The sequence below is a fragment of the Flavobacterium frigoritolerans genome, assembly GCF_025847275.1.
Lineage (GTDB): Bacteria > Bacteroidota > Bacteroidia > Flavobacteriales > Flavobacteriaceae > Flavobacterium > Flavobacterium frigoritolerans.
The window spans coordinates 57,672-115,342 of record NZ_JAOZEV010000008.1 but is presented as its reverse complement, the minus strand read 5'-3'; the positions used below and the strand labels follow the sequence as shown (position 1 = coordinate 115,342).

The window sequence follows — 57,671 nt, the reverse complement described above, 5'->3', positions numbered from 1 at the left end:
CTTAGTTACATTGGCAATTAAGAAACTGATTTCGATTGCTAAGTATATAGTGATTAATGGAACCATGAAATATAATTTTACTCGTTTCATGATTAAGTAAAAATTAAGTAGGATAGTGGTCATAATCATACACAAAACAATGGCTAGACCATAGGCATGTTCCATTTTTCCAGATTCTTCAAAATGCAATACGATTCCAACACAACCAAAAAACAATAGCCAGTTTATAGACGGAATGTATAATTGTCCTTTTAATTCAGTAGGATATTTTATTTTTACTTTAGGCCAGAAATTTAATCGCATTGCTTCATTTATCAATGTAAATGAACCACTGATAAGTGCTTGAGAAGCAATTACAGCAGCAAGAGTTGCAATGACAATACCAATAGGTTGGAACCAACTTGCCATTATTAAATAGAAAGGATTTCCGTTGCCACCTAATTCTTGAAGCGTTTTTCCTTCGTGATGAATTAAATAAGCTGCTTGTCCAAAATAATTTAAGACTAATGCCGATTTAACAAATATCCAGCTAATACGAATGTTTTTTCTTCCACAATGCCCCATATCAGAGTACAAAGCTTCGGCTCCAGTAGTACATAAAAATACAAAACCTAATACAAAGAAACCATCAGGATGTATAGATAACAATCGATAAGCATAATAAGGATTTATTGCTTTAAAGACTTCAGGATGATGTACAATTTGTATTACTCCTAAAGTACCAAGCATGGTAAACCAGATTAGCATCATTGGGGCAAAAAATTTACCAACTAATTTAGTACCAAATTGCTGAATCGTAAATAGAACAAATAAGATTGCAATAACAATAGGAACAGTATTGATACTAGGGTAATAAGTCTTAATTCCTTCTATTGCAGAAGAAACAGAAATTGGTGGTGTAATAATCCCATCGGCAAGTAAGGCACTTCCTCCTATAATGGCGGGAACAATTAACCATTTAATCTTTGTTTTTTTAACCAGAGCGTATAAGGCAAAAATTCCGCCCTCGCCATGATTATCGGCACTTAACGTGATAAGGACGTATTTTATGGTTGTTTGAAGGGTTAATGTCCAAAAAACACATGAAATACCACCTAAAACAATGTCGGCATCGATTATATGTTTGCCGAGTATGGCTTTCATTACATATAAAGGAGAGGTCCCTATATCACCATAAATAATTCCTAAAGTGATTAATAAACCTCCGAAAGTTAACTTACTATGTAAGTTCTTGTGTGATGCGCTCATTTAATTTTTAATTTTATAAAAGTCGCGTCAAATTTACTGTTTTAAAACAAATTAACATCAAATTATGAATAATAAAGATAAAAAAAACACGATGGTTAAATCGTGTTTTTATTTTAATCAGCTAATTATAATAAAATTAGCCTCTTCGGTTGCCGCTTCTTTCAGAAGAGCTGTTTTCTCTTGGACTTGAATTACTTCTAGAAGCCGAATTAGATCTTTGATCACTAGAGCCTTGCGGGCTTGATTGTCTAGCTGAGCTTGTTCTGTTTTCAGAACTTCCTCTAGAGCTCTCACTTCTTTGAGACGAATAGTCTCTAGAAGCATTTCCTCTATTTTGACTGTAATCTCTAGTAGTTTCAGTTCTTTGCGTAGGTGTTGCTACAGTAGAATTTGTTCTATTTTGATTATAATCTCTAGTAGTTTCAGTTCTTTGAGTAGGTGTTGCAGTAGTAGAACTTGGTCTGTTTTGAGTATAATCTCTAGTAGTTTCTGTTCTTTGAGTAGCATTTCCTCTATTATAATCTCTAGAAGTATTTGTTCTATCTACAGACGTTCCAGTTGAGCTTGTTCTATTTTGAGAATAATCACGAGTAGTTGGTCTTGCAGTAGAATTATTTTCTCTAGAAGAACTTGTTCTGTTTTGAGAGTAATCTCTATTAGTTGTTGCCGTTCTATCAGTTGTTCTGTTGGTATTAGAATATGAGTTTCCTCTTCTGTTTGTTTCTCTACTAGCAACGCGTCTTTGGTCTAATTCATATCTGTTGTTTACATTGCTGTTACGTTGAGAGAATCCATTGTTAGGATTGCGTCTTTCATAACCATAAGAACGATTTGAGTTGTATATTACAACTGCAGCACTACTTCTTCTATGATTTACATAGTTGTAATGGTTGTTTACGTTAATACAAATGTTAATGTTACTTCTGTATCTATAAATCGGGTAAGGTCTCCATGCAGTATAGTAAGTTGGATAGTAATTCCATCTCCAGCTTGAATAATAAGGACGGTAATTGGTTACCCAAAACGAAGTGTAAATTACAGGAGTAACGGTATAAACAGGCTCATAGATATAATTAGAACCATAAATAAAGTCGTTCCCAACAACTTGTATATGAACTTTGTTAAAAGAATCTCTCTCTAAATCAATTGTTGCTACGTCTTGGTAAACATCACGGTCAAGTACAGCTTGTATGATGATTACGTGAGTTCTGTTTTCTACACTTTCGATTACACGTAAATAATCGACTTGATTATCATCATTTAAATCGAGGTTTGATATTTGAAATTTGGGTTCGTTTAATCTTCTTTCGAAATCCTGAAGATTTGCAGATTCTCCAAAAATTGAAGCTACAGCTCTTAAATCTAAATTATCACTAATATCAGAATTTTTAGCATATACAGTAGCTCCAGCTTGAGCTTGCATTGTAGCAAACCCTAAAGTTAGTAGGCCTATTAAAAGTAGTTTCGTTTTCATGATGTATCGTATTATGATTGTTATTTTGAATTATCCAATTACTGTGCCATAAAAAATATTTAGCATTTTGATTTTATGTAAATAATTGTATTTTAGCATAAAAATAATTAAAAACATCATGAAGAAACTGGTTCTCTTTTTAAGTTTTTTTAGTTTGGTAGCACATTGTCAGACAGTAAATTACGGAGTAATCGATAAAGGATTTAAGTCGATAGAGATCGATACATTGTTTAACGATAAAATAAGTATTAGAGCACTAGTAATCGATAAAAACAAAGTGTGGTTTGGAGCTGATAATTCACGATTTGGATATTATAATTTGAAGGATAAAGAAAAATATGTGGAGCATATTTATAGAGATACTTTAAAATTAGAGTTTAGAAGTATAGCACAAACATCAAAGAATATTTTTTTGTTAAGTGTTGCAAATCCAGCTTTGCTTTATCAAGTTTCAAAAGATACTAAAAATACTAAATTAGTTTATAAAGAGGTCAATGACAAAGTGTTTTATGATAGTATGCAGTTTTGGAATGATACCGAAGGAATTGCCATAGGAGATCCTACTGAAGATAGTTTTTCGATATTAATAACACGTGATGGAGGTAATACATGGGTAAAATTATTAGCAGATCAGCTGCCTACAATGGCCAAAGGAGAAGCGGCATTTGCTGCAAGTAATACTAATATTGTTATAAAAGGGAAAAATACTTGGTTGGTTTCAGGAGGAAAAAGAGCAAGAGTTTTTTATTCTAATGATAAAGGGAAATCCTGGAAAGTTGCAGAAACGCCTATTGTACAAGGAAAAACAATGACTGGAATTTTTACAGCCGATTTTTATGACTCAAAAAATGGATTTATTGCTGGTGGTGATTATGAACTTCCAGAGCAAAATTCAGATAATAAAGCAATAACAACCGATGGAGGAAAAACTTGGAATTTAATTGCTCAGAACTCGGGCTTTGGTTATGCTTCTTGTGTACAGTATGTACCAAAAAGCAAAGGAAAAGAGCTTGTGGTAGTTGGAGCATTAGGAATACATTATTCAGCAGATGGAGGAATTTCTTGGAAGCAATTGTCTACAGATTCAAGTTTTTTTACAATACGATTTATAAATTCAAATACAGCAATTGCTGCAGGACATAATAAAATGGTTCAAATCCGCTTTAAAAAATGAGAGCCCTAAATAATAAAGTAATTATTATAAGGGCTCTCCGCTGTTGTTATTTTTAAGTAGGATTTAGTTTTTACCTGCTTTATCTCGATATTGATGTAATAGTTTACGATTAAAGTCATCTTCTGATTTTCGCAGAATTATGATTTTTTTCGCAGGAAGTATTTTCTTCAAGCTGGACGTGAATTTTTTTCGCAAAAGAAATAACTCTTCATCAGTAGTTTCGATTTGGTAAACTAGTGAAGCAGCTTCTTTCTCAGACATATTTTTTAAAGCCTCATCAGTTAACTTTTTTGTGTACGCTTTCATTTTTTGAAGCCTTAATTCAAATTGCTTGTCATCATAAGCATTGTATATTGGCCAGAATTTTTCCGATTCAGCTGAAGTTAAGTCTAATTCAGTTGTTAGGAAAGAAACTTTATACGCTTTTATTTTTTCTCTCTTTTCGTCCATATTCTCATTTTGACCATAAAAAGGAAAAGTAATTAAGAATAGGAATATCGGAAGTATGTTTTTAATTTTCATCTGCATCATTTTAATATAATTGTATTTTTATTCTAAAATTAGATGTTCAATATTAGCATTCGATGACAAGAGATCTTCTATGGTATCATCTCCTAAAGCAATATTTTTATCTAAATTTTTAATGTCGTTTGTATCTAGTTCATGAATTAAGTCATATTGAATTAAATTAGATTGATAAGATAAATATGTCTCTAAGGTTGCTTCGTCAAGTTCTTTAGATTTTGTTACATATTTATTAACTATTGGTACCGTTAATGCGATGACAAGTACAGCTGCCGCAGCAATGAATGTTTTTCTATTTCTTGCAAATAAAGAAATTGTTTTAGGTTCATTTTGTGGCAACTTCTCTAATAGACTTACAGAGAAATTTTCAAAGTAATTTTCTGGAGTTTTAAATCCAGTTTCTATTTTAGGCTCGTTTTCTAATTTAAATGCTTTCATAATATATATAAGACTATATTAGTTGTAAAAGGTTTAATTGGATGTAAGATAAGCTTCTATTTTTTTTACGGCATGATGATAAGAAGCTTTTAAAGCTCCAACAGAGGTGCCTAATATTTCGGCAATTTCTTCATATTTTAATTCCTCAAAATATTTCATTTTAAATACCAATTGTTGTTTTTCTGGAAGCGTAACGATAGCTTTTTGTAATTTTAACTGAATTTCATTTCCGTCAAAATAAGTATCAGCTTGAAGATTATCAATTGTTTTATTCTGTAGTGCCTCAGAGGTTATGCCGCTTAACTTAGCTTTTTGATTCAAAAAAGTTAAAGCTTCATTGGTTGCAATGCGATATATCCATGAAAATAGTTTGCTGTCTCCTTTAAATTTATTTAGATATCGAAATACCTTCACAAATGTGTTTTGCAAAACATCGTGTGCATCATCATGATCCAAAACAATATTTCGAATATGATTATATAATGGTTTTTGGTAATCAGACACGAGTTTTTGAAACGCTATATTTTGCGTCTTCGGATTCAATAACTCTTGTATAAATACCTTTTCGTCTGTCAACTTTATAATATATATAAGTTAGAATAGAATTATTTGAAAAGGTTTAATCTCCATTTCGAATTTTTTAAAATTCTGATTCCTCTTCTTTAGCAGGAGGAGGAGTGTGCGTTGGAGCAGTTTCTGTTCTTGGGGTGTGAACTACAGGTGTTTCTGCAGGAACTACCTTCGGTTTTACTGGATAATAAATCTCAGTAATCCATTTAGAAGGATTAGCAATTTCAGATTTACTTACCGAATAAATTTCAAGATGTGACCAATTAAAATCAGGGGATAATTTTTGATTATTAATATAGGCTGTAGCTTTTTCTATTGCTTGTTTGGTATGTGAATAGTCTCCTTTTAAAGTTGTTTTTACAGCTTCAAAAGCTTCTAGTTTACCAGTCGAAATGTCACTTCCGGCACTTGTAAATATTTCTTTTTTGATAGGAACACAAATGGATATCTTGGACAATCCGTTTGTTGTATCGTAGGTATGATAGATTACAAATGGTTTTCCGTTGATTTCAATGCCATTGGCTTCACAAAATGAAATTAATTTAGGAGCAACAACTCTAACATTTTTGGTGATTTTTGCAATTTCGCTAGTAAACGATTGACTGATATAAAATGCTTCGGGTTTTTTTACGACTCCATCTACTTTGATGTCAAATGTATTGGTCTCATAAACTAATATTTTATCTAAGTTGGCTAAACTTTTTTCGTACATAGTACCAATAACTTTATCGGCTCCACCATTAAGTGCTGAGTATATTTTGAAAAGAAAACTCATTGTTCCTTTAGATTTCCATGTAACTTTTGTACCTCCAAGAGTATCTTTAAAAACCCATGAAACATCGGCTAGACTTCCGTCAAAATTCATCTTTTGTGTAATACTTTGCGCATCAGTAACGGCAATAGTTTTCATATCTCCGCTACCGTCATTTCCTTTCCATGAAAATGATGCATTTAATCCAGAAGTATTTTGAGGATAAACGAATTGCGTTGTAGGATCTTCAACAACCCAAGAACCAAAATCTGCCCAGTTTCTGTAGTCGTTTACGAAATTAAATAAAGGAGCACGTTGTGTTTTTATGACTTTACTTCTCTCAACTGTGAAATCACCTTTTTGAGTAGCTACAAATACGGTTAATGAGACTAAACTTAATAGTAATAGTAGGAATATATATTTTAAAATTCTCATAGTATCTTGGTTGTTTTGAGATGCAAAGTTATAAATTTTATTAATATCAGATGGGGTGTATTAAAAGGTCAAAACTAGGCCTTTTTTGTTGATTTTTTGACTTTTCGAATAGTTTTATATAAAAAATTTGGAGGAAAAATGATTAAGCAATATAAAAAAAATTAATCTTTAAAAATAGCCCAAAGGTAATATTAACGTTGTTTTTTATATTTTTTTTAAAGAAAATGTATCTTTGATGGATAATAATAATTTTATAAACTAAATATCATTAATAATGAAATTACTTAAAGCTGCAGGAATTTTTATGATTGCTGGTGTTTCAGTTATTTGTAACGCCCAAGTTGCCAATACATCTACGCTGAAAACAAACAATGATAAGCCTTTTGATTTTACAGTAGAGCAATTTGCCGACATTAAAGTATTGCGTTATCAAATACCAGGTTGGGAAAATTTAACGCTCAAAGAACAGGAATTAGTATACTATCTTACACAGGCAGGAACTGCTGGTCGTGATATAATGTGGGATCAGAACTATAAAAATAATTTAAAAATCAGAAAAGCACTTGAGCAGATTTATGTAAGTTATAAAGGCGATAAAAAGAGTTCTGATTGGAAGAATTTTGAAATTTATCTTAAACGAGTTTGGTTTTCTAATGGTATTCATCATCATTATTCTAATGAGAAAATTAAACCTGATTTCTCAAAAGAATATTTTGAAGGTTTATTAAAAGCTACAAAAACTAAATTGGCTGCAGATGTTACAGCAATTTTGTTTAATAATGAAGATACTAAAAAAGTAAATCTTGACGAATCAAAAGGATTATTGGCAGGTTCTGCAATTAATTTTTATGAAAAAGGAATTACATTAGAAGAAGCTGAGGACTTTTATAAAAAACAAACGAGCCCAGATCCGAAGAAACCTATTTCTTATGGATTAAATTCTAAATTGGTTAAAAATGCAAAAGGACAATTAGAAGAGAGAGTTTGGAAAAGTGGCGGAATGTACGGAGCGGCAATTGATAAAATCATCTTTTGGTTAGAAAAAGCTAAGACAGTAGCCGAAAATAAAAAACAAGGAGATGCAATAGGATTGTTAATTGAGTATTATAGAACAGGAAGTTTAAAAACTTGGGATGATTATAATATTGCTTGGCTACATGCTACCGAAGGAAATATTGATTACATAAGTGGTTTTATCGAAGTATATAATGACCCATTAGGATATAGAGGTTCTTATGAGGGTGTTGTACAAATTAAAGATTTTGATATGTCGGCCAAAATGGAAGTGATATCAAAAAATGCGCAGTGGTTTGAAGATAATTCACCATTAATGGCAGAACACAAAAAGAAAAATGTTGTAGGGGTTTCATATAAAACGGTTATCGTAGCAGGAGAATCAGGTGATGCTTCGCCAAGTACGCCAATTGGTGTGAATCTTCCTAATGCTGATTGGATTCGTGCAGAGCATGGTTCTAAATCGGTATCATTAGGTAATATTATTGATGCTTATTCACAATCAGGAGGAAGCGGTAAATTACAAGAATTTGCTAATGATCAGGAAGAAATTGTATTAGCAAAAAAATATGGAGAACTTGGAGATAAACTACATACAGCTTTACATGAAGTTGTAGGTCATGCTTCGGGACAAATAAATGAAGGTGTTGGAACTCCAAAAGAAACTTTAAAAAGTTATGCTTCGACTTTAGAAGAGGGTAGAGCAGACTTAGTAGGTTTATTTTATTTATACAATCCAAAATTACAAGAACTTGGATTAGTTGATGATTGGAAAAAAGTTGGAATGGAGTCGTATGACAGTTATATTCGTAATGGATTAATGACTCAGTTGGTTCGTTTGGACTTAGGGGCAAACATCGAAGAAGCTCACATGAGAAATCGTCAGTGGGTGAGTGCTTGGGTTTATGAAAAAGGAAAAAAAGATAATGTAATTGAAAAAATTACCCGTAACGGTAAAACATATTTTAATGTTACTGATTATGATAAATTACATGACTTATTCGGACAGTTATTACGTGAAGTACAACGTATCAAATCTGAAGGAGATTATAATGCTGGAAAAGCTTTGGTAGAAAATTATGGTGTAAAAGTAGATCAGAAATTACATGCTGAGGTTTTAGAGCGTAACAAACAATTTCCATCAGCGCCATATAGCGGATTTGTAAACCCTGTTTTGGAGCCTAAGTTAGATGCAAAAGGAAAGATTATTTCTATAGAAGTAAAACAACCAAAAACATTTGCTGAACAAATGTTGAACTATTCTAAAAACTTTGGTTTCTTGCCTTTAGAAAACTAATAAGTAATAGCTACTAATAATGAAAATGCCCGCTAGTTTAGCGGGCATTTTTTATGAAATAGATTATCGTTTGAAGAATATTTTTATCAGAAATAAAATAATGATAAATGCTATGAAAACGAGCAAAACCTTATAATTTCCTTTGTAGAATATTTTGTGAAGGCCTACATCTTTTCTATAGGCAAATATCATTGCGATAACAAAAGCGATAAAAAAACACAATGCAAATATTAATTGTCCTTGACTAAACATAAGTTTAAATTTTTTGTGGCAAATTTAGGCAATAGTTTAAGAATAGTTGTTAATTTAGTATATCATTTAATCAAATATAATTATGCAAAAACAGATTGATGCAGTGAAGGAATTTCATACTGCTTTTAAAATTGGACACAGCGAATCACCAATTGCAGATTTGGGAGAGATAAAAAATATACTTCGTTACAATTTGATGAAAGAAGAAAATGAAGAATATCTTGAGGCTGTTAAAAATAATGATTTAGTAGAGATTGCTGATGCGCTTGGTGATATGATGTATATTTTATGCGGAACAATTATCGAACATGGTTTACAAGGAAAAATTGAAGCTGTTTTTGATGAAATCCAACAAAGTAATATGAGTAAGCTAGGTGAAGATGGGCAGCCGATATATCGTGAAGATGGAAAAGTGATGAAAGGGCCAAATTATTTTAAACCTGATTTTTCTAAAATATTAAAATAGTTTTCAGTTTCAGTCTCAGTTTATAGGGCTTAACTAAAAAATAAGATATAAAAAAAGTGGTTTTCATTGAAAACCACTTTTTTTATATTGAATATTGAGACTAAAAACTAAACTTTTACAGTCCAACCAAAAGTATCTTCCTCTAGTTTGTTTTGTATGCCTGTTAATTTTTCTTTTAAAAGAGAAGCGTAAGAATTAGCTGCTTTAGGTAATTCGTAATATTCATCTTTGTATGAGAATCCTTTAATAACACTTACTACTGCAGCAGTACCAGCACCAAAAATTTCTTTTAATGATCCATCTTTAGCAGCTTCAACTAATTCAGAAGCTAATACTGAACGAACTTCAGTTTTTAAACCTTCTTTTTCTGCAATCGCTAATAAACTTTTACGAGTAATTCCGTCTAGAATTCTTTCGCTTGTTGGTGCAGTTAATAATGTGTCGTTAATTCTGAAAAATACATTCATTGTACCAGCTTCTTCAAGTTTGGTATGTGTTGCATCATCAGTCCAGATTACTTGTTGGAATCCGTCTTTATTTGCCAAATTTGTTGGGTAAAATTGTGCGCCATAGTTACCAGCAGCTTTTGCAGCTCCGATACCACCATTTGCAGCTCTACTATAGTGCTCAGCAATAATAACTTTTACTTCTCCTGCATAGTATGATTTTGCAGGTGAAAGCAAAATCATAAATTTATATTCATCAGAAGGGTTTGCAACAACACCGGCGCCAGTTGCAATCATAAACGGACGGATATACATACTGCTTCCGTTTCCTCTTTTAACCCATTCTGCGTCTAATTTTAATAATTCGTTTAATCCATCTAGAAAAATAGCTTCAGGAATTTCTGGCATCGCCATTCTTACTGCAGAAGCGTTAAAACGTTTGTGGTTTTCTTCAGGTCTAAAAAGCCAAATGGCATCTTTATCATCTTTATAAGCTTTCATTCCTTCAAAAATTGCTTGTCCATAATGAAAGACTTTTGAAGACGGATCCATTAAAATTGGAGCGTAAGGCTTAATGACAGGTGTTTGCCATTCTCCATTTTTAAAATCACATTCGAATAAATGGTCTGTAAATACAGCACCAAAGCTTAAGTTATCAAAGTCTACATCATTTATTTTTGATGAAGTTGCTTTAACGATTTCAATTTTGTTTGATTGAGTTGTACTCATGATAAAGTATGGTTTTTGTGAACTATATTCATTGTTCAAGATTGTAATCTAAAACATTGAAAAGATGTGAAATAAATTTTATTAATTGCAAAATTAAGTAATATATATATAAATTGACTGCTAAAATGATATTAATTATGGCGTTTGACTGTGATTTATTTATTTTCTAAAAAAGTTAAAAAAACAGCTTGATTTTATATGAAATTTATGAAAAAACTACAGTTTTTTAAGGCTTTACGCATTTGTTTTGATTAAATTTGACTTCTAAATAAGACAAAAATATCATTAAACGGATTTATAAATTGTGAAAAGAGAAATAATTCAAACTCTAGATGGCTCAACTACAATTCATTTGGAAGAATGGGGCGAATGTTATCATTCTAAACATGGAGCAATTCAGGAGGCAAAGCATGTCTTCATAAAAAACGGATTTTCATTATTTACTGAAAGTCCTATTTCTGTATTAGAAATTGGCTTTGGAACTGGATTGAATGCTTTTATTACTTTTTTAGAAGCCAATAAGAAACAACAGCACATAAATTATGTTGGAGTAGAGGCGTATCCTGTCGCTGCCAACGAGGTTCTTATGATGAATTATGTTGCCGAATTGGGAGCAGACGAACATGAGAACGTATTTAATATAATGCATGAAAGTAATTGGGATGAAGCAATTAGTATTACTGATTTATTTACCTTGACTAAAAGAAAACAATTTTTTCAGGAAATTGATGATGTTGAAACTTTTGATTTGATTTATTTTGATGCTTTTGGATATCAGGTGCAACCTGAGCTTTGGAGTACCGATATATTCAGAAGAATGTATGCTGCTTTAAAGCCAAATGGTGTTCTTGTAACTTATGCTGCTCGGGGAGTTGTTAAAAGAAGCATGATTGAGGTTGGATTTAAGGTTGAGAAACTTGCAGGGCCTCCAGGAAAAAGAGAGATGTTTAGAGCTCGTAAAGTAGTGTAAATCACGCTATTTAGATTTATTTTAAATTGCTATATGTGCATTTAAGGAAACGTATTCGTAAATAATAAAACAAAAAAATAAGTTAAAACAGGAACACTTGATTGTAAATTGCTTATTTTTACGGCGAGTTAAAAATAAAGAGATAACCCCATAATCTTAATTTATTATGTCTAAAGTAATGTTTGATTACACGAAATCAATACTCGAAAGAGTAAGTTTCAACCCGGTACTTTTCTTAAAAGAATTAGAGAAAGCTATCAAAACACTATTACCATACGAAATGGAACAATTGGAAGAGTGGTTATTAAAGTTTACAATCGGAAAGCCCGAATTAAAAGAATGTCTACTAATTGTTAAAATATAGATATATAAAAAAGGAACCTAATTAGGTTCCTTTTTTTATTTCTTTTGTATTGGACTTATTATCTGAACATTTTGAAAAACAATAGCTCCTTTTACAACACCGGCAATCGTACTTCGTAAGGCATCGATGATTTGAATTTTTAATTCGCTTTTCGGGTATATTAAACTTACCTCTCTGGCAGGTTTAGGTTCCTTAAAGTGGCGAAGCTTTGATTTATCTGTTTCTTTTAAATCTAATGTATGCAAATAAGGCAATAATGTTGTGCCTAAGCCTTCGTCGGCTAATTTTATAAGTGTTTCAAAACTTCCGCTTTGTATCTGGAAAGCATTGGGCTCTACATCTGTACCATTTTTGCAAAGATTTAAAATACCATCTCTAAAACAATGTCCGTCTTGTAGCAGTAAAATTTCATTGATATTTAAATCCGACACTTCAATTTCTTCCTTTTGAAAAATAGAATGCTGTTCAGGTATATAAGCAACAAAAGGTTCAAAATAAAGAACGATTTCTTTTATTTTTTCATCTTCTAATGGGGTTACTGCAATCGCAGCATCAAGATGCCCGTTTTTTAATTTGGTTATAATTTCATCCGTGTTAAGCTCCTCAATTAATAGTTTAACTTTTGGATATTTCTTGATAAAATTATTTAAGAACATTGGTAAAAGGGTAGGCATAACAGTTGGAATGATTCCTAACTTAAATTCTCCTCCAATAAAACCTTTTTGTTGTTCTACTATGTCTTTTATTCTGTCGGCTTCATTAACAATGTTTTTTGCCTGATTTACGATCTTTTGTCCAATTTCGGTAAGTTGGATTGGCTTTTTACTTCTGTCAAATATTAATATACTAAGTTCTTCTTCTATTTTTTGTATTTGCATACTAAGTGTAGGCTGAGTAACGAAGCATTTTTCGGCAGCTAGAGTAAAATTTTTGTGTTCAGCAACAGCTAAAACATATTGTAGTTGAGTTATAGTCATTTCTAATAGTATTTTCTGATGCAAAAATAAGAAAATATAATTTTTTTTTATAGCATTTTCGAAAAAGTTATTTTAAATTTACAATTATTAGAAATATAAAATTAATACATATGAAAACTAATATTTTAGGATTGCCAGTAAAAGAGTCAGAATTAATTGTTAAAGAATTAAATGTCTTACTATCAAATTTTCAAGTTTATTATCAAAACTTGCGAGGAATTCACTGGAATATTCGCGGAAAACGTTTTTTTGATTTACATGTGAAGTTTGAAGAATTATATACAGATGCTCAAGTAAAAATAGATTTAATCGCCGAAAGAGTTCTTACAATAGGAGGTACACCATTACATACTTTCGAAGATTATATTAAAAATAATAAAATAGTAGTTGGAAAAAATATTTCGAATGATGAAAAAGCAGTTCATCTAATTGTAAGCTCATTAACTGATTTACTGAAGATTGAAAGAGAAATTTTAAAACAATCGGATGAAATCAATGACGAAGGGACAAATTCGATGATGAGCGATTTTATTTCCGAACAGGAAAAAACAATTTGGATGATGAGAGCATGGTTAGAAGAAGATTTGTAAAATTAGGATAACAAAAAGACCAGAATAGCACTAAATAGCTGTTCTGGTTTTTTTTTGTTAATGTTAAATTTGTTTAAAATTTTCAACTTAGTGTTTTGATTTTATCAGTTTAGCTCTATTTTTGCACTAATGAAAAAAATTGCAGCCATATTATTATTCATATTTATTGCTTTCTTATCGACGCCACCGATTGTGACGATGATTGAGAAAACATGCGATGTGTCTGCATTTTATAGTTTTTCAGAAGAAGAACATTCACATAAAGAAGTCAAAGTTTATGTGTATCATCCTGTATTTCATGGTGAGTTTGTTTTACCTATGTTTGACAAATCAAATCTTATATTGTCAGAAAAATTATCGAAACATGATAAGATTTCTGCGAGCATTTTTGCACCGCCGCCTAATTTCGCATAGTACATCCAGTTATATATTTTTAAACGTTTATTGTATTTAAGTAGTACAGTAGATATTTTACGAACATTTTTTACTATTGTATTATGAAAAGAAAAGTAAATCTTTTTGCCAACCTTAAATCTGATTTTGCTTCAGGTTTAGTAGTGTTTTTAGTGGCTCTTCCGTTGTGTTTAGGTATCGCAATGGCCTCCGGAGCTCCGTTATTTTCTGGAATTATTTCAGGAATCATTGGAGGAATAGTTGTAGGTTATTTGAGTCAATCACATATTAGTGTATCTGGTCCTGCAGCTGGTTTAACAGCAATCATCCTTACAGCAATTACTGATTTAGGAGCTTTTGATATATTTTTAACTGCTGTTTTTATTGCTGGACTTATCCAGTTAGGATTAGGTTTCTTAAAAGCGGGTAGTATATCTAATTATTTTCCTACCAATGTAATTGAAGGAATGTTGGCCGGTATCGGAGTTATTATTATTCTGAAACAATTGCCACATGCATTTGGATACGACGCTGATTTTGAAGGAGATCAAGCATTTGTTGAAAGTGATGGAAGTAATTCAATTTCATCCTTGTTTGAGATCTTCAACCATATTCATATGGGAGCAGTAATCATTACATTAATCTCTTTTGCGATATTAATTTCATGGGATAAAGTTCCTTTTTTACAAAAACTTAAATTAATTCCAGGTGCACTTGTTGCTGTTGTTGCTGGGATAATTATAAATGAAATTTTTATTTCATCAGGAAGCTCATTGGCTATTGGTAAAGAGCATTTAGTATCATTACCAATTCCAACATCATTTGATGAATTTAAAGCAATCATCGTAACTCCTAATTTTGCAGGGATAACTAATCCACAGGTTTGGGTTGTAGGTTTGACAATTGCAATTGTAGCTTCTATCGAAACATTATTATGTATTGAAGCTGCAGATAGAATGGACGTTCAAAAGCGATATACAAATACCAATGTTGAGCTTAAAGCACAAGGAATTGGAAATATTGTAAGCTCACTTTTAGGAGGTTTACCAATGACTTCAGTTGTTGTAAGATCTTCAGCAAATAATAATGCTGGAGCAAAATCAAAAATGTCTGCAATTATCCATGGTGTTTTATTATTGATAAGTGTATTGGCTATTCCAGTAATTTTAAATAAAATTCCATTAGCTACTTTGGCTACTATATTAATATTGGTAGGTTATAAATTGGCTAAACCAGCAACCTTTGTTCATTTTTGGGAAAAAGGAAAATACCAATTCATCCCTTTTGTTGCAACTTTAGTATTTGTTGTAGCAACAGATTTACTTAAAGGAGTTGCTTTAGGAATTGTAATTAGCGTTATTTTTGTTTTAAGAGGTAACTTAAAAAGAGCATATAGCTTCAAAAAAGAAGAGTATGAAGATGGAGATGTAATTCATATCGATCTTGCTCAAGAAGTTTCTTTCTTGAATAAAGCAGCAATTAAGCTTACATTAAATTCGATTCCAGAAAATTCAAAAGTAATTATCAATGCACATGATACTGTGTATATTGCACATGATATTCTTGATTTAATAAAAGAGTTTAAAGAAACTAGAGCTGTTGATCAGAATATTAAGGTGAAGCTTAAAGGATTTAAAAAAGCTTACGAGTTAGAAAATACTCCCGATTTACAGAACCATGTATCTATAGAACATTATTATGATGTCGCAAAAAGAGCAATGGTTAAAAAAACAGAAAAAGAAAAATTTTAAAAATATAGTTAAATAAAGCTGTAGTGATGTGTTTACCGAGGATTAAAAATTGGTAACTTTACAAGTGACTTTTTAGAATCCTCTAAACACTAGAATTGACAGTTATAAAAAAAATAAAAAATGAAAGAGTTTTATAAACAAATATTAGATAATAATAAAAAGTGGGTTGAAAAATCATTAGCTATCGATCCTAATTATTTTGCAGATTTAGCCAAAGGACAAACGCCACCTTTATTATGGATTGGTTGTTCAGATAGTCGTGTTCCAGCAAACGAAATTATAGGAGCGAAACCAGGTGAAGTTTTTGTACATAGAAATATTGCCAATATGGTTGTTCACTCTGATATGAATATGTTAAGTGTTTTGGATTACGCTGTGAATGTTTTAAAAGTTAAACACGTTATTGTTTGTGGACATTACGGTTGTGGTGGTGTAAAAGCTGCTATGGGGAATCAATCAGTAGGAATCATTGATAACTGGATTCGTCATATTAAAGATGAATACCGTTTACATGATAAATATTTAAATTCTATTGAAGATGAAACAGAACGTTTTAATGCTTTTGTAGAAGTAAATGCTAAAGAACAAGTTTATAATTTAGCAAAAACTTCAATTGTGCAAGGTGCATGGAAAAACGGTCAGGATTTGATGTTACACGGTTGGGTTTATGGTTTAAATTCAGGATTTGTAACTGATCTAAATGTAAATATTAGTTCGAATGATGAGCTTGATGAAGTTTATCAATTGAAATTGTAAATAAAAAAAATCGCCTTTAAGGCGATTTTTTTGTTTTTATTCGTTTTCATCATCTAAGTTCTCATTAAATGCCGATGGCAATAAGGTGGGGATGAACTTAATTAGTATTGGCAATAGCAAGCTTCCACCTGGAAGTAAGAATATTGTTAATGATGGAATTGTTTTGCAAATATCTAATAATTGTTTTTTTACTTTCTTCTTTTCGCTAGGATCCAGATCTCTACGGGTTGAATAGGCAAGGAGAAGCATTAACTCTTTGCTTTGTATGATTTCCTTTATTAGTCGGTTTTTATTGCGCTTTATAAGCGTAATAACCCCCATTGTCATTTGATCGTAAAAATGTTTTACAGGATTCGAGTAGTTAAAATACGGAATCTCTTTTTTGTGTTCTGTTATAAAAGCGTTGGTGCTTTTGATACTTTCTGTTACAAAATCATCTGATACGTTTAAGATACCAGCTAGTGTATGTAAAAAATAAGCTTCTTCGTTTTCTACAACTCCATCGCTCCATAAAGCCATGCCAGCCATATCAATTAGATAATATCTTTCTAGTTCATTTGTGAAATGATGCAATTGTAATGTTTCTAAAGTAGCAACCGTAACTTTAGAAAATTTGCTATAACGTATCGAAGCCTCAAAAAGTTTAATCAATAAATCATCATATTGCGATTTATTGGTTTTTGTTTTTAAAGCCAATGCGACAATACCCATAACAGTTTCTTCTATTTTTTTAAGATATTTCTCTGGAATTGATCCATGAATTAAATATTGGCGGAAAGCCAAAACATCTATAAATAGTAGCGCATTTGTAACTAAATGAGAAAAGTTTTTACTTATGATGCTGTCGTTCGTCTGAACACGTTCATCAATAATGTTTTCTAAAGTTAGAGAATCGCTACTTTTTGGAAGTAATATTTTGAAGAGATTGAAACCTTCAGGATTCATTTGATTATAGAAAGCTAAAGCTTCGGTAATGAAATGTTCTGAATTAGTATCGTTTTTAGTTAGAGAATAAACACCGAATAAAGTATTTAATAAAGCTACTTTAGAAATTTCAGTTTTAAACCAACCTTTTGTTTTAATTGGTGTTGGAGTTTCTATTGCAATTATATGGCCGTAGATAAAACCTGTCGCTCTAACTTTTCGATAAAAAGAATTATTAGTTTCAGTAACGTCCTGTTCTTGGAACTTTTGTTTACTAAAAAATTTATCTATCCAACCTGTTGCCGAAGGGTTAATCATTGCTTTAATTTGAAGCTACAAAGCTATCCTTTTTTTATGATTTGGGGATTGATTAAAATAAAAAAACCATTTTACTTTGTGAATAAAATGGTTTTTTAAAATATTATTTTATGATTGCCGAACAAGCTACTCTTCCGCCTGCATTTCCTGTAGGTTGAGTCGTAAAATCATCTGCGTCTTGATGTACAATTAATCCTTTTCCTAAAATATCTTTTGTTACATCACCACAACCTATGCACCATTCATTTGTTGTTAGTGTAATTGTACCATTTCCTTTTTCATCTGCTGTAAAGTTTCCAATGTCACCTTTATGATATTCTCCCACATCCCATTTTCCATGTTTTTTAAATGTTGGATTCCAGTGTCCTCCTGCAGAGCTTCCGTCAGCTGCAGAACAATCTGATTTTTCATGAATGTGTATGGCATGAACTCCGGGTTTTAAACCGCTAATTTTTGCTACAAAAGTTACTTCACCTTGTTTCTCTACAAAAGTTGCTGTACCTGTTACTGAACTATTGCTTTTAGGCTCAAGAGCGATGGTTAATTTTTTAGAGTCTTCTGAATTATTTTTTGTTTTACATCCAGTAATAACCGTAGCAATTACTACAAGAGATAGAATTATTTTTTTCATAATGGGTATGTTTTTTTTAATCAAAAGTAAAGTTAGCTTAAAATTATCGAAACAAAATCATTAGAATGGTAAAAAACGTTACTGTGTAAAGTTAAATATAAGTTTAAAATTATAAGTGTAGATGAAATATTGCTTAAATTCGTGTGTGAATTTATTTGTAAATAATGCTAAACATAGTCTTCAATAGTTATTTGTAAAATTTAAATCTTTAAATTATGATAAAAAAAATGTCAATGTTCGCTGTATTAGGAATTATTTTATTTTCATGTAATTCTGTACAAAATAAAACTACAACTACAAATTCTGCAGAACAGCTTAATGGTACTTGGGAGTTAAATTATATATCTGGGCCAAGAATTGCTTTTGAAGGTTTGTACCCTAATAAAAAACCAACGATAACTTTCGATACTAAAGAAAATAGAGTTTCTGGAAACAATAGCTGTAACTCTTTTACAGGTAAATTAAATGTTGATGGCCATGAAATTAGTTTTAAAGATGGATTAGCAAGCACTAGAATGATGTGTATGGATAATCAAGGAGAGCAAGTTTTTATGGACGGATTACTAAAGATAACTTCTTATGATGTTACAGATAACGGGAAAACATTAAATTTTATTTCAGGTGATATTGCCATGATGCGATTTACTAAAAAATAGGGGTGTTTATTTTTAATCCTGCTAAAATTCATTTTATGAAAACTAAATTATCTATTTTATTAGTGTTGTCATTTTTTTTGAGCATTTCCGTTTTTGCACAAAAAAAGTCTTCTAAAGAGCTTAAAGCAGAAAAGGAATTACTGTTGCAAAAAAAAATCGAAACACTAATCGATTCTAAAAACTTTGTGTTTGAAGCTCAGAAAATTTCGCCACGTGGTGGAAGAGTTATCTTTTTAGATTATAATACTTATTTTTTAAAATTTAATGAAGAAAAAGTAACTTGTGATTTGCCATTTTTTGGACGCGGCTACAATATTGGTTATGGTAGTGATGGAGGGATAAAATTTGATGGAAAACCAGAAGATATAAAAGTTGAAAAAAAGAATAAGAGTTATAATATTAAAGCTATAGTAAAAGGGAAAGATGATGTTTATAATTTGATGTTTTCTGTTTTTTTTAATGGAAGTACGACACTTTCAGTAAATAGTAATAATCGATCATCAATTACGTATTATGGAGAGATAAGTGCTCCAAAAGTAGATGCGGATAAAAAACAATAACTTTGTGCAACTGTTATTGATACTATAAATACATTAAGGAATTTATAGATGCATTCCTTAATGATGGACTAAGCTATGAAAAGAAAATCTAAGATTATCAATGTCTAATTTTCTAAACTAATTAAATATAATTATTACTATAAATTTTTAATCTAAAATTATGAAAAAGTTTCTTATTGCATTATTATTGGTTGTTTCAGTGAATTCTTTTGCTCAATCTTTAGAGAAAGAAAATTTAGATGTTATTCAGAGTATTTATGGAAGATCAAAATCAGAACTTGTAAAGCAATATATGAATCTGTCCGATGAGCAAACTTCAGCTTTTTTGAAAGTATATGAAAGCTATGAGGCAGAACGCAAATCATTGGGTCTGACAAAATTGAAATTGATTGATGATTATGCTATAAATTATGCAACTCTTACAGATGCTAAGGCAGACGAATTGGCTAAAGGTTTATTGAAAAATAATCTTAGCTATGAAAAATTATATAGTAAAACGTATAATAAAGCAAAAAAGGTAATTGGAGCAATTAATGCTGCCAAATTTGTTCAGTTAGAGTTTTATTTACAAACAGCAATTAGTAGTGAAATACAAGATTCTATCCCTTTTATTGGAGAAATTGAAAAATCTAAAGTGAACTAAAAAGGGTAATTTTAGTTTAAAGAAAATGCGTTAACAATTCAAGAAAGTGTTAACGCATTTTTATTTTATGATATTCTTATTTTTTACTTTTCACTTCATAAATGGCATCAAGCATCCCGTTTTTGAAAGTGTCTAAAGGTAATTCCCAAAACATGATTCCGCCTAATTTTTTAGCTATAGTATATTCTGTTTTTTCTTTTATTGAAGAAAGATCATCACCTGTAGCAAATTTTTGTTCTTTTTCATTATACCAATATCCTGCTTTTGCTTTATCATCCCAGAAATATTTCCATCCATTTGCCTCTGTAAAAGTAGTTGCATAGTTTTTAAAAGCAACGCCTTCGATATGTTCTCCTGATTGATATAAACCATTATTTATATTGGCAACATTTTTCCAAATTCTAGTATAAAAAGCGCCACCAATTACTAATTTATTAGCTGGGATTCCTAGTTTTAATAAATAAGTTACCGCTCTGTCTGTAGATTGCGCATCTGGAGTTCCACCATATAAAGGTGCATGGTGACCAGTTACTTTTGAATATCCATTTACTAAATCATAGCTCATTATATTTACGCGATCTACTAGTGGCATAACAATTTTCCATTCTATAGATTCGTCTAGGAATTTTTGAAAACCTCCAGCAGCAAAACTAAGTTCATGTTTTTTACCTAAACTTGTACGCAATGCTTTTACCAGTTGAGTAAAGTTTGGTTTATCAGCAGCTTGATACAGATGTCCAGGAAGTCCTTCGATTGCTGGATATTCCCAATCTAAATCTAAACCATCAGTTTTAAAATAATCATTTACTTCTTTTACCGATTTTGCAAAAACATTTCTTCCTTGAGCAGTAGAGAAAACTTCTGAACAAGGCTCACATCCGCCCCATCCACCTAGCGAAAGCATAATTTTAAGCTTAGGATGTGCTTTTTTTAATCCAACTAAGTGTTTTATTGAAAGAGAATCTTTAGGAGTATCTACGCTTAGTTTTCCGTCTTTTAAGTGACAGAAACTAAAGATTATGTGGGTAAGTTTGCTTACATCATATTGATCAATAAGTTTGTCGTCACCAGTATAATAAGCAATAACGTCAATTTTTTTTCCTGATTGTGCAAAAGAGTTTGTGGCAAAACAACATAAGAAAAAGAAAATAATCGGTTTTAATCTTTTCATTTTTAAGAATTTTTAGTTTTTAATAGGTTTTTTTTGAATGCTAAATATAAAACATTTCAAACGAAATAGTAATTAAATAGATACACAGTATTGGGCTTATTTGTTATAGTTTTTGTTTCAAGAAATAACTTTTATAGTGTTTTAAGGGAGAAATTATTTCTTTTTCATTAAATTTACAATTCTTCTGTATGAAATTATCTAAGTCATATTTATAAAAACTTCCTCAATCTGAATTTAAAATTTGGATTTACTTTAGATAATAACAGTGAAAAAAACATTTTATCATGAATAAATCTACAATCTCAAGTGTCTTTAAAACCAATTTTACAAAATCAGTTGCATTACCAAGTTTAACCATAATTATTGCAATTTCATTATTTTGTGTTTTTTTCTCAAAGGATGCAGAGCAGGCACTTAATTTTGCAAAAGACATAATATTTAAAAATTTAAGTTGGCTTTATGTATTGTTGGTGACTATTTTTGTTTTGTTTTTAGTCACATTAGCTATTAGTAAATTTGGAAAAATCAAATTAGGAGCGGATGATTCTGAGCCTGAATATTCTTTCTTTTCATGGGTAGCAATGCTTTTCGCCGCGGGAATGGGAATTGGGTTGATGTATTTTGGAGTAGGGGAAACTATGGCGCATTATGCAACGCCTGCCAATGCTAATTTAGCAGAAAATTTACGAGCGAAAGAAGCGCAATTGTATACTTTTTTCCATTGGGGCTTTCACGCCTGGTCTATATATGGTGTTGTAGGACTCTCATTAGCTTATTTTACTTATAGACACAATTTACCACTTGCAATCCGAAGTGGATTTTATCCGATTTTAAAAAACAGAATTCACGGAAAGTTAGGAAACATTGTAGATGTTTTTGGTTTGTGCAGTACTTTTTTTGGAATTGCAACGACTCTTGGTTTTGGTGTCGTGCAGCTATGTGCTGGATTAGTAAGCCTTCATGTAATTCCAGAATCTAGTTTTAATTATCAAGTCATTATTGTTTTGGTAGTTATGATAATTGCTGTTTCTTCGGCCATTTCAGGTTTAGGAAAAGGAGTTAAAAAACTAAGTGAGCTAAACATTATCATGGCTGTTTTATTAATGTTGTTTATACTTGTTTTCGGACCAACTATTTATATTCTAAGTACATTTACGGAAGGTTTAGGTCACTATATAAGTCATTTTATTTCATTAACATTTAATACTTATGCTTACGAAAAAGGAAGTCAGGAATGGTTTTCAAACTGGACTATTTTGTATTGGGCATGGTGGATTTCCTGGGCACCTTATGTAGGATTATTTATTGCCAAAATTTCTAAAGGAAGAACCATACGAGAATTTATTTTGGCCGTATTATTTATTCCTGCCTTTTTTAATTTTTTATGGATGACTGTTTTTGGAAGCAGTGCCGTGTGGATTGATGAACACATAGCACATGGAGCTTTAAGTGAATTTGCTAAAAATCCGGATACACTTTTGTTTAATTTCTTGACTTATTTCCCGTTTACTACCTTTGTGAATATTTTGTCGATTTTAATTATTTGCGTGTTTTTTATCACGTCGGCAGATTCAGGGATTTTTATAATGAATGGTATAGCATCTAAAGGAGCTGTAAATTCACCAAAATGGCAAAGTGTTTTTTGGGGAGTTTTATTGTCACTTTTGTCCTTGAGTTTATTGCATTCTGGTGGTTTGGCTTCCCTTCAGACAATGACATTAATTACCGCTTTACCCTTCGGAATCATTATGTTGCTGTTATGCTATAATTTATGGAAAGCATTGGTTGTAGATAGTGAATACAGTGCTAAAAAATATTCGCATGGGAGTCTAAATTGGAATAATACTAACTGGAAGGAACATTTAGAAAAAATCCTTACGTTTTCTGAAAAGAAGGATGTGCATAAATTTATTGATACTACAGTAAAAAAAGCATTCAATGAACTTAAAATTGAATTAGCGAATAATAATGTAGAGGCAAATATTAATCTTTTTTCGACTCCTAAACTTGCAATTGAATTAGAGATTAAACATGACGAATTGAGGAGCTTTAAATACGGTGTAATGGCTGAGCCACTCACTATATCTGAGACTTTAATCAATGAGAAGAATACTGCTGATATTGATTCTGAAACTTCTTTTCATCCTTTTACTTATTTTGGAGACCATCGTAAAGGATATGATATTCAATATTTGAGTAAGGACGGAATTATCTCAGATGTTTTGAGAGAATATGAACGTTTTTTGAATTTAAGTTCAGAAGGAGATCATGATTTGATTATGAAACCAAATAGTTAATTGTTAATTATTAGTTGTGAATGGTTGATTGTTAGTTGTAAAAAAAACATTTTTTTTTTAAGTTAAGATTAGATAATCTGCATTGATTTTTTTAATCCTTTATTTCTATCTAACTCTTTGCGAAAGGAACATGGGTAAAACGGATTTTTTATATCTATTCTTTCTCTTGACATAATTATCTCAATTATAGTCAACCTTTTTCAGTGTGATGAGGCAGGAAATAAAAAAAAACCGCAGTGTTTTCGGGACAGCTGCGGTTTTGAACAAATTAAAGTGACTAAAAACTATTTTTATTTTAGAAGCAGTATTCGTTTTCTGCAACTAATTTTGAAGTTATCGTTTCTCTTAGGGCTACTACATTTGGCATGTTAGTGTATTTTGTAAAACGACGTAATCCCATTAACATCATGCGTTGTTCATCGCCTTCTGCAAAAGAAATAATTCCTTCTTTTCCTTTTTGATTTACAATATCTACTGCTTTATACAAGTATAATTTTGCCATTGCAATTTGCTCTTGTACTTTAGCTTCACCTTCTTTTTTGGCTAATTTTTCAGTTCTAAGAATAGTACTTTCTGCCATATAAATTTCAATTAGAATATCAGATGCAGCCATTAATAATTGTTGGTGAGCATCTAAGTCTGGACCATATTTTTGTACAGCACTTCCAGCAACCATTAAGAAAACTTTTTTCAGGTTTGCAACGATTCCTTTTTCTTCTGCAAATAATTCAGAGAAATCTGGAGTGTCAAAAGATGGAATACCCATTAATTCTTCAGATACTTTCATAGCAGGACCTAATAAATCAACATGACCTTTCATCGCTTTTTTGATTAACATCCCTACAGAAAGCATTCTGTTGATTTCGTTTGTACCTTCGTAAATACGAGCAATACGAGCATCTCTCCAAGCACTTTCCATTGGTGTATCTTCAGAGAATCCCATTCCACCAAAAATTTGAATTCCTTCGTCTGCACAATTCTGAACATCTTCAGAAACAGCTACTTTAAGGATAGAACACTCAATTGCGTATTCTTCAACACCTTTTAATTCAGCCTCTTGATGCGTAGATCCTTCTGCTTCACGAGCGATAATTCTATCTTCGATATCTTTTGCAGCACGGTAAGATGCACTTTCTCCTGCGTAACAGTTTGTTGCCATTTCTGCCAATTTAGAACGGATTGCTCCAAATTGTGAAATTGCTGTATTAAATTGGATTCTTTCGTTAGCATATTTAACAGCTCCAGAAGTAACTCTTCTTTGAGCATCAAGACAAGCTGCTGCTAGTTTAATACGACCAACATTTAATGCATTCATTGCAATTTTGAAACCATTTCCTCTTTCAGAAAGCATGTTTTCAACAGGAACTTTGGTGTCATTGAAGAAAACCTGACGAGTAGATGATGCACGAATACCTAATTTGTGCTCTTCTTCATTCATCGAAATTCCATTGTCAGCAGTATTTTCTACGATAAATCCAGTAATGTTTTTATCATCTCCAATACGGGCAAAAACGATGAATACACTACAGAATCCTGCGTTAGAAATCCACATTTTTTGTCCTGTAATTTTGTAATGTGTTCCGTCTTCAGATAAAACTGCTTTAGTTTTTCCTGAATTTGCATCTGATCCAGCTCCTGGCTCAGTTAAGCAATAAGCTCCAAACCATTCACCTGATGCTAATTTAGGAACGTATTTTTTCTTTTGTTCTTCTGTACCATACAAAGTGATTGGCATGGTTCCGATACCTGTATGAGCACCAAAAGCAGTCGAGAACGAACCTGTAGCTCCTGAGATATAATCACATACCAACATAGTCGATACGAATCCCATTCCTAATCCACCGTATTCTTCTGGAACAGCAACTCCTAAAAGTCCCAATTCACCAGCTTTACGCATGCTTTCTTCTGTAAATGCGTAATCTTTTTTCTCGAAACGATTTTTGTTAGGCCAAATTTCTTTGTCTACAAACTCTTTTACAGAGTCTCGCATCATTAATTGCTCTTCCGAAAAATCTTCTGGTGTAAAGATGTCTTCGCACTTTGTTTCTTTTACTAGGAATTGACCTCCTCTTGTTTTGTCTGACATGGTTATATTTATTTTTTAGATGATAGATAATAGACGAATAGATGATAGACGTCAAATTATTAATTATTTATTTAATGTATTTTGAAATGACATTGTTGCTTTCTGGAACTCTTCAATCTTTATTTCAATATGATTTAAGAATTCATCTGTCAAATATTTTTTATGATTTGCTAATAAGAGTTGTGTTTGTAATTCAAAAGATGAGCCTAGAGATATATCTAGAAAATGACTGAAAGACTTATTTGTTCTACTTGAACCTTCTGCTATGTTTGAAGGCATTGAAACTGTTGATCGATCCATTTGACTTTTTAATCCAAATTTTTCTGAAGAAGGAAATGTATCTGTTAAGTCTAAAATTACTTTAGCTACCTCCATTCCCATCTGCCAATTTTTTAGTTTTTTAAAATTATGTCTTTTAAATTCAGTCATGTATTTTTCTGTCTCGTAAAATCTATTATCTATCAGTCTCTCATCTATTAGTCTCTTACAATACTTCGTAAATCCCTGCACTTCCTTGTCCAGTTCCTACACACATTGAAACGATTCCGTATTTACTACCTCTGCGTTTCATTTCGTCGAATAATTGAACAGAAAGTTTAGCACCTGTGCAACCTAGCGGGTGACCTAAAGCAATTGCTCCACCATTTACGTTTACGATATCTGGGTTTAATCCCAATTCACGAACAACTGCCAATGATTGAGAAGCAAAAGCTTCGTTTAGTTCTACTAAATCAATATCTTTTAATTGTAATCCTGCTTGTTTTAAGGCTTTTGGAATAGCTTTTACTGGACCAATACCCATGATTCTTGGCTCAACACCAGAAGAAGCAAAGTTTACTAGCCTAGCGATTGGTTCAAGGTTTAATTCTTTTACCATATCCTCGCTCATGATTAAAACGAATGCTGCACCATCGCTCATTTGAGAAGAGTTACCAGCAGTTACGCTTCCGTCAGCAGCAAAAACAGGTCTTAAACCAGCCAAAGCTTCTTTAGAAGTTCCAGCACGAGGACCTTCGTCTTTATTTACAACGTATGATTTTGTTTCTTTTTTACCATTTTCATTGATAAAAGTTTGTTCAACAGTAATCGGCACGATTTGTTTGTCGAATTTACCTTCAGCTTGCGCTTTTAAAGCTTTGAGGTGAGAGTTATAAGCAAACTCATCTTGATCTTCTCTCGAAATTTTATATTGGTTGGCAACCGCTTCAGCAGTTAACCCCATTCCCCAGTAATAATCTTCGTGACCTTCGGCAGCAAGTTTATAATCCGGAGTTGGTTTGTAACCTCCCATCGGAATAAAACTCATACTTTCGGCTCCACCAGCGATGATACAATCTGCCATTCCCGATTGGATTTTTGCAGTTGCCATTCCGATAGTTTCAAGTCCAGATGCGCAGTAACGGTTTACGGTTACACCAGGAACATCTTCTACTTTTAATCCCATAAGAGAAATTAAACGACCAACGTTTAAACCTTGTTCTGCTTCCGGCATGGCATTTCCTACCATAACGTCATCAATACGTTTTTTGTCAAAATCAGGCAATTCATTCATCATAAACTGAATGGTTTCTGCAGCTAATTCGTCAGGTCTTTTAAATCTAAAAACTCCTTTTGGTGCTTTTCCTACCGCAGTACGGTAAGCTTTTACTATATATGCTGTTTTCATTTGTTTTTTGTTTTTAAGAGTATAGAAGTTAGAGAGACAAGAAGCAAGAGAAAAGGCAAAACTTAGTTTTGAAATCTTGCTTCTTGTTGCTGTTTTCTATGATCTAGTTTCTTAGTGGTTTTCCTTTTGTTAACATATATTGGATTCTCTCTAGGGTCTTACGTTCAGTACATAAACTCAAGAAAGCTTCACGTTCGATATCTAATAAATATTGTTCAGATACTAAAGTAGCTTCAGATAAATCACCTCCAGCCATTACGTAGGCAAGTTTGTTGGCAATTTTCTTATCATGTTCAGAGATGTATTTACCAGCTTCCATTTGATCTGTACCTACTAAGAACATTCCAAGAGCTTGCTTCCCTAATACTTTTACATCTGTTCTTCTTATTGGTTGTGTATAACCAGCTTCTGCCATTAACAAGGCATGTTTTTTAGCTTCCGCGATCTGACGATCTTTGTTTACTACAATAATATCTTTACCATGTTGTAAAAGTCCAGTGTCAAATGCTTCGTAACCAGAAGTAGATACTTTTGCCATAGCAATAGTTAAGAAATACTCTTGAAGAACATTTAATTCTACATCGTTTTTACGGAATAGGTCAGATGCTCTTAATGCCATTTCTTTAGATCCACCACCACCAGGAAGTACACCAACACCAAACTCAACCAATCCCATATATGTTTCAGCAGCAGCTACCACCTTATCGGCATGTAAGCTCATTTCGCATCCACCACCAAAAGTCATTCCGTGAGGTGCTACAACAACAGGAATTCCTGAGTAACGAACACGCATCATTGTGTCTTGGAACATTTTGATAGCCATATTCAACTCATCATATTCTTGCTCAACTGCCATCATAAATATCATTCCGATATTAGCACCTACAGAAAAATTTGCTGCTTGGTTACCAATAACTAATCCCTGATATTCTTTTTCAGATAAGTCGATTGCTTTATTAATTGCTTGAAGGACATCGCCTCCAATTGTATTCATTTTTGATTGGAATTCTAAGTTTAAAATTCCGTCTCCTAAATCTTGGATAATTGCACCACTATTGCACCAAACTTTTTTGCTTTCGCGAATGTTGTTTAGGATAATGAATGCATCTTGTCCTGGAACTTTAGTTTGTGATTTTGTCGGAATGTTATAAAAATAAGTAGCACCTTCTTTTACAGAGTAGAAACTTTTGCTTCCAGAAGCTATCATATCGTTTACCCATGCAGCAGGAGCTAAACCTTCAGCTTTCATGATTTCGATTCCGTTTTCGACACCAATAGCATCCCAAATTTCGAAAGGACCATTTTCCCATCCGAAACCAGCTTTCATGGCATCGTCAATTTTATATAATTCGTCTGATATTTCAGGAATTCTGTTTGATACATAAGCAAACATTCCTGCAAAACTCTTACGGTAAAATTCTCCAGCTTTGTCTTTTCCTTTTACAAGAACTTTAAAACGATTGATTGGTTTATCGATTGTTTTAGTTAATTCAAGCGTAGCAAAATTTGCTTTTTTTGCTGCACGATATTCTAGCGTGTCTAAATCAAGAGTAAGGATATCTCTATCTACTTTTTTGTAGAAACCTTGGCCTGTTTTGCTTCCTAACCAATTATTCTCCATCATTTTTGTGATGAAATCAGGAAGTTTGAATAATTCGTGTTGTTCGTCTGTTGGGCAGTTTTCGTAAATACCATTGGCAACATGTACCAAAGTATCTAAACCTACAACATCAACTGTACGGAAAGTAGCTGATTTTGGACGACCAATAACTGGACCTGTCAATTTATCAACTTCTTCGATAGTTAATCCCATTTCTTTAACTAAATGGAATAAACTTTGAATACCATAAATACCGATTCTGTTTCCGATAAAAGCAGGAGTATCTTTAGCAACAACCGAAGTTTTTCCTAAAAATTTAGATCCGTATTCATTTAAGAAATCCAATACTTCAGTCGAAGTTTTTGGACCAGGAATAATTTCAAATAATTTTAAGTAACGCGCAGGGTTAAAAAAGTGTGTTCCGCAGAAATGTTGTTGGAAGTCTTCGCTTCTTCCTTCGCTCATAAAATGAATCGGAATACCTGAAGTATTTGATGTTACTAATGTCCCCGGTTTACGGAATTTTTCAATTTGCTCAAAAACCAGTTTTTTAATATCAAGACGTTCTACAACAACTTCAATAATCCAGTCAACATTGGCAATTTTTGCCATATCATCGGTTGTATTTCCAGTCGTAATTCTGTTTGCGAATTTCTGACTGTAAATAGGAGATGGTTTAGATTTTAATGAGTTAGCAAGATGTTCGTTTACAACTCTGTTTCTTACGGCTTTGCTTTCTAGAGTTAAGCCTTTTTTAGTTTCGGCCTCTGTTAACTCACGGGGAATGATGTCTAGGAGTAAAACTTCCACACCAATGTTAGCAAAATGACAAGCTATTCCTGAACCCATAATTCCGGATCCAATTACGGCAACTTTTTTAATTGTGCGTTTCATTTTCTGTTTTTTCTGTTTGATTAAATATATTTTTATCTTGTATTAATTCATTTATGATTTCTGAAACTTCAATAAAATGTTTTAATTTTTCTTCAGAAATGTGATTTCTAACTGTTTCATTAAATTTCAAGACTGTATTTTTAGATAACTCTCTTTTCTCTTTTCCAAATTCAGTTAGATAAATCAAAACACCTCGGCCATCGGTTGGATTTTTCTTTCGAACAATCAAGCCTTTGTCTTCCATAGATTTGAGCGTTCTGGTTAAGCTAGTGGCTTCCATTCCCATTCTAGGACCTAATGCTGTCGATGGAGTACCTTCTTCTTTATCGATACTTAATAGCGCAAAACCAGTAGCCATTGTCCCATCATATTTTGCAGCTTCTTCGTTGTACATTCTTGATACAGCTTGCCAGGTTGCGCGTAAAATATAATCTATAGTCTTTTCTTTCATTTGGTAGATTGTATTTGATTATTTAATTTTAATGTGAAATACATTGTGATAGTATCTTTGCATTAATTTAAATCGAATTCGTTTTTTTTGGCAACTATATCGATTTCAAATATAATAAAAAAATATTATGCATGCATAGTATTTCAAAAAATATTTTTTAGTTTGTTAAATGTTAGCTCTGAAATAGAGTTGGTTAAGTTTTCTATTTTTCGAATGAAATATAATATTTTTTTTGAAATTTTAGCTGTTCGATTATCCGAAAAGTTACATCAGGTCAGTAAATTAGGACTTCAGTTTAATGTATCTTGAAAGATATTTCTTTAATTTAAAAACGGAAAAAATTATTCCCCATATTTAAGTAAAGCTTTTCTAAGTTTATCTTTTATTCGTAATCGCAGTCCATTGGGACTGATAACTTCTAATCCATCACCAAAGCCTAAAAGCAAACGCTCTATTTCATAATTAGTTTTAAGCTTTAGTGTAATAATAATACTTCCGTCCTCATTTTCTTTTTCTAGCTTTTGGGAAGCATGAAAGGGTTTTGTTAAAACATAAGGTGCATTTTCTTTATCAATCCAAAGTTCAATTTTTCTAGCGTTCATCCCTTGGTTCACTGTAACCCCAACGACATCTTTATAAAAATCTTCGGCATCAAAAACTTCTTCTATATAAGGTAGGTTAAAATCAAAATCGATGCTGGTAATCCGATCAAGAGCCAAATTGGTTATGGGTTGAGTGCCTTTTTTCTTTCCAACCAAAAACCAACGATTGTTAAACTCCTTTAAAATAAAAGGATGAAAATTAAACTTTTGTTCCTCTCTGGATTTAAAAGATTTATAGGTAATAACTAGAACTATTTTTTTTATGATGGCTTGATAAATTTCGTCCAGATAATGTAATCCTTTTAAGTTTTCGTTTTTATCGAGATAAATTACAGAATTAGTATGTGATTTCTCTGAATAGATTTTATCTTCTAAACGCTGCAAAATATCCGAAACATCACTAAATAAAGAGAAATCTTTAAATTGTTTTAGCATAGAAACTGTTTCTGTTAAAACATTCATGTCGGTTTCTGTAAGCGGAATATCTGTAATAGAGAAATCTTCTTCGTCGTATTTGTAAAACTTCTTATCATAAACTACGATAGGAGCATTGTATCCGAGTTTTTCGCTACGCATGAGTTGGATATCCATTTGTATGGTGCGTTTGCTTATGCGGTTTTCGCGACCCTCATATTCAAATAATGCATCTGAACAGGCTTCGATTAAATCATCGAGAGTCCAGGTTCTGTATTGGTTTTGTAGGCATTTATCGATTGTTTTGTATCGAATTAATGCATTTTTGTTTTGTGACATAATATCTTTTTTGCTGTATAGTCTCAATCCCGATAGTTATCGGGAGCAAATATTTTGTTTCACGCAATTTTTCGGATCATTTTAAGCTACTCCCGATAGCTATCGGGAGTAGCTTAAAAAATAAAAATTTGCGACTTTGTGAGATCATTACAATTATATTTCTTGTTTTTGAGCGTGTCACTCAGGGTTTAGCTGTACGCTGTATCTTTTTTAGGTGAAAAACCCAAAGAAGGTTGCTGCTTCTGTCCTTTATACACACAACTTTAATGATAAATGTACACTTTTATATTTTCTACGCAAAAGAATTGCGTACTTGTTGTGAATATTTGTATTATCAATAATCCTGTTTTTAATCAAGATTGATAAGAAAATTAGTTAGGATACTGAAATAAATGAAAGTTTTTAATTTCAAGGCAAGGTTATATTTGTGTTATTTTTAGTACGTTTTAGTCATTATTATGCCCTTTTTAATTCAACTTTTTGAAAACTAAAAAAGATTATTTTATAATATTTTTTTGATTAAAAAAAACATATACTTTTGGCAGCAAAAATAAATGACATTTCATGGGGAAACTTTACTTCTTACACTTATATTTTCTTTTAATAATTACGACTTCTGTTCATGCATTTGGGGCTGTCAATAAAAATGATTTTACATCTAATAAAGGTTATAAAAACCTAGTTTTAGTACCCAATGTCGATTTCAATTTTACTAACGATGGAACTTGTTCTGGAACTCCCATTACATTTACTCCTATTGTAAGTGCTACTGCTCCTTTTAGCTATAAATGGGATTTTGGAGATGGGACGACTTCTACAGATAGTAATCCAAGTCATTCTTTTACAGCGGTTGGTTGCGGTACGCAGTCTTTTGTTGTAAAGTTAACAGTTACTGATGCTAGCGGTGAAAACAGTATAACAAAAACTATTACTGTAAAACAAAAACCAGATTTAAAATTTGGAAATGTAAATACTCCAGGATCACTTAAGCCTTTTGAAAGATGTGGAGATAATAATTCAGATCCAAAATACAGTATTAATGTTAGTAATAATTCAGCTTCATCGGCATGCATTACGTCTTATAATGTTGATTGGGGAGATGGCAGTTCTGAAACAAATGTTGTTTTTCCTAAACAGCATGAATATCAGAAATTAGGTTCTTTTAATATGGTTATTACCGGAATCGGAAATAATGGCTGTAACAATTCTGTTACTTATGTAGTAAAAAATTCTAACAATCCGCTAGGGGCACTTATTGCTCCAGGTAATACAACCAATTTATGTCTTCCTGTAGCTCCAATGAATTTTGCAATAGGGGCATGGGGACTTAATCCTTCTGATACACGATATGTGGTTAATTATGGTGACGGAACTGTACAATCATATACTCAAGGACAATTAGAAAGCTCTTCTTATTATAACGCAGGAAATCCGCAAGCTTCTCAAAATTTTCCTGTACCGCATAAATTTACAAGAGCCAATTGCCCTTCTGGAAATACGGTTAGCTTAACAATAACAACATCTTGTGGAAGTACTTATCTTACAGCCGGACCTATTATCATATTAGGTGTGCCAGTGATAAGTTTTAAAGTAAATAGTATTGCATGTGTTAATACTAGTATCTATTTCGAAAATACGACCGTTGCAGGCTACACTAATGATTGTAGTACTTATAATGTTTACACTTGGGATTTTGGTGATGGAACAACTTCTAGAGAGGTTAACCTTTATCATGTATACACAGCACCAGGGAAATATACAGTTAAACTAAATGCAACAACTCCTTGTGGAGCTGGAATTGAAACAACAAGAGAAATATGTGTAGAGCCTATATTACAACCTAGTTTTACTTTTGGTAATGCTTGTGCTTCAACCAATGTTCAAATGACAAATACTACAGATACGAGGTTAACTTGTGGAACAGAGAGCTATTATTGGGAAGTTACGAATTATGTTGAAGGCTTTTGTGGTAAAGAGTCAGTACCAGGAACAGGAAGAGGACAATGGAATTTTGCAAATGGTACATATTCTTCATCAAAAGATCCTGTTTTTAATTTTACACTGCCAGGTACCTATTATGTTAGGTTAAGAACAATGAATTCTTGCGACGTTTACACATATTCTGCTACTCAGGCAATACAGGTAAAAAAACCGCCAGTTACAACTTTAAAACCTATTTCAGATTTTTGTAATTCGGCAACAATTAATCCTGTTGGAACAGTAGAAGAAACTTGTTCTCCAAGTTCGGAGATTACTTATTTATGGAGTTTTCCAGGAGGTACACCTTCATCATCTACTTTGCTTAATCCGGGACCAATAAATTATACAACTAGTGGTAATTATGTAGCTACTTTTAGTGTTACTAATAGTTGTGGAACAACTACCAAAACGGCTCCTTTTTCGGTTGATTTAGTTCTTTCTCCAGTTATAAAAGATAAGACAGTAAAAATATGCAGTGGTACTAGTTTTCAGGTTACGCCTGTTACCAATGGGATAGATAATGTACCAGCAGGAACGACCTATGTTTGGTCAACGCCTGTAGTTTCTCCTGCAGGAGCAGTAAGTGGAGCAAATGCACAATCTTCTCCAAGATCAAATATTAGTCAGACTTTAATAAATAACACAGCTAATCCAGCAACAGTAACATATACGGTATCACCTATATCTACAGCTTGTCCGGGACCTAATTTTACAATAACAGTAACCGTAGATCCATTAATAAAAGTAACTCAAGTTACAAAAAATGGTACCTGTTTTGGATCTAATGATGGTTCCATTACGATAAGTGTAACAGGAGGTATTCCTTTTGCAACAGCAACTCCTTATACTTTTTTATGGACAGGCCCCAATGGATTTACGAGTACCGATAAAGATATTTCTAATTTAAAACCAGGAACGTATTATTTAAGTGTTAAGGATAATGGAAATTGTCCGTTTTCACAAGCCTATTCTGTTTCTGAACCGGGTAAATTTCAAACTTCAGGAGGTAAAAATGATATCACGTGTTTTGGGTTAAATAACGGAAGTATAAATTTATACACAACAGGAGGAACACAGCCTTATACTTATGTATGGACAAAAGATGGGAATCCTTATGCTGCAACTACCGGAAATATTAATAATCTTGGACCAGGAAAGTATGACGTTACCATTACCGAAGTTAATAATTGTGATATACTTACAGATCGTTACACAATTATAGAACCGCCATTATTAAAAGTAAAATGGGAAAGTCAAGTTGATATATTATGTTACGGATATTATACAGGTGAAATTAATGTAAGTACAATAGGCGGTCGATATACTGAACTATCTCCGGGAGTTTTTAATTACCGATATAGTTGGACGGGACCAAATGGATTTAGAAGTAATCTTCAAAATCTAAAAAATCTTGCAGCAGGTACTTATAATTTAACTGTTACTGATAATTCAGGTTGTGAAGATAAATTGAGCGTTGTATTACTTCAAAATGATGAAATACGTTTAAATTACAGTAAAACTGAGATAGCATGTTATAATTATGCTAATGCATCTATTACTATAAATAGCATAACAGGAGGAGTTCCTTTTACAACAGGAGATCCGTATATTATAGAATGGAGTAATTTAGGAACAGGTTTAGTACAAAATAATTTATCAGCGGGAACTTATGTAATCACAATTACTGATGCATTAGGTTGTCCAAAAGTGTTTCCTATAGTGATAGATAATGCACCAGTTTTCACTATTAATCCAGATGTAAAAAACGTTTCTTGTTTTGGAGCAAATGATGGTCATATCCGATTGAACCTTATAGGAGGTAAAGCGCCGGTTAAGTTAGTTTGGGATGATAATTCGACAGCAGGAATTGAACGTAATAATATTGGACCGGGGAAATATAGTGTGACAATTACAGATGGTAAAGCCTGTGTAATAAGAGAAACCTTTATTATAATTGAGCCTTTATTGTTAGAACTAAGAGCTGATGTTTCAAATCCTTTAGATTGTGTTGATGCAAATACAGGAGAGATCAATTTAGTGGTAACAGGAGGTCTGCCTCCATTTACGTACTCATGGTCAAATGGTGCAAAAACCGAAGATTTGAGTAAACTTCCACCAGGAACTTATGCCGTTACTGTTACAGATGCCAATGGTTGTAAAAAATCAGAGGAATGGAAAATTACCAGATTTGATCAGCTTACGCCAACTATCGAAGTGCTAACCGATTTTGATTGTGAGACTAAATACGTGCATCAAACATTTGTAGGACATGTAAAAGGAGGAATACCGCCATATACATTAAGTTGGTCAGATGGAGTTGTTTCAGGTCCTAATAACGAAATAATGAATACCGAAAACAAAGGCTTAATTATATTTAGCGTAACCGATAGTTTTGGATGTACTGCCGATTTTCCATACAATGTTAATACACCAGTATTAGGAATAGCTAATTATTCGACGAGTTCTTATGGTAAAGATGTTTATGATTTGTATTCAATTTACGATCCTATTTTATTTACGAATCTGGCAACAGGAGATTTTACAAATATTTCTTGGGATTTTGGTGATGGTAAATTCTCAAATGAAGAAAATCCGAAACATATTTACACAAGAGAAGGAACTTATACAATAAAGCAAACAGTTACTTATCCTTTTGGTTGTCAATATAGTTATACATCAACATTAGTTGTCGAAAAAGGATATAGTCTGATAATGCCAAATGCCTTTACGCCAAATAATGATGGTTACAATGACACATTTGCACCAGTGTTTTTAGGTTTTGATAGCATTACTCTTGATGTCTATGACACTTGGGGAGGAATTGTATATTCTGAAACTGGAAAAAACATTAGTGGATGGAACGGACAAATAAAGAATCATGCAGCCGAAAATGGAAACTACTTTTTCAAAATCACTGCAAAAACTTTTTACAACCATACCATAACCGAAAGAGGAGCATTTACATTACTTAAATAATAGCAACAGATTACAATGAGATTAAAACTATATATAACAATACTAATTGCATGTTGCTTTTATTCAGAAACAAGAGCGCAAGACCCAATTTTCACCCAATATTTTTTAGTTCCCGAAACACTTAATCCAGGTTTTTCTGGGTTTATGGAAACTACCTATGCAGGGATAGTACATCGTGAGCAATGGCCAGATTTAGATTTAAAAATAGATACCGATTATGCATTTGTAAATACTTGGAACGAAAAAATGAATAGCGGTTATGGAATAAGTGTTTTAAATCAAAGAGAAAACCTGACCAAATATAATTACACGCAAATTAATGCTAATTATGCCTACCGAGTAAAGCTAAACGATACATGGTATTTTAGACCAGCTATCGAAGCAGGTTTTGGATTAAAATCATTTGCCTTTCAAAATTTACTGCTCGAGGATCAAATTAATATTCGAACAGGTGTTATAAATTCAAGTTCGGTAGATCCGATGCTAAAAAACGATAAAGTCAATTTCTTTGATGTATCAGCAGGTATGGTTTTTAACACCGAAAGTCTTTGGATAGGTTTATCGATGAAACACCTTAATAGACCTAATATTTCCTTTGCAGGAGACGGAAACGTGCCTTTAGATACATTCTTTTCTTTGAGTTCAGGTTACGAATTTCTTTTAGCCGATTATATCGATGTGTTGTTTCTTCCGTATGAAACTAAAATGCTTATAACCTCAAATTATATGCAACAAGGATATTATAATCGATTTGATTTAGGAACATCTATACAGTTCGAGAAAATATATTTTGGTGCAACAGCAGTTACAAATCCTTCAAAAAATGGTATAAGCAGGGAGTTACTAACCTCCGTAAATCTTTTTACAGGCTTGCAGTATGAGAATTTAAAATTAGGGCTTTCCTATGATTTGAATACGACGAATATGGGGAGAACAGGAGGCGTTTTTGAAGTTTTATTAACGTACCAGTTTAACCTGAGTGTAAAATGTTTCGGATGTCCTAATTACACAGGAAGATAGACAGGAAGTTATTTATAGAATTACAGTTTTTATCCTAATAAGGGCGTGTCCCGCCGAAAAAGCGGGTCGGGCTGTACGCTGTATCTTTTTTGGGCGAAAAGCCCAAAAAAGGATGCCGCTTCCATCCCTCACGCAAAACCGATAATGGAATAAACTATCGTTTTATATTGTTATAAATGATTTGTTTTCGTTTCTAATTTTCCGTAGAGGCGCACAGCAGAGCGTCTAACATATTGTGGATACGCACTGCAGTGCGTCTCTACATTAATAATGAAATTTCTTTTTCAATATTCATTCTTGCTTTCTCCTCATATAAATTTCTGAATTCCTTCGTCTGAAAAATAGATTCATTTTCCAGAAAATGTTTCAACGCTTTAGCGCGTCCCGGTTTATAGAGAAAATCAGGATAAATGCGATACTCTTTTCTGATTTGTTCAAAGTAAATCTGATATTCATCCCAATCTCGGGCAAGAATCTTCAAATCAAAATCAATTAACCAATTAATATCCTCAATTACATTGTGTTGATGTTGCTGTGTTGCACAAATAGCATCAAAAACCAATTGATTATCAAATGAGATATTTTTAGGTAAAATCGATAATGCATATTCAGCACTTTTTAATTCATTGTCTTTTTTACGGCTATTGTATATGTAGTCATGATAAAAGATGGCGTATAAGATTTCATTAGGAAATTGCAGTTTCTCCAAGTATGTTTCATAACAATCAATCATATCACTAATATGAGTCAGGTTATGATAGTATCTGGATTTTTTGGAATAAGCAGTTTCGAGTTCCAACCAATTATGCTGAATCTCTTTTTCGTCAAAGCCAATGTTTGCGAGCAGTTCGGTATATTTTTCTTTTAGATCCATAGCGCTAATTTACTTAAAAAAACATTCCTTTTTTACTGCGCAGAATAATTGCGTACTAATTGTAAACCTTTGTATCATCAAAACAAAAGGCCTTGTAGCTTAAAAGGAAAAGCCTACAGAAAAATTACTGGCTGTAGAGTTTGCGGATATTCCGGTTAGACCTGCGCGGACTAATGGGTAGAATTTACAGAAGCACCGAAATCGTTAGGGAAAGTAGGGAAGCGTATTTAGAGCCGCAATGCCCGAAAGGGAATATGAGTTCGAATCTCATCAGGGTCACAAAATAAATAAATGTTTACGAGTAATTTAGATTACTTAAAATAGGATTCTTTTTCACTGCACAAAATGAATGCGTAGTAGTTTTTGAATCTTTGTTTAAAGAAAAGAAGAAATGAATACAGTACTATTAAAAGAGATGATATCCAAAAATTATATTAGAGTAAACAAACACCCTAATTATGATTTATATATTTATAATTATACGCAAAGTGCGCAATTCGAAAGAATATGGAATGAAGTTACATTAAATTGTAGAGGATTAATTCTTGATGAAAGTTTTAATGTGATAGCGAGACCATTTCCTAAGTTTTTTAATTTAGGCGAAATGGAAAGCCAAACAATTCCTAATACAACTTTTGAAGTGTATGATAAAGCCGATGGTTCGCTGGGGATTTTATACTGGATAGATGAGGTACCATTTATAGCAAGTAGGGGTTCATTTGCAAGTGATCAGTCAGATAAAGCAAACGAAATGTTACATGGAAAATATAAAAACTCATGGACATTATTGGATAAAAACAAAACCTATTTATTTGAGATTATTTATCCTCAAAACCGAATTGTTTTAGATTATGGTGTAGCAGAAGAATTGGTTTTACTGGCAATTATCGATACACAATCGGGAGAAGAATTCCCGCTAGAAGCTATTGGATTTCCTATTGTCGAAAAATATGACGGAATTAAAGATATTGGTTCATTAGCAGCAATGAATAAAGATAATAAAGAAGGGTTTGTTATTAAATTTTCGGATAATTTTAGAGTAAAAATCAAATTTGAAGAATATCTTCGTTTGCACCGAATCATTACTCAGGTTTCTAATTTGAACATTTGGGAATATTTAAAAACAAACCAACCGATAGAAGAAGTTCTGGAACGTGTTCCTGATGAATTTTTTAATTGGGTGAAAGAAACAAAAAGTGATTTAGAAAATCAATATGCGGTAATCGAAAATCAATGTAAAAAAGATTTTAAGGTATTCGAAACAGTCAAAGAAACAGCCCTGTATTTCCAGACATGCAAACATCAGGGAGTATTATTTGCAATGCTTAAAAACAGAGATTATTCCGAAATAATTTGGAGAATGATTCGACCAGCGTTCGAAAAACCATTTAATAGAGAAGAAGAATAGAAAATTAATTTAACTGCGCAAAATAATTGCGTAGTGGCAAAGCTATATTTGTCAAACAAAAATAAACACAATGATTATAAAACTTAAATCAGACAATACATACTTTTTAGATATCCTTTATAAAAATCCAAATACGGATCAAGGTCTTTATTTGAAAGAATTAAAAAACGGAGTTATTATAGGAAATGTTATTTCAGCTACAGAATATCATTGTGTTTTTATGGATGGCAAACATAGTTATTTGCCAGAAGAAGGAAATCAAACCGATTTTCAGAGTTACTGTAGTCCGCTATTGGCTTTAAATATGGCAACCGAATTTTTTAATCATTTGTACAAAGAAAATGCAAATTTGAGTGAAACAGTAATTTCTTGGTTAGAAAAAAACTACGATGAGGTTGATACTGAAAAATGTACGATAGAAGTAGCTACTTTTTTTATCGATTCGGGCTGGTATAAAAACGGAAACTATCTTTTATCAAAATACATCGATGGAATTTCATTGCAGCATAAAATTGGAAGTAATTTCGAATTAAAGATAGAAGGTTCAACGGTTAGGGAAGCCTTACAGAAATTTTCGCTTGTAGCTTTGTTTTCGCATTTCACCAACAAATATGCAGTTTATACCTATATCGATGACTTTTTTATTCAAAAGCACATCACGATGTTAACCAATATTTCGGGTGTTCCGTATTTTGTATTTTATCTTTTTATAAAAAGAATTATGCGTTCTCCAGTTCAGTTCGAAAAATTCAAACCACAGTTAGAAGCGTATTTTGATAACAAGGTTCAATTTGTTTTTACAGATACACATCAATCCAGAAAAGAATTCATTTGTAATAAAATCAATTTTGATGAACCTGTTTTAGATTTTGGTTGTGGCGAAATGCAGTATTTTAAAATGTTGCTAAAAAAAGGATTTATACAGGAATATCATGCGTACGACGAAGTAGATTTTAAACCTATTGCAGATAAAATAGTTGGGATAGAGAATGCAGATAATTTGCATTGGGTTGAAAGTTTAGAAGAAATTAAAGGATTTGAAAATCAGATTATTTTAAGTGAGGTGATTGAGCATAATTCATTAGAAGAGGCAAAAGCATTATTAATTTGGATACGTGATAATACGCAGTTTACCCAATTATTTGTAACAACACCAGACAAAGATTTTAATGTGAATTATGAACTGACAGAGGAATTTAGGCACGACGATCACGATTTTGAGTTATCAAATTCAGAATTTGTGGATTTGATTGACGAGATTTTTCCAAACCCTAAAACCTATTATGGAGTAGGAGATTGTGTAAATGGAGTTTACCCAACAAGTGCAGTAATCATTCAAAAAAAGTAAAAGATGTTAGATTATAGAGTAAGAAACAGAATAGAGTGGTTTTGTAAAAATAAGATAAATGATTTTTCGCCAACCATTTCGCCAGCACCAAAAAGCAGGACAAAAAATGAAATAGAAAGTATCGAGGAAGCGGTAAATTATTATTTAGGAAAAGGCGTAACCGAATTTGTAGTTCAAAAAAAATACATGGGTTCGTATTGCACCATTTACTTGAAAAGAAATCTTGATGAAAGCTATTTCGTTTCCAGAAATGGTTTTAAAATGGATCATATTGATGTAAAAAAAGCAATTAGCAGTTTGAAGGATTTGCATGCTAAAATGATCATTACTTTTCCTGATTTCGAAACTATTTTAATAGCTTCAGAATTATTGCCTTGGAAGATTTTAGGAGCAGGATTAATCGAAAAAGAATTTATAGGATATTACGATGCCTTAAAGACACATAATGTGTATTTGCAATCTTCAGGACTACTTGAAAAATTAGAAAGTGTGAGAGAATCTGAATTGTTTACAACATACATTTCAGATAAAAAACAATTAACTAAAAAGGAATTTGGCAGTAAACACAAATCACATATTGTTCGTCAGTACGAAGCTTTGGGAATTGTAAAAATACCGAATGTTGCCAAACAGGATGAATCATTAAAGGTATTTCAGAATCAGATCAATACATTTGGGAATGAAGCCGAATTGCATTTTAAACCGTTTACGATTTTAAAAGTGGTTAATATTGGTGGAGCTGAAGTAATACCAAATTCTAATTTGACTTATGAATTGGTCAACGATGACACTTTTTTGCATTTAGAAATTACCAGTGCTAACAAAGAAGAAAAGCTAAAGGAAATGTATTCGTTTTTTGAAAAACTAACTAATGAGAATGAAGAAGGCATAATGATTAAACCAGTTCAGAATTACATTAAAAATTTGCCACCGTGTTTTAAAGTTAGAAATAACAATTACCTAACGATGATTTATGGAGTGAACTTTCATCAGGATTTTGATCATTATTTAGAGAAAAGGAATGTAAAGAAGAAATTAGAACAATCGATAAATGGTTGGGAAATCAATCAGAAAATGCTTCAGATTCCGTATAAAGATTTAGAAGAAGAAAATTACTTGATGCGTTTGTTGCTCTTAAAGCGAATCAATAACGAAGAAATAGAAAAAACATTAGATCCAAGATTATAACAAAATGAAAAAGATACCAACATTAACGATACTTACGGGTTGTCCAGCATCTGGGAAAAGTACTTTCGCCGAGTGGAAAGTGCGAACAGAACCTAAAACGATGAGAATAAGCCGTGATGAAATCAGGTTTTCGCAATTTCAGGAAGCTATGGATCCGGCATATGAAAGTATGATTTCTAAAATTGTTAACGGGCAAATAAAAACCTTGCTTTCAAATGGATGGAATGTTATTCTGGATACTTGTAATGTAAAGTTAGAATACATCAAACAGCCTATAAACGATTTCTCTGAAATGGCTAATATTGAATTCAAAGTGTTTGATTTACCGTTAGCAGAACTTTTGATTCGAAACGGAAAAAGAGATCGAAAAGTACCAAAAAAAGTGATTGAAAATATGTACCATCAATTGCAAAAAACAAAAGAAAAGTTTGATTTTAAATCAATAAGGAAAGTGAATAAAAACTTAGAATACGCAATCCAAAATCCAGAATTGCCAAAAGCAATTATCTGTGATCTAGACGGAACATTGGCATTGATGAATGGGAGAAATCCTTTTGATGCAAGTAAATGCGATCAGGATGAATTAAATGAACCAGTAGCAAATGTGTTGAGAAACTACAAGAAATTGGATTATAAAATATTGTTGGTTTCTGGAAGAGAAGATAAATACAAAGAACCGACGTTGCGTTTCCTTGAAAAACACGCAATTGAATTCGATGACTTAATCATGAGAAAAAGTAGCGATAACCGAAAAGATTCTATCGTGAAAACTGAAATTTATACAGATTTCATCAAAGATAAATACTTTGTAGAGTTTGTTCTCGATGATAGAAACCAAGTAGTAGATACATGGCGAAAAGATTTGAAATTACCGTGCTTCCAAGTGTATTATGGGGATTTCTAAAGGTACAGAGGTTCAAAGAGGCAAAGGTTCAAAGGTTTTAACCGCAAAGGGCGCAGTCCCGATTACGCGAAGTGCGCAAAGAATTGTTTCACGCAGATTTTTAAAATCCTTTTAATCTTATTAATCTGTGGCAAAAATAAAAACTTAGCGACTCTGCGACTTAGCGAGATTAAAACAAGCCAAAGAAAATTAACACCTACGTGGCAAACAATAAAAAACAATAAAAAACAAAAGACCCAAAGAGCAAAAAACTCTGAGCCTTAGTTCCGATAGCTATCGGAACTTTGTAACTTAAAAAAAATGAAAACATATATAGATATCGGAATTAATTTAACCAATAAACAATTCCACAATGACATAGACGATGTTATACAAAATGCATTAGATGCCGATGTATCGCAAATGATACTAACAGGAACAAGCGTAAAAAATAGTGAAGCTTCGGCTGAACTAGCAAAAGAATATCCAGATATATTATACGCAACAGCTGGAATTCATCCGCATGATGCGAAGAGTTTTGATGCGCAAAGTATTTCAAGATTGAAAAACTTATTAAAACAGAAACAGGTAGTTTCAGTAGGTGAGTGCGGACTCGATTTTGATCGTGATTTTTCGCCACGAAACATACAGGAAAGTTGCTACAAAGCCCAATTAGAATTGGCAATCGAAGTCCAGAAACCGTTATTCCTGCACGAAAGAGCTGCTTTTACACGGTTTATGAGTATTACAAAAGAATATTTACCTCAATTGCCAAAAGCAGTCGTACATTGTTTTACAGGAAGTTTGCAAGAAGCCAAAACTTATCTCGATAACGGATTCTATCTTGGTTTTACAGGAGCAATATCCGATAGCAAACGTTTTGACCATTTAAAGGAAGTGATTCAGTACGTTCCGCTAGATCGAATGATGATTGAAACCGATGCGCCATTTATGCTTCCCAAAAATGTTCCTAACAATCTCTTGAAGAAATACCACGAACGCCGTTGCGAACCTACTTTTCTGCCTTTTGTTGCTGCAACGGTTGCACAGTTTAAAGGAATTTCGGGGATTGTAGTTGCGAAGGAAACTACGAGGAATGCTAAGCGCTTTTTTGGGATTTAGCATTTCCTAACAGGTTTTTAAGACCTGTTAGGTATTGTGTTAGAGATTTATTTGTTGGCTTTTAAATCAGGTATTTTTACGGGGTTTAAAGGCTATTTGTTTTAATTACATTTGAAACCAACCTTGAAAGAAAAAATACTAGAAAAATTAAAAGAAATAGAAAACAACAAGCAAGTTGATATACTTTTTTCTTGCGAATCGAGTAGTCGCGCTTGGGGATTTGCGGAAAGCCGTAAAGTTATATAAGAAGTTAGTCGCATTTTTGAAATCATTAAAAATAAATAGGAAATAAAAATATAAGCAACTTTTTAACTAAACTAGTAAAAAACATGAGTAATAGAGGATCAGAATGGAGAAAATGGGATTTACATATTCATACTCCTGCTACATTATGTTCAGATTATGGTGGTGATACTGATGTAATTTGGGAGAAATATTTTGAAGAGTTAGAAAGACTTGCCGTCGAAAAAAATATAAAAGTTATTGGTATCAATGACTACTTATTTATTGATGGATATAAAAGAGTCTTAGATTATAAAAATAGAGGAGGATTGAGTTCAATTGAACTGATCTTACCAGTTGTGGAATTTAGGTTGAAAGAATTTGTAGGTAGTAAGGAATTAGGCCGATTAAATTATCATATAATTTTCGCTGATGATATATTATTAAAAGTAGATCAAATTGAAACTCACTTTTTATCAAATTTAAGAGGGAAAGGAAATTTAGATGCATCTTGCCCAGACGGCTACACTTGGGGAGGCGTTATTACAAGAGAAACTTTAATTGACTTGGGTAATCATATTATCCAAAATACTCCAGACGTAAAAAGAACAAGCGTTAGTCCAATAGAAGTAGGTTTTAATAATTTAAATTTTGAATTATCTAAGATCCAAGAAATTCTAGGAGAAGGTGCCGAACCCAATACATTTCTAAAGGATAAGTATTTTAAAGCTATTGGAAAGGCTGAATGGGAGGATTTTAGATGGGACAATTCAGCATTGGAAAAAAAGAGCGTAATAAATGGAACTCATTTTGTGTTTTCGGCTTCACCTAATGTAGAACAAGCAATTAAAGGAAAAGAAGCATTAAAAAAACAAAGTGTTAGTAGTAGATTAATGCACTGCAGTGACTCACATGGTTTTGCTAAAGATATTAAAAATACGAATTCAAAAGAACTTGGGCATTGTTTTACATGGATTAAAGCTAATCCGACATTTGAGGGATTGAAGCAAATAATTTATGAACCTGAAGAAAGAGTAAAGATACAAAAGGAACAACCTGAATCTGAAAAATTAGATAATCTAATGATAGAGGAAATTAGTTTTGAATCTTCTAATAATAATTTTACAAATCAGCCTATTAAATTAAATAAAAATCTCAATGTTATTATTGGGGGTAAATCTTCTGGTAAATCAATATTACTTTATAAAATTGCAAGGACACTTATGCCTGAAATTTTAACAAATAATTCAAATGAAGGATTATTAAAAAATGATGTGTTAAAATATAAAGATACAGAGGATAATAGGTATAAGGATCTGTATGATTTAACAAAAAACGATTCTAATTTTAATTTTAATATTAAATTGTTTTCAGGAAGTAAGCAATCTTTAAAAGATCGAATTACTTCTTCAAGTATTTTACCTAGTATTAAATATATACCTCAAAATCATTTGTCAAACCTTGTTGATAAGAGTAGAAAAAATGGAGCGACTTTAAAAAAATTAATTAGGGACTTGATTCTTGAAGAACCTGAGTATAAGAAAAAATATGATGATTTTGTAGAGGAAGTAAAGAAAAACGATTTGCAAAGAAATCAAGATATTAATTACTATTATTCTTTAAAAGAGGACATTAAAAAAAAGGAAACGGAATTAGCTACAAGAGGGGATATTAAAGCATTGCAAGAAGGAATAGATTCAAATAAAAAGAAAATAGAGAATCTAAATAAACAATTTTCTTCGGAAGATTTAATAAAATATAATACTCTTGTAAACGAAAGAAACAGCTTAAATATAAAAGAGAATACGATTAATTCTGATTATGAAAAAATAAAAAATTTTAACTCTGATTTAAAAAGATTAATGTCAGAGATTTTAAGCAGAAAGAAAATTTTACTTGATTCTTTGGAAAACGAATCAATTAAGCATGAATTTACAGCTAAATATGGATTTATAGATGAAGCTGTATTTAATATCGACAATATTGAAAAGGACTTGTTAAAGAATAAAGAAGATGAATTTATATTAGAAAATCAATTTAAAATTCAGTTGAAAGAAATAATTAGTGTTAGAGAAAAAATTGATAATGAATTAAAGCCATTTATTGAGAAGCAAGAAAATCAAAAGCAGATAGAAGCAATTCAGAAGAGTATTTCAGAAGATGAAACAAGATTTAGTGAAGTTATACAATTTGAAAAAGAAATCCAAAGTAGTAAAGCAACGTTAGTTTCTCAAAAAGGAAAAATTTTTATTGATTTAGAAACCAATTTCAGAGAATATGAAAAAATCATTCAGAATCTAAATCCAAGAATTTCATCAATAAAAGGGCAAGATGATAAGGTAGAAATAATAGGTTCAATAAAATATAATTTCCCAAAATTTGTAGCTATTGTTGATTCAATAAGTGACGGTAGAAGTTTTAATAATAAGGGATTTGAATATTTATATCCAAATGAAATTAGAAAAACGGCATTGAAAGAATTTGAATTTGAAAAAATTAAAGAGGGTTTAATAAATTTATTTAATAGAATTGAAGAAAATAAAATCGTTCTAAAAGGAACTAGCCAACTAGAAGCATGTAAAAAAATTCTAACTGATTATTTCTTTGACCATTGGGATGTAATGTCAGATAATGATGATATTCATAAAATGTCTACGGGTAAAGCTAGCTTTATTTTATTAAAATTAATAATAAAATTAAGTAAGGATAAAGGGCCAATTTTGATTGATCAACCTGAAGATAATCTTGATAATCGTTCAGTTTCTAGAGAATTAGTTGAATATTTGAAAGAGAAAAAGAAAGAGCGTCAAATCATTTTAGTAACTCATAATCCTAATATTGTTGTAAATGCTGATGCTGAAAACATAATTGTAGCTAATCAAAATGGACAAAATGATATAAAAAGTGAGAGTCCGTATCAATTTGATTATATAAATGCTGGTCTTGAAGATACTTTTTCTAAGATTGAAACACAAAAAGATCTTTTAAAAAGTATGGGTATTAGAGAACATATTGCAGATATAGTTGAAGGAGGAAAAGAAGCTTTTAAAAAGCGTGAAGAGAAATATGGATTTTAATTAAGGATCAAGAATTCGGAATTTTAGTCTAATCTGATTCCAATAAAAACAAAAAGCGCAAACCTCAAAGATTTGCGCTTTTCAATTATATAAAAGAAAAAGAATATTATTTCCCTTTCATCAATTTTTCTAAAAATTCAACCTTATCTTTTTCAGCCTGAACCAAACGTTCGTAAAGCTCAACAACTTTATCAAGAGGATTGAAAGTACAATGATTATTTTGAGTATTTCCTTGAGCACCAGTATTTGAACTGTTATCGTAAAAGTTATTGAAAAAATTAAAAACAGATTCTTCTGTAAAATTTTCAAGTGCTTCAACGGTAACACCAAGTATTTTTGCAATTTCAGTAAGTTTTTCTGGATCAACAGTTTCGCTTGCTTCGATATTCGAAATAGATTGCTGACTTACGCCAATAGCATCTGCAAGCGCTTCTTGTTTCATACCACGAAGCTCTCTGATTCGGCTTATATTTCTGCCAATGTGTTTTGGTTTTGTTGCTGTGCTCATAAGTTCAAAGGTATTAAATTTTTTTAAAAAAAGAGTGATTCGTAAAAAACACGTTTCACTTATTTTAAAAACACATAGTCAGCTATGTGAAAGAAATATGTTTCTTTTTGTATGCTTTTTTACATATAAAATCTATGTTTCTATGTGTTAAAGTTAATTACTTCCAACGGGTTTTTAAAAGTCAACTCTTTAAGAAATAGTCATCTTCACTCCCAAAATATGCTTGCAAATCCCTCTTTTGCCTTGATAAGCGGTAAACCAATCACAAGTACATCTTTGGTTTGACCCTTCGATAATTACTTTGTGTATCACGCCAGAACCTTTTACTTTGGCTTCGATATAATCGGCTCTGCGTTCTATGATTTCAATGTCTTCATTATCGATTAATTTTTTGGCATTTTTAAGTCTTGGATTTAAAGAAAGAATGCGCTCCGTTTTAAAAGGAAGACGTCTATAGAAATGAGCCTTTTCGCTTAAATCATAACCCAATAATCCCATCGATGATAAATTAGAAGTAAGATTATCCATAGTGCCAAAATCGATATCGTTTTCTATAGAAAGCATTGTTGGGTCAAAAGTTTCATTCGATTTTAGTAAACTGTTTAAACCATAAACCCATTCTATTGGTAAGTTTTCGGTCATGGTTTCGAGAATATTTCCTTCGCCCGAAAATCCGCGATAAGAGTCAGGAGAAAATGCCATTAACAGCTGCATTTTTCCAAATTCAGAAACTATAGCGCAAGTTTGCTTATCTGAAGATTCGTAGATATAAATTTTCTCTACAATTGCCAGAATTCCTTCTAACAATCTTAGTCGTTGCACGCCACCAATTCGTACGCTGTCGTTTGTAGCCAAAGTCGAGAACATAAATTTCCCCGCTCTTTTGGTGATAAAAAAATCTCCTTTTACGCTTCCCTTTGGCAAACTTTGAAATAACTGAATGGTCTGAATTTTATTCAATTCATATTTAACATCCATATCGGCAAGATAAAGCTGTACGCTTGTTAAGCCTTTAATCCATCGCATTGGTAAGGTCACTTTCTTTTCGGTCACTTTTGCTTTGGTAGTAATCACTTGTACATCTTGCTGACCAACGGCAAGCGTAACCTTTTCTTTTTTTTGAATGGCATTTAATGCATTTAGCATTGGGTCATTAAAATCAACATTGGTAGTTCCGTTGGCAATAAATTCGCCATCTATTGCTTCGGGTTTCATATCCAATCGTACATAGACTCCATTGCAGGAAGAAAACCCTTCAAAACGCAATCGTTCTGCTCCTGCCGATACAATCGGATCACGAAGGCTTGGAGGAACAGGGCCAAAACTAGAACGAACCACTTTGGCAATTGTACTCCAACATTTTGCAGTAACATAAGGATCGGTTAAACTCCCCCAAAAAAAGCAAGGTATATTATTAATTTCTTCGATTTCGGTTTGATGAGCCAAAACCAAATTATTGATTCCTTTGGTTTTGCTATACGTTGAGATTCCTTTATAATTGTATTCTAAATCAGTCATTTTTCTTTATTTTAAAATTTGCTTAATCAATGATTTAAGCGAAGCATTATCTTTCCATTGCTCAAAGAAAACAGTTGCTTTAGGCGATGGCTTTTGATTTGTTTTGGTTAAAACATCAAGATAGTTTTCAATTATTTTTTTGAAGCTCGTTGGTAACTTATCTTTTAGATCAAGATTTTCAAAAAAGGAATTAAACAACTTCAGTAAAGCATCGTTATGCAATGGCGAAACATCTTTTATGGCAATTAATCCATCAACCATTCGTAAGAATACGCCATATTTCCCAGATGCTAAGAAAGCCAGTTTCTGAGCAAATAATTCGATGTCAATAGTTTGTTTTTCGACCAAATTAATCAAAACTTCAGAAGCCATTAATCGGATGTCTTTCTTTTCCTGAAAGAAACTACAAGCATATAAAAGTAAAGAAGTGCCTGAAAATGTAAACTCTGGGCGATTTATAATATCCAGAAAACCTTTTAAATCTGGTTTTGCTCCATCGCCAGTACCACAATTTTGCAATAGTGTTATAGCAAGTGCATCATCATTTTGTGGTGTTAAACTGTGCCAGTAATTGGTATTTCCTGCTGAATTAAGTAAATAATCCCAACTATTTGGTCGCTGATAGATATCTAGGCTGTACAATAAATAATTTGGAATTTTTGAATAATTAGGCAAATCAAATCGGAGTTCATACCAAGATGGAGTTCTCTCTTTTTGTTTGGTTTGATAGTTGGTCCATTCATTCCATTTTTCTTTAAATCTAACCTGAGGTTCAAAAGGAGAAATCACAAATGGAATATCTTTTAAATACGTGTTTTCAAATTCGTTGAAAGTATTATTTGGATAAAAAGTCCTTGTAGCTACAGCCCAAAGAGATAACATTCCCGTTTCTTTGGTTGTTTTTCCCATTGTTGCCAATACTTTTGAAAATAGCGATTCGGATCCTAAATTTAATTTTTCACTTACGCCCAAACAAAAGGATAATAACTGTTTGAGTTCTCCTTCTATTTTATCCAATAGCAGAATAGCTTCTTCTGTATTTTCTCTTGGCATTCGCGAAATAGCAATGCTTAAATCTAGAAAATCAATTTCTTCGTTTGTATTTTGATAGGCAATAATCCTTTCTAATAAAACTTTTGGAGCAACCCAATATGGTTTATGACTAGGGAAAGAGAGTAGTGGTAAAGCTGAATTCTCATTCATTTTTTGCTGTACTTTCTCCAATAATGGCTGAGCTAATAATAGCGTATTGATTTTAGAATAATGTTTATGCTTGCTATTGAATTTATTTTCGATGTTTATAATTTTATCCATCAAAAAAGTTTTTACAAAATCTTTATTTACACTTTCAAAATAGCTCTTTTGCAGTTGTTTTAAATAAGGCTGTAATTGTGCTGAATAATCTGTTGGGAATAAATCCCTTTGCATGATATATACGTTCAATAGAATTTCTGTATCGAGTACTTCTTCTGAAGCGATGAAGTTTCCAAACTGAAACACAACGTCATTCCAATCAGTAGGAAGCTGTACTTCCTCGATAAGTAAGGCTTCTTTTTTAGGATCAAATATATATTCTTCGAGATTAGAGTCGTCAACAGCTAAAGCTTCATTGTCGATAAAATTACTTAATCCCGATTTAATATTTCCTTGCATCAAAGTAACATAAGATGATAGTTTCTCTTTAAGTACAGCATCCTTTTCGCTAGCTAATTTTACAATAATTTTGCTTGCTCGTTCTTGTAAAGCCAAATCCGCAATTACAAAAACATCAGCTATAATTGATGCAATCGTTTTGTTTAATTTAGGGTTCGACTTACTCATTTTTTCTAAAACAGGTAACACACTTTTAATAGCGGCTTTGCAATCACTACGCATCATTAAAGGTTCTAACCATTCAAAAAAAGATTTGGTTTTGAATTTAGGATGTTCGTACATTTTTTTAACAAGCTCGATTCCGTAACTTGTTATTGGCGGATAAGCATTATGTAAATAAGAGAAAATATTTTCCTGATGAATAACGAGTTCATCTGCGGTTACTTTAAACTCTTCAATTCTTTTTCTGAAAAAGGATTTCAGGTTATTGTTCCATTCTTTGGTTTGAATCAGGATAGCATTTTCGATAAAGAAAGCGCGTTCCATTTTATTATCGTCTAATAACGCCTTATACATAATGCTCCAAGTATTGAACTCATCATATGCTTGTGAATCATTATCTCTAAAGAAACTGTTATGAAGAATTGTTTCATAATTAAACAATTCTGGAATATCTCTTTGGTAAGTTAGCTGGTCATTTAATGAATTAGTAATGAATTCTCTTGTTTTTATTTTGGATTGCCATTCATTGTTTGATGCTAGACATAGCGCATACAATTCAGGATTAAAAGCTAATAAATTATGATCTTCTAGTTTGCGAAGAATGTGATACATAAAACTAATCCAGTCTTGTTTTTTGATTTTATCTAAAAGGAAAGTTTCTAACCAATTGGGTTTTGCCCATATTAAAACATCCAAAACTTGACTTTTTTCATTGATTTCGTTAAGTAAACTGAAAGCTTCATCCCAGGAATTAATTTCAGTTTTATCAAATAAGGCAATAGCACTTAATGTAATGATATCACTTTGCTTTTTATCTCCACGAGTTCCCCATCCGTAATCATGCTTGTCTTTCTTTACGTAGTCCGAATCTTTAGACAAGTCGGTGTACGTCATCCAGTAGCGCTTGTTTTTCTTGATATGTTTTTTTAAGGCTTCAATATTTCCTTTTGATTTCTCTTGCAGGAAAGGCAATAATAAATCGATGTTCTTAGATTTTATAATGGCGTCGTATTCCTGTAAAACTAAATCAGCATTTGAACTTTTGGCAGTTTTTGTTTTTGTAGAAGCAGCCACGGTAACATCGCCATTTTCTGAATATCCTTTTTTTATTTTTTCATCCAATAACTTTTTTGCAACTTTTAATGATTCTTCATCTGTAGCAAAACTCTTTGTTTGGGAAGTTCCAGAGGTTCCATTTTTTCCATAAGTAACAGTATATTCTAATCCTGTAACTTCAATTTGCCAAAATTTATCGGAATTCCCATCTATGAATTTTAGGTGTTTTTTCATGCTGTTTTAGGGGGATTGTATTTATAGAATCTTATAATTATATATTTTAAAAATATGGAATTATTCTGACATAAACCAAAAAAATAATTGAGATTATTGGTTGCTATTTTTGATAGAATGATAAATGTTTCAGGATTAATCACATAGGATTATTTATTTGTGTTTAATAGAGGTGTAACAAGTAATTAATGTGGTGGCTTAATTTTTTGTTAACAAAAAATTAACCAAATAAAACTCCTTTTTTTATTGATTGTTCGTATAAAAAGTTAATTTCGCATAAAAAAATATAAGTTTTATCGTGGTAAAAAATAAATTAAGTTTATTATTTGTAGTTAATTACTTGGTTATGTTTGTGTTGTTTATTTTGAATTTTAAATCAGGTATTAAAATTGTAACCGTTACTACTGAAATATTATTTGATAATTTCATTATGACTAAAGAATTAAAAAGAGTTGAAGAGAAGGAGTTCAATACTCGTGAAATTAGACTCAACTCTTTGTGTACTGCATTACAATTCCACTCGATTTCAGAACAAAGTAGGCAAATTCTAATGGAACGATTCATTCTGGAGAAAGAAGAGTTAGCCCAATTTAATCCGAGCTTTATTGCGAGTGAATCGTCAAAAAATTGGTCCAGGATACAAAATTATACTGAAGAATTTTCTAAAGAGAATCGATACCAATTAATAATTGGATCAGAAAATAGAATACCAGTTCTCTATGTGCAGATGAAGGAATTGATTTACCCCAAGATTTGCTTAAGTACATAAAGATATGAAGGGCTTAAATAAAATGTTTTGTTTTCTTTTGTTTTTCCTGTTTATTTTTTGCGAAAAGGAAAAAATTACTACAGCAAAAGACTTAGAAATTAGAGTTCGTTATTTCAATCTTGAAAAAATAGGTTGGAAATCTCGCACATATATTCAAACTGTAGATGACATCGTTTTTGCAGCAACAGAGGTCCCTATCCAGTACTATTTATTAAAAGATTTTGGCAAAGATAACTTAGCGAAAATCGATTCTCTCTATGAAGAAAATAAAAGAGAAAGGATATTAGAATTTACTTTTCAACAACAAGAAGAGAAAGACTTACTAACCAAAAGCTTTACAGGTTTGGATTATACAGATGCTGTTAAGTATATGTCTTTTGGGCTTGAAAAAGATTTTTATGTGGTTACATCAAAGAAAGATACCATTGCATGTTCGGGAGTTACTTTCGAGCGAAATTATAAAATAGCTCCATATCAGCGAGTTTTATTGTTTTTTTCAGGAATTGATCCGAATGAAAAAATCCAATTAGTTTACACAGATTCCCTTTTTAGAAAAGGAACATTAAAATTTAAATTTAAAGATCCCAATACTCAAATAGCCTTATGATTCAGCAAAAAACAAATAGATTTAAGAAAACAATTGCCATTTATTTAGCCATAATGATTCTTTTGGAAACATTGCAGCCTATGCAGCTTTATGCATTGACAGGAGGTCCGTCTCAACCAGAATTTGAGTCATTTACACCAATTGGTACTTCAGATATGGTTGATTTAGCTAGTGGCGATTTCAATTATAATATTCCGATAATGGATGTTGGTGGATATCCTTTAAATCTAGCCTATAATTCTGGGGCAACTATGGATCAGGAAGCTTCATGGGTAGGGTTAGGATGGGACTTGAACGTGGGACAAATTACTAGACAACTAAGAGGATCGCCAGATGACTTTAATGGTGATGAGATGATTTATGAGAATAACATGAAGCCTAGTATAACAATTGGATCAAATTTTAACGCGTTTGTTGCTGGTTTTGGATTTAATGAAGCAAAAGCAAGCGTAGGGATGGGAGTTAAATATAATAATTATGATGGATTTGGAGCTTCTGTAAATGCAGGGATGAGTTTTCAAATAGCCAATAATTTAGGGGTTGGTATGGATTTAGAGTCGTCTGCATCAGAAGGGGTATCAGTAAAACCGAATATTTCATTCTCTAAAAAATTAACTGAGGTAGGAGCTAATAATATCAATTTAGGGCTCAATGCAGGGATAAGTTATAATAATAGAAAAGGACTGGAAAGTATGACTATGTCTTCTAGTATAAAAAAAGTAGAGAAAGTAACTGAAAAAAATATTGCTACAAATCCGTTGACTTCTGGATCATTTTCTGTTATTAACGCTTCTTATACCCCTACAAAACGGGTGGGGATGGTTTCCTCAAATTATATGTTCAGCATAAATGTTCCCCAATTTGAATTTTGGGGTTTTGAGCCAGGGGCTAAATTTTCGGGATACAGAACAAGCCAGGGAATTAAGGATTCTGAAAAGTATAAAAAAGAAAAAGCCTATGGTTTTGAGAATACCTACAATGCTGGGAAATCGGATGTTTTAGATTTTAATAGAGAAAAAGATCGAACATTTAACAAAAACACAACCTCATTACCAATTACCAACAATACCTATGATCTATATAGCATACAAGGTCAGGGAGTTGCAGGGATGTATCGCCCTTACAAATCGCAAGTAGGCTATGTTTATGACAATGAGGTACATGATGATACAAAAGGAGGTAGTTTAGGAATAGAGCTTGGTGGCGGTGGCGGTGCTCACATAGGTTTTGACGCTACTGTAACCCTTGGAAAAAGTAGTACCAAATTATGGGAAAATTCAAATCCAGCATTGGGGAGGTTTGTAGAGAAAAAAACAGGAAATAGACCTGATTATGAAAAAGTATTTTTTAAGAATATCGGTGGGACACATGTCGATAAGGAATTAGATTTATTCGATACTAAATTAGGAAGATATGCTGCGGTAAAATTAGATTTAAATGGGGGTAAATTCTCAAGAAGTACCAATTTAAATTACTTCAAAAATGATGGTTCGATTGCTAATACCGGAATTATTAAAAGAGAATTATCGCGCTTGTCTCGTAACCAAACAATACAAAATTTAACCAAAACGGAAGTAAAAAGATATGGTTCTAAAAATTCTATTAGCCAATTTGCAAAAGACCACCATACTGCCGAAGTAAGAATCACAAAAGAAGGAGGGGAACGATACATTTACGGTAAAGCCGCATATAATACAATTAAGAAAGAGACAACATTTGATGTAGGAACAAATCCTGAAGTAGATTACAAAAAGAATTTAGTTAAGTACTATCCAGACTTAGGCGACAATTCAGCCAACAACAAGAAAGGCGGCGACCAATATTTTAACAGAGTGACTACACCAGCTTATGCTCATTCTTATTTATTGACGTCTGTTTTATCATCAGATTATCAAGACTTAACAAATGATGGCCCTTCTGATGATGATTTAGGAACCTATACCAAATTTGAATATGAGAATAAAACTCCTAATAAAGCAGAACTTTATAAATGGAGAGTTCCTTTTAATGAAAATGAGGCTAATTATGATGAAGGTTTACGATCTAGTAAAAAAGACAATAAAGGGAATTATCAATACGGAGAGAAAGAGCTTCTTTATGTAAAGAAAATTGTAACAAAAACACATATAGCTATTTTTCATCTTTCAGAAAGGAATGATGGATATGGAGTTAAAGGTGAAAATGGTGGCAGTGGAGAAGCTTCTAAAAAAATGTACAAATTGGATAAAATTTCATTGTACTCCAAGCCAGAATATACTGCAAATGAAGACAAAGCTACTCCGATAAAAGAGGCTCATTTTGAATACAATTATAGTTTATGTCAAGGTATTGACAATAGTATAAATAATGAAGGGAAATTAACACTAAACAAAGTCTATTTTACCTATAAAAATTCAAACATGGGGAAATTTACTCCTTATGTCTTTGGTTACGCTCCTAAAAGTTTAACCGATAGTAATCCTGATTATAAATTTGAAAATGATATAATTAACAACCCATCATACAATATGAAGGCGTATGATGTATGGGGTAATTACAAACCTGCGAATGATCAATTAGGTCCAGAGACTACATCCAAATTATCTAATGCTGAATATCCGTTTGTTGATCAAAGTAATAGAGAAAATGCAGATTTGTATGCAAGTGCTTGGCTGTTAAGAACGATTAGATTGCCTTCGGGAGGTTTAATGGAGTTAAATTATGAAGCAGATGATTATGGCTATGTACAAGACAAGGCTGCAATGCAAATGTTTAAAGTCGTAGGTAGTGGTACACGGGAAGGACTAACGGCAGCTAATGTTGATCCTGAAAATACGATGAAAAAGAGAAATTTAGGAGAATATATCTATATCGCATTAGATCATAAAATAGATAAAAAACTATCAATTAATGACCCACAAATTTCTAATATTTTTTATGACAAGTATATAAAAACGATTGGAGACGATAGCAATCCATTATATTTTAGATTTTTACTCAATATGGTAAATCCTAATCCTTTGCCAGGTATTGATGGAACTGATAAATACGATTATGTAACAGGATATCTCAATATAGAAAAAGGTGTAAAGTCTGGTTTTGGATTTCTCGAAACTAATGGGAAACACTATGTAGCTATACCTGTTAGATATGTTGGAAAAGGAGATGGATTTAATCCTGATAAAAAAGAAGTAAATCCTATTGTTAAAGCAGGT

The 57,671-nt window shown here is 32.1% G+C and carries 47 protein-coding genes (2 of these 47 cut by a window edge); 25 read left to right on the top strand and 22 right to left on the bottom strand.

Annotated elements, in window-relative coordinates; translation table 11 throughout:
- Together OIU80_RS11965 and OIU80_RS11960 are read right to left on the bottom strand one after the other, a co-directional pair.
- Positions 1-1,248, bottom strand: partial view of a KUP/HAK/KT family potassium transporter gene (locus tag OIU80_RS11965; RefSeq protein WP_264287235.1) — the 5' portion only. The gene continues 711 nt to the left of window position 1, outside the view; only the first 1,248 of its 1,959 coding nucleotides appear in the window; its start codon is at positions 1,246-1,248; the stop codon falls past the left edge of the window.
- A 136-nt stretch (positions 1,249-1,384) separates the two neighbouring features.
- Positions 1,385-2,722 (bottom strand): hypothetical protein, encoded by a 1,338-nt coding sequence (locus OIU80_RS11960; protein ID WP_264287234.1) that lies wholly within the window; start codon positions 2,720-2,722, stop codon positions 1,385-1,387.
- A 118-nt stretch (positions 2,723-2,840) separates the two neighbouring features.
- Between OIU80_RS11960 and OIU80_RS11955 the strand changes: the two genes are divergently transcribed.
- Positions 2,841-3,896 carry a sialidase family protein gene (locus OIU80_RS11955; RefSeq protein WP_264287233.1) on the top strand — a complete coding sequence of 352 codons (1,056 nt, stop codon included), beginning with the start codon at positions 2,841-2,843 and terminating at the stop codon, positions 3,894-3,896.
- Between the two features lie 63 nt (positions 3,897-3,959).
- Here the strand turns inward: OIU80_RS11955 and OIU80_RS11950 are convergent, their stop codons facing one another.
- From OIU80_RS11950 to OIU80_RS11935, 4 genes are all read right to left on the bottom strand, one after another.
- On the bottom strand, positions 3,960-4,418 hold the full coding sequence (locus OIU80_RS11950) for a sensor of ECF-type sigma factor (RefSeq protein WP_264287232.1): 459 nt from the start codon (positions 4,416-4,418) through the stop codon (positions 3,960-3,962).
- A 27-nt stretch (positions 4,419-4,445) separates the two neighbouring features.
- Complete coding sequence (locus OIU80_RS11945; protein ID WP_264287231.1) at positions 4,446-4,859, bottom strand: hypothetical protein; 414 nt, start codon at positions 4,857-4,859, stop codon at positions 4,446-4,448.
- 33 nt (positions 4,860-4,892) lie between these two features.
- Positions 4,893-5,435: an RNA polymerase sigma factor gene (locus OIU80_RS11940; RefSeq protein WP_264287230.1), complete on the bottom strand. Its 543-nt coding sequence runs from the start codon at positions 5,433-5,435 to the stop codon at positions 4,893-4,895.
- Positions 5,436-5,499: 64 nt separating this feature from the next.
- The gene (locus tag OIU80_RS11935) at positions 5,500-6,615 is read right to left on the bottom strand and encodes an SRPBCC family protein (protein ID WP_264287229.1); all 1,116 of its coding nucleotides are present in this window, start codon (positions 6,613-6,615) and stop codon (positions 5,500-5,502) included.
- Between the two features lie 274 nt (positions 6,616-6,889).
- Between OIU80_RS11935 and OIU80_RS11930 the strand changes: the two genes are divergently transcribed.
- Positions 6,890-8,926, top strand: coding sequence for a dipeptidyl peptidase 3 (locus OIU80_RS11930; RefSeq protein ID WP_264287228.1), 2,037 nt, complete (start codon positions 6,890-6,892; stop codon positions 8,924-8,926).
- 63 nt (positions 8,927-8,989) lie between these two features.
- Here OIU80_RS11930 and OIU80_RS11925 read toward each other — a convergent pair whose 3' ends face one another.
- A complete protein-coding gene (locus OIU80_RS11925) occupies positions 8,990-9,178 on the bottom strand; it encodes a hypothetical protein (RefSeq protein WP_035624553.1) in 189 nt (62 codons plus the stop codon).
- An 82-nt stretch (positions 9,179-9,260) separates the two neighbouring features.
- Between OIU80_RS11925 and OIU80_RS11920 the strand changes: the two genes are divergently transcribed.
- Positions 9,261-9,644: a pyrophosphohydrolase domain-containing protein gene (locus OIU80_RS11920; RefSeq protein WP_195735699.1), complete on the top strand. Its 384-nt coding sequence runs from the start codon at positions 9,261-9,263 to the stop codon at positions 9,642-9,644.
- 107 nt (positions 9,645-9,751) lie between these two features.
- On the opposite strand, the gene OIU80_RS11915 is transcribed toward OIU80_RS11920, so the two are convergent.
- Positions 9,752-10,819 carry a branched-chain amino acid aminotransferase gene (locus OIU80_RS11915; protein ID WP_264287227.1) on the bottom strand — a complete coding sequence of 356 codons (1,068 nt, stop codon included), beginning with the start codon at positions 10,817-10,819 and terminating at the stop codon, positions 9,752-9,754.
- A gap of 304 nt (positions 10,820-11,123) precedes the next feature.
- On the opposite strand from OIU80_RS11915, the gene mnmD reads away from it, so the two are divergent.
- A complete protein-coding gene (gene mnmD / locus OIU80_RS11910; protein WP_264287226.1) occupies positions 11,124-11,789 on the top strand; it encodes a tRNA (5-methylaminomethyl-2-thiouridine)(34)-methyltransferase MnmD in 666 nt (221 codons plus the stop codon).
- 166 nt (positions 11,790-11,955) lie between these two features.
- Positions 11,956-12,153, top strand: coding sequence for a hypothetical protein (locus OIU80_RS11905; protein WP_264287225.1), 198 nt, complete (start codon positions 11,956-11,958; stop codon positions 12,151-12,153).
- A gap of 35 nt (positions 12,154-12,188) precedes the next feature.
- On the opposite strand, the gene OIU80_RS11900 is transcribed toward OIU80_RS11905, so the two are convergent.
- Positions 12,189-13,130, bottom strand: a complete 942-nt coding sequence (locus OIU80_RS11900) for a LysR substrate-binding domain-containing protein (protein WP_264287224.1) — start codon at positions 13,128-13,130, stop codon at positions 12,189-12,191.
- A 110-nt stretch (positions 13,131-13,240) separates the two neighbouring features.
- On the opposite strand from OIU80_RS11900, the gene OIU80_RS11895 reads away from it, so the two are divergent.
- From OIU80_RS11895 to can, 4 genes are all read left to right on the top strand, one after another.
- Positions 13,241-13,720 carry a Dps family protein gene (locus OIU80_RS11895; protein ID WP_264287223.1) on the top strand — a complete coding sequence of 160 codons (480 nt, stop codon included), beginning with the start codon at positions 13,241-13,243 and terminating at the stop codon, positions 13,718-13,720.
- A gap of 129 nt (positions 13,721-13,849) precedes the next feature.
- A complete protein-coding gene (locus tag OIU80_RS11890; RefSeq protein WP_264287222.1) occupies positions 13,850-14,134 on the top strand; it encodes a hypothetical protein in 285 nt (94 codons plus the stop codon).
- A gap of 83 nt (positions 14,135-14,217) precedes the next feature.
- The gene (locus OIU80_RS11885; RefSeq protein WP_264287221.1) at positions 14,218-15,864 is read left to right on the top strand and encodes a SulP family inorganic anion transporter; all 1,647 of its coding nucleotides are present in this window, start codon (positions 14,218-14,220) and stop codon (positions 15,862-15,864) included.
- A 120-nt stretch (positions 15,865-15,984) separates the two neighbouring features.
- On the top strand, positions 15,985-16,620 hold the full coding sequence (gene can / locus OIU80_RS11880) for a carbonate dehydratase (RefSeq protein ID WP_264287220.1): 636 nt from the start codon (positions 15,985-15,987) through the stop codon (positions 16,618-16,620).
- A gap of 36 nt (positions 16,621-16,656) precedes the next feature.
- Here can and OIU80_RS11875 read toward each other — a convergent pair whose 3' ends face one another.
- Positions 16,657-17,862 carry an LETM1-related biofilm-associated protein gene (locus OIU80_RS11875; protein WP_264287219.1) on the bottom strand — a complete coding sequence of 402 codons (1,206 nt, stop codon included), beginning with the start codon at positions 17,860-17,862 and terminating at the stop codon, positions 16,657-16,659.
- Between the two features lie 103 nt (positions 17,863-17,965).
- Positions 17,966-18,493, bottom strand: coding sequence for a superoxide dismutase family protein (locus OIU80_RS11870; protein WP_264287218.1), 528 nt, complete (start codon positions 18,491-18,493; stop codon positions 17,966-17,968).
- Positions 18,494-18,726: 233 nt separating this feature from the next.
- On the opposite strand from OIU80_RS11870, the gene OIU80_RS11865 reads away from it, so the two are divergent.
- The 3 genes from OIU80_RS11865 to OIU80_RS11855 all read left to right on the top strand — a co-directional run bounded on the left by OIU80_RS11865 (position 18,727) and on the right by OIU80_RS11855 (position 20,352).
- A complete protein-coding gene (locus tag OIU80_RS11865) occupies positions 18,727-19,149 on the top strand; it encodes an META domain-containing protein (RefSeq protein WP_264287217.1) in 423 nt (140 codons plus the stop codon).
- Positions 19,150-19,184: 35 nt separating this feature from the next.
- The gene (locus OIU80_RS11860) at positions 19,185-19,709 is read left to right on the top strand and encodes a DUF4251 domain-containing protein (protein ID WP_264287216.1); all 525 of its coding nucleotides are present in this window, start codon (positions 19,185-19,187) and stop codon (positions 19,707-19,709) included.
- Positions 19,710-19,869: 160 nt separating this feature from the next.
- Complete coding sequence (locus OIU80_RS11855) at positions 19,870-20,352, top strand: hypothetical protein (protein ID WP_264287215.1); 483 nt, start codon at positions 19,870-19,872, stop codon at positions 20,350-20,352.
- A 76-nt stretch (positions 20,353-20,428) separates the two neighbouring features.
- On the opposite strand, the gene OIU80_RS11850 is transcribed toward OIU80_RS11855, so the two are convergent.
- Positions 20,429-21,523: a glycoside hydrolase family 18 protein gene (locus tag OIU80_RS11850; RefSeq protein ID WP_264287214.1), complete on the bottom strand. Its 1,095-nt coding sequence runs from the start codon at positions 21,521-21,523 to the stop codon at positions 20,429-20,431.
- A 284-nt stretch (positions 21,524-21,807) separates the two neighbouring features.
- Here OIU80_RS11850 and OIU80_RS11845 point away from each other — a divergent pair, with 284 nt between their 5' ends.
- Complete coding sequence (locus OIU80_RS11845; protein WP_264287213.1) at positions 21,808-23,820, top strand: BCCT family transporter; 2,013 nt, start codon at positions 21,808-21,810, stop codon at positions 23,818-23,820.
- A 295-nt stretch (positions 23,821-24,115) separates the two neighbouring features.
- Here the strand turns inward: OIU80_RS11845 and OIU80_RS11840 are convergent, their stop codons facing one another.
- From OIU80_RS11840 to OIU80_RS11815, 6 genes are all read right to left on the bottom strand, one after another.
- Complete coding sequence (locus tag OIU80_RS11840) at positions 24,116-25,906, bottom strand: acyl-CoA dehydrogenase family protein (RefSeq protein ID WP_264287212.1); 1,791 nt, start codon at positions 25,904-25,906, stop codon at positions 24,116-24,118.
- A 63-nt stretch (positions 25,907-25,969) separates the two neighbouring features.
- Positions 25,970-26,335: a four helix bundle protein gene (locus OIU80_RS11835; protein WP_264287211.1), complete on the bottom strand. Its 366-nt coding sequence runs from the start codon at positions 26,333-26,335 to the stop codon at positions 25,970-25,972.
- Between the two features lie 55 nt (positions 26,336-26,390).
- On the bottom strand, positions 26,391-27,572 hold the full coding sequence (locus tag OIU80_RS11830) for a thiolase family protein (protein WP_264287210.1): 1,182 nt from the start codon (positions 27,570-27,572) through the stop codon (positions 26,391-26,393).
- A 103-nt stretch (positions 27,573-27,675) separates the two neighbouring features.
- Positions 27,676-30,066 (bottom strand): 3-hydroxyacyl-CoA dehydrogenase/enoyl-CoA hydratase family protein, encoded by a 2,391-nt coding sequence (locus tag OIU80_RS11825; RefSeq protein ID WP_264287209.1) that lies wholly within the window; start codon positions 30,064-30,066, stop codon positions 27,676-27,678.
- Complete coding sequence (locus OIU80_RS11820) at positions 30,050-30,517, bottom strand: MarR family winged helix-turn-helix transcriptional regulator (protein ID WP_129539263.1); 468 nt, start codon at positions 30,515-30,517, stop codon at positions 30,050-30,052. The genes OIU80_RS11825 and OIU80_RS11820 overlap by 17 nt, the downstream gene beginning before the upstream one ends.
- A gap of 341 nt (positions 30,518-30,858) precedes the next feature.
- Positions 30,859-31,872, bottom strand: coding sequence for a helix-turn-helix transcriptional regulator (locus OIU80_RS11815; RefSeq protein ID WP_264287208.1), 1,014 nt, complete (start codon positions 31,870-31,872; stop codon positions 30,859-30,861).
- A gap of 564 nt (positions 31,873-32,436) precedes the next feature.
- Between OIU80_RS11815 and OIU80_RS11810 the strand changes: the two genes are divergently transcribed.
- Complete coding sequence (locus OIU80_RS11810; protein ID WP_264287207.1) at positions 32,437-36,828, top strand: PKD domain-containing protein; 4,392 nt, start codon at positions 32,437-32,439, stop codon at positions 36,826-36,828.
- Between the two features lie 15 nt (positions 36,829-36,843).
- The gene (locus OIU80_RS11805; protein WP_264287206.1) at positions 36,844-37,848 is read left to right on the top strand and encodes a PorP/SprF family type IX secretion system membrane protein; all 1,005 of its coding nucleotides are present in this window, start codon (positions 36,844-36,846) and stop codon (positions 37,846-37,848) included.
- A 259-nt stretch (positions 37,849-38,107) separates the two neighbouring features.
- Here the strand turns inward: OIU80_RS11805 and OIU80_RS11800 are convergent, their stop codons facing one another.
- Positions 38,108-38,722 carry an HD domain-containing protein gene (locus OIU80_RS11800; protein WP_264287205.1) on the bottom strand — a complete coding sequence of 205 codons (615 nt, stop codon included), beginning with the start codon at positions 38,720-38,722 and terminating at the stop codon, positions 38,108-38,110.
- A 391-nt stretch (positions 38,723-39,113) separates the two neighbouring features.
- On the opposite strand from OIU80_RS11800, the gene OIU80_RS11795 reads away from it, so the two are divergent.
- The 7 genes from OIU80_RS11795 (at position 39,114) to OIU80_RS11765 (ending at position 47,970) form a co-directional block, all read left to right on the top strand.
- Positions 39,114-40,130 (top strand): T4 RnlA family RNA ligase, encoded by a 1,017-nt coding sequence (locus OIU80_RS11795; RefSeq protein ID WP_264287204.1) that lies wholly within the window; start codon positions 39,114-39,116, stop codon positions 40,128-40,130.
- A gap of 70 nt (positions 40,131-40,200) precedes the next feature.
- Complete coding sequence (locus tag OIU80_RS11790; RefSeq protein ID WP_264287203.1) at positions 40,201-41,478, top strand: class I SAM-dependent methyltransferase; 1,278 nt, start codon at positions 40,201-40,203, stop codon at positions 41,476-41,478.
- A gap of 3 nt (positions 41,479-41,481) precedes the next feature.
- Complete coding sequence (locus OIU80_RS11785; protein WP_264287202.1) at positions 41,482-42,666, top strand: hypothetical protein; 1,185 nt, start codon at positions 41,482-41,484, stop codon at positions 42,664-42,666.
- A 4-nt stretch (positions 42,667-42,670) separates the two neighbouring features.
- Positions 42,671-43,570 carry a phosphatase domain-containing protein gene (locus tag OIU80_RS11780; RefSeq protein ID WP_264287201.1) on the top strand — a complete coding sequence of 300 codons (900 nt, stop codon included), beginning with the start codon at positions 42,671-42,673 and terminating at the stop codon, positions 43,568-43,570.
- Positions 43,571-43,870: 300 nt separating this feature from the next.
- Positions 43,871-44,671, top strand: coding sequence for a TatD family hydrolase (locus OIU80_RS11775; protein WP_264287200.1), 801 nt, complete (start codon positions 43,871-43,873; stop codon positions 44,669-44,671).
- Between the two features lie 111 nt (positions 44,672-44,782).
- Positions 44,783-44,917 (top strand): DNA polymerase beta superfamily protein, encoded by a 135-nt coding sequence (locus OIU80_RS11770; protein ID WP_319004968.1) that lies wholly within the window; start codon positions 44,783-44,785, stop codon positions 44,915-44,917.
- A gap of 83 nt (positions 44,918-45,000) precedes the next feature.
- Positions 45,001-47,970, top strand: a complete 2,970-nt coding sequence (locus OIU80_RS11765; protein WP_264287198.1) for a TrlF family AAA-like ATPase — start codon at positions 45,001-45,003, stop codon at positions 47,968-47,970.
- A 106-nt stretch (positions 47,971-48,076) separates the two neighbouring features.
- Here the strand turns inward: OIU80_RS11765 and OIU80_RS11760 are convergent, their stop codons facing one another.
- The 3 genes from OIU80_RS11760 to OIU80_RS11750 all read right to left on the bottom strand — a co-directional run bounded on the left by OIU80_RS11760 (position 48,077) and on the right by OIU80_RS11750 (position 53,101).
- Entirely contained in the window at positions 48,077-48,478 is a 402-nt protein-coding gene (locus OIU80_RS11760; RefSeq protein WP_264287197.1) for a helix-turn-helix domain-containing protein, read from the bottom strand.
- A gap of 189 nt (positions 48,479-48,667) precedes the next feature.
- Complete coding sequence (locus OIU80_RS11755) at positions 48,668-49,996, bottom strand: SWIM zinc finger family protein (protein WP_264287196.1); 1,329 nt, start codon at positions 49,994-49,996, stop codon at positions 48,668-48,670.
- Between the two features lie 6 nt (positions 49,997-50,002).
- Positions 50,003-53,101, bottom strand: coding sequence for a DUF6493 family protein (locus OIU80_RS11750; protein WP_264287195.1), 3,099 nt, complete (start codon positions 53,099-53,101; stop codon positions 50,003-50,005).
- Between the two features lie 346 nt (positions 53,102-53,447).
- Between OIU80_RS11750 and OIU80_RS11745 the strand changes: the two genes are divergently transcribed.
- The 3 genes in view from OIU80_RS11745 to OIU80_RS11735 are tightly spaced (at most 22 nt apart) and all read left to right on the top strand, a layout consistent with a single transcriptional unit that may run on beyond the window.
- Positions 53,448-53,870, top strand: a complete 423-nt coding sequence (locus OIU80_RS11745; RefSeq protein ID WP_264287194.1) for a hypothetical protein — start codon at positions 53,448-53,450, stop codon at positions 53,868-53,870.
- A gap of 22 nt (positions 53,871-53,892) precedes the next feature.
- Positions 53,893-54,477: a hypothetical protein gene (locus OIU80_RS11740; RefSeq protein ID WP_264287193.1), complete on the top strand. Its 585-nt coding sequence runs from the start codon at positions 53,893-53,895 to the stop codon at positions 54,475-54,477.
- Positions 54,474-57,671, top strand: the 5' portion of a protein-coding gene (locus OIU80_RS11735; RefSeq protein WP_264287192.1) for a hypothetical protein. Its footprint extends 2,439 nt past the window's final position; the window shows 3,198 of its 5,637 coding nt (coding positions 1-3,198); the start codon lies at positions 54,474-54,476; its stop codon lies off the right edge, out of view. The genes OIU80_RS11740 and OIU80_RS11735 overlap by 4 nt, the downstream gene beginning before the upstream one ends.

What these genes read in the sequence shown, in the direction of transcription:
- OIU80_RS11945 (WP_264287231.1), bottom strand. Translation starts at nt 4,859, where the DNA reads ATGAAAGCATTTAAATTAGAAAACGAGCCTAAAATAGAAACTGGATTT.
- OIU80_RS11825 (WP_264287209.1), bottom strand. Translation starts at nt 30,066, where the DNA reads ATGAAACGCACAATTAAAAAAGTTGCCGTAATTGGATCCGGAATTATG.
- OIU80_RS11855 (WP_264287215.1), top strand. Translation starts at nt 19,870, where the DNA reads ATGAAAAAGTTTCTTATTGCATTATTATTGGTTGTTTCAGTGAATTCT.
- OIU80_RS11815 (WP_264287208.1), bottom strand. Translation starts at nt 31,872, where the DNA reads ATGTCACAAAACAAAAATGCATTAATTCGATACAAAACAATCGATAAA.
- OIU80_RS11920 (WP_195735699.1), top strand. Translation starts at nt 9,261, where the DNA reads ATGCAAAAACAGATTGATGCAGTGAAGGAATTTCATACTGCTTTTAAA.
- OIU80_RS11790 (WP_264287203.1), top strand. Translation starts at nt 40,201, where the DNA reads ATGATTATAAAACTTAAATCAGACAATACATACTTTTTAGATATCCTT.
- OIU80_RS11800 (WP_264287205.1), bottom strand. Translation starts at nt 38,722, where the DNA reads ATGGATCTAAAAGAAAAATATACCGAACTGCTCGCAAACATTGGCTTT.
- OIU80_RS11885 (WP_264287221.1), top strand. Translation starts at nt 14,218, where the DNA reads ATGAAAAGAAAAGTAAATCTTTTTGCCAACCTTAAATCTGATTTTGCT.
- OIU80_RS11860 (WP_264287216.1), top strand. Translation starts at nt 19,185, where the DNA reads ATGAAAACTAAATTATCTATTTTATTAGTGTTGTCATTTTTTTTGAGC.
- OIU80_RS11955 (WP_264287233.1), top strand. Translation starts at nt 2,841, where the DNA reads ATGAAGAAACTGGTTCTCTTTTTAAGTTTTTTTAGTTTGGTAGCACAT.
- OIU80_RS11875 (WP_264287219.1), bottom strand. Translation starts at nt 17,862, where the DNA reads ATGATTAACCCTTCGGCAACAGGTTGGATAGATAAATTTTTTAGTAAA.
- OIU80_RS11905 (WP_264287225.1), top strand. Translation starts at nt 11,956, where the DNA reads ATGTCTAAAGTAATGTTTGATTACACGAAATCAATACTCGAAAGAGTA.
- OIU80_RS11765 (WP_264287198.1), top strand. Translation starts at nt 45,001, where the DNA reads ATGAGTAATAGAGGATCAGAATGGAGAAAATGGGATTTACATATTCAT.
- OIU80_RS11785 (WP_264287202.1), top strand. Translation starts at nt 41,482, where the DNA reads ATGTTAGATTATAGAGTAAGAAACAGAATAGAGTGGTTTTGTAAAAAT.
- OIU80_RS11740 (WP_264287193.1), top strand. Translation starts at nt 53,893, where the DNA reads ATGTTTTGTTTTCTTTTGTTTTTCCTGTTTATTTTTTGCGAAAAGGAA.
- OIU80_RS11810 (WP_264287207.1), top strand. Translation starts at nt 32,437, where the DNA reads ATGGGGAAACTTTACTTCTTACACTTATATTTTCTTTTAATAATTACG.
- OIU80_RS11760 (WP_264287197.1), bottom strand. Translation starts at nt 48,478, where the DNA reads ATGAGCACAGCAACAAAACCAAAACACATTGGCAGAAATATAAGCCGA.
- OIU80_RS11950 (WP_264287232.1), bottom strand. Translation starts at nt 4,418, where the DNA reads ATGAAAATTAAAAACATACTTCCGATATTCCTATTCTTAATTACTTTT.
- OIU80_RS11745 (WP_264287194.1), top strand. Translation starts at nt 53,448, where the DNA reads ATGTTTGTGTTGTTTATTTTGAATTTTAAATCAGGTATTAAAATTGTA.
- OIU80_RS11840 (WP_264287212.1), bottom strand. Translation starts at nt 25,906, where the DNA reads ATGTCAGACAAAACAAGAGGAGGTCAATTCCTAGTAAAAGAAACAAAG.
- OIU80_RS11830 (WP_264287210.1), bottom strand. Translation starts at nt 27,572, where the DNA reads ATGAAAACAGCATATATAGTAAAAGCTTACCGTACTGCGGTAGGAAAA.
- OIU80_RS11915 (WP_264287227.1), bottom strand. Translation starts at nt 10,819, where the DNA reads ATGAGTACAACTCAATCAAACAAAATTGAAATCGTTAAAGCAACTTCA.
- OIU80_RS11960 (WP_264287234.1), bottom strand. Translation starts at nt 2,722, where the DNA reads ATGAAAACGAAACTACTTTTAATAGGCCTACTAACTTTAGGGTTTGCT.
- OIU80_RS11870 (WP_264287218.1), bottom strand. Translation starts at nt 18,493, where the DNA reads ATGAAAAAAATAATTCTATCTCTTGTAGTAATTGCTACGGTTATTACT.
- OIU80_RS11895 (WP_264287223.1), top strand. Translation starts at nt 13,241, where the DNA reads ATGAAAACTAATATTTTAGGATTGCCAGTAAAAGAGTCAGAATTAATT.
- OIU80_RS11795 (WP_264287204.1), top strand. Translation starts at nt 39,114, where the DNA reads ATGAATACAGTACTATTAAAAGAGATGATATCCAAAAATTATATTAGA.
- OIU80_RS11780 (WP_264287201.1), top strand. Translation starts at nt 42,671, where the DNA reads ATGAAAAAGATACCAACATTAACGATACTTACGGGTTGTCCAGCATCT.
- OIU80_RS11925 (WP_035624553.1), bottom strand. Translation starts at nt 9,178, where the DNA reads ATGTTTAGTCAAGGACAATTAATATTTGCATTGTGTTTTTTTATCGCT.
- OIU80_RS11805 (WP_264287206.1), top strand. Translation starts at nt 36,844, where the DNA reads ATGAGATTAAAACTATATATAACAATACTAATTGCATGTTGCTTTTAT.
- OIU80_RS11750 (WP_264287195.1), bottom strand. Translation starts at nt 53,101, where the DNA reads ATGAAAAAACACCTAAAATTCATAGATGGGAATTCCGATAAATTTTGG.
- OIU80_RS11890 (WP_264287222.1), top strand. Translation starts at nt 13,850, where the DNA reads ATGAAAAAAATTGCAGCCATATTATTATTCATATTTATTGCTTTCTTA.
- OIU80_RS11835 (WP_264287211.1), bottom strand. Translation starts at nt 26,335, where the DNA reads ATGACTGAATTTAAAAGACATAATTTTAAAAAACTAAAAAATTGGCAG.
- OIU80_RS11755 (WP_264287196.1), bottom strand. Translation starts at nt 49,996, where the DNA reads ATGACTGATTTAGAATACAATTATAAAGGAATCTCAACGTATAGCAAA.
- OIU80_RS11850 (WP_264287214.1), bottom strand. Translation starts at nt 21,523, where the DNA reads ATGAAAAGATTAAAACCGATTATTTTCTTTTTCTTATGTTGTTTTGCC.
- OIU80_RS11845 (WP_264287213.1), top strand. Translation starts at nt 21,808, where the DNA reads ATGAATAAATCTACAATCTCAAGTGTCTTTAAAACCAATTTTACAAAA.
- can (WP_264287220.1), top strand. Translation starts at nt 15,985, where the DNA reads ATGAAAGAGTTTTATAAACAAATATTAGATAATAATAAAAAGTGGGTT.
- OIU80_RS11820 (WP_129539263.1), bottom strand. Translation starts at nt 30,517, where the DNA reads ATGAAAGAAAAGACTATAGATTATATTTTACGCGCAACCTGGCAAGCT.
- OIU80_RS11775 (WP_264287200.1), top strand. Translation starts at nt 43,871, where the DNA reads ATGAAAACATATATAGATATCGGAATTAATTTAACCAATAAACAATTC.
- OIU80_RS11865 (WP_264287217.1), top strand. Translation starts at nt 18,727, where the DNA reads ATGTTCGCTGTATTAGGAATTATTTTATTTTCATGTAATTCTGTACAA.
- OIU80_RS11935 (WP_264287229.1), bottom strand. Translation starts at nt 6,615, where the DNA reads ATGAGAATTTTAAAATATATATTCCTACTATTACTATTAAGTTTAGTC.
- OIU80_RS11930 (WP_264287228.1), top strand. Translation starts at nt 6,890, where the DNA reads ATGAAATTACTTAAAGCTGCAGGAATTTTTATGATTGCTGGTGTTTCA.
- OIU80_RS11900 (WP_264287224.1), bottom strand. Translation starts at nt 13,130, where the DNA reads ATGACTATAACTCAACTACAATATGTTTTAGCTGTTGCTGAACACAAA.